This is a genomic window from Winogradskyella poriferorum (genome assembly GCF_050618035.1).
Lineage (GTDB): Bacteria > Bacteroidota > Bacteroidia > Flavobacteriales > Flavobacteriaceae > Winogradskyella > Winogradskyella poriferorum_A.
In genome coordinates this window covers 1-57,671 of sequence record NZ_JBODPY010000003.1, presented here as the reverse complement: position 1 = coordinate 57,671, position 57,671 = coordinate 1, and the positions used below count along the sequence as shown (strand labels likewise).

The 57,671-nt window shown below is 34.5% G+C and carries 55 protein-coding genes and 1 other RNA gene (1 of these 56 running past the window's edge); 33 read left to right on the top strand and 23 right to left on the bottom strand.

The window, feature by feature from the left end; translation table 11 throughout:
- The 4 genes from ACRHOC_RS07665 to rlmD form a co-directional block, all read right to left on the bottom strand.
- Positions 1-440, bottom strand: partial view of a DinB family protein gene (locus ACRHOC_RS07665; protein ID WP_431158014.1) — the 5' portion only. Its footprint begins 85 nt before the window's first position; the window shows 440 of its 525 coding nt (coding positions 1-440); the start codon lies at positions 438-440; its stop codon lies off the left edge, out of view.
- A 78-nt stretch (positions 441-518) separates the two neighbouring features.
- Positions 519-1,280 carry a DUF6048 family protein gene (locus tag ACRHOC_RS07660; RefSeq protein ID WP_431158013.1) on the bottom strand — a complete coding sequence of 254 codons (762 nt, stop codon included), beginning with the start codon at positions 1,278-1,280 and terminating at the stop codon, positions 519-521.
- The gene (locus ACRHOC_RS07655; RefSeq protein WP_431158012.1) at positions 1,246-1,788 is read right to left on the bottom strand and encodes a DUF6452 family protein; all 543 of its coding nucleotides are present in this window, start codon (positions 1,786-1,788) and stop codon (positions 1,246-1,248) included. Before ACRHOC_RS07655 ends, ACRHOC_RS07660 begins: the two co-directional genes overlap by 35 nt.
- Positions 1,789-1,790: 2 nt before the next feature.
- Positions 1,791-3,242, bottom strand: a complete 1,452-nt coding sequence (gene rlmD / locus ACRHOC_RS07650; RefSeq protein WP_431158011.1) for a 23S rRNA (uracil(1939)-C(5))-methyltransferase RlmD — start codon at positions 3,240-3,242, stop codon at positions 1,791-1,793.
- Positions 3,243-3,478: 236 nt separating this feature from the next.
- Here rlmD and rocD point away from each other — a divergent pair, with 236 nt between their 5' ends.
- The gene (gene rocD / locus ACRHOC_RS07645) at positions 3,479-4,759 is read left to right on the top strand and encodes an ornithine--oxo-acid transaminase (protein ID WP_431158010.1); all 1,281 of its coding nucleotides are present in this window, start codon (positions 3,479-3,481) and stop codon (positions 4,757-4,759) included.
- Positions 4,760-4,824: 65 nt separating this feature from the next.
- Here rocD and ACRHOC_RS07640 read toward each other — a convergent pair whose 3' ends face one another.
- On the bottom strand, positions 4,825-5,157 hold the full coding sequence (locus tag ACRHOC_RS07640) for a CCC motif membrane protein (protein ID WP_431158009.1): 333 nt from the start codon (positions 5,155-5,157) through the stop codon (positions 4,825-4,827).
- Between the two features lie 18 nt (positions 5,158-5,175).
- Positions 5,176-5,469: a DUF2752 domain-containing protein gene (locus tag ACRHOC_RS07635; RefSeq protein WP_431158008.1), complete on the bottom strand. Its 294-nt coding sequence runs from the start codon at positions 5,467-5,469 to the stop codon at positions 5,176-5,178.
- A gap of 89 nt (positions 5,470-5,558) precedes the next feature.
- Between ACRHOC_RS07635 and ACRHOC_RS07630 the strand changes: the two genes are divergently transcribed.
- Positions 5,559-5,774 carry a hypothetical protein gene (locus ACRHOC_RS07630; RefSeq protein ID WP_431158007.1) on the top strand — a complete coding sequence of 72 codons (216 nt, stop codon included), beginning with the start codon at positions 5,559-5,561 and terminating at the stop codon, positions 5,772-5,774.
- Positions 5,764-6,321, top strand: coding sequence for a Smr/MutS family protein (locus tag ACRHOC_RS07625; protein WP_431158006.1), 558 nt, complete (start codon positions 5,764-5,766; stop codon positions 6,319-6,321). Before ACRHOC_RS07630 ends, ACRHOC_RS07625 begins: the two co-directional genes overlap by 11 nt.
- Here the strand turns inward: ACRHOC_RS07625 and ACRHOC_RS07620 are convergent, their stop codons facing one another.
- Positions 6,322-7,224 (bottom strand): hypothetical protein, encoded by a 903-nt coding sequence (locus ACRHOC_RS07620; RefSeq protein WP_431158005.1) that lies wholly within the window; start codon positions 7,222-7,224, stop codon positions 6,322-6,324.
- An 86-nt stretch (positions 7,225-7,310) separates the two neighbouring features.
- Here ACRHOC_RS07620 and ACRHOC_RS07615 point away from each other — a divergent pair, with 86 nt between their 5' ends.
- Positions 7,311-8,456: a cysteine desulfurase family protein gene (locus tag ACRHOC_RS07615; RefSeq protein ID WP_431158004.1), complete on the top strand. Its 1,146-nt coding sequence runs from the start codon at positions 7,311-7,313 to the stop codon at positions 8,454-8,456.
- On the opposite strand, the gene ACRHOC_RS07610 is transcribed toward ACRHOC_RS07615, so the two are convergent.
- The 3 genes from ACRHOC_RS07610 to ACRHOC_RS07600 all read right to left on the bottom strand — a co-directional run bounded on the left by ACRHOC_RS07610 (position 8,446) and on the right by ACRHOC_RS07600 (position 14,527).
- Positions 8,446-10,233: a T9SS type A sorting domain-containing protein gene (locus ACRHOC_RS07610; protein WP_431158003.1), complete on the bottom strand. Its 1,788-nt coding sequence runs from the start codon at positions 10,231-10,233 to the stop codon at positions 8,446-8,448. The two genes, ACRHOC_RS07615 and ACRHOC_RS07610, sit on opposite strands and share 11 nt — an antisense overlap.
- Before the next feature lie 129 nt (positions 10,234-10,362).
- Positions 10,363-12,828, bottom strand: a complete 2,466-nt coding sequence (locus tag ACRHOC_RS07605; RefSeq protein ID WP_431158002.1) for a TonB-dependent receptor — start codon at positions 12,826-12,828, stop codon at positions 10,363-10,365.
- Between the two features lie 10 nt (positions 12,829-12,838).
- Positions 12,839-14,527: a M23 family metallopeptidase gene (locus tag ACRHOC_RS07600; protein ID WP_431158001.1), complete on the bottom strand. Its 1,689-nt coding sequence runs from the start codon at positions 14,525-14,527 to the stop codon at positions 12,839-12,841.
- A 179-nt stretch (positions 14,528-14,706) separates the two neighbouring features.
- Here ACRHOC_RS07600 and ACRHOC_RS07595 point away from each other — a divergent pair, with 179 nt between their 5' ends.
- The 4 genes from ACRHOC_RS07595 (at position 14,707) to rny (ending at position 17,116) form a co-directional block, all read left to right on the top strand.
- Positions 14,707-14,997, top strand: a complete 291-nt coding sequence (locus tag ACRHOC_RS07595) for a hypothetical protein (protein WP_431158000.1) — start codon at positions 14,707-14,709, stop codon at positions 14,995-14,997.
- Positions 14,998-15,015: 18 nt separating this feature from the next.
- On the top strand, positions 15,016-15,303 hold the full coding sequence (locus ACRHOC_RS07590; RefSeq protein ID WP_431157999.1) for a cell division protein ZapA: 288 nt from the start codon (positions 15,016-15,018) through the stop codon (positions 15,301-15,303).
- A gap of 59 nt (positions 15,304-15,362) precedes the next feature.
- A non-coding RNA gene (gene ssrS / locus ACRHOC_RS07585) (6S RNA) lies at positions 15,363-15,481 on the top strand.
- A 57-nt stretch (positions 15,482-15,538) separates the two neighbouring features.
- The gene (rny, locus tag ACRHOC_RS07580; protein WP_431157998.1) at positions 15,539-17,116 is read left to right on the top strand and encodes a ribonuclease Y; all 1,578 of its coding nucleotides are present in this window, start codon (positions 15,539-15,541) and stop codon (positions 17,114-17,116) included.
- 48 nt (positions 17,117-17,164) lie between these two features.
- Here the strand turns inward: rny and xerA are convergent, their stop codons facing one another.
- Positions 17,165-18,073 (bottom strand): site-specific tyrosine recombinase/integron integrase, encoded by a 909-nt coding sequence (xerA, locus tag ACRHOC_RS07575; protein WP_431157997.1) that lies wholly within the window; start codon positions 18,071-18,073, stop codon positions 17,165-17,167.
- Between the two features lie 60 nt (positions 18,074-18,133).
- Positions 18,134-18,478, bottom strand: a complete 345-nt coding sequence (locus ACRHOC_RS07570) for a TM2 domain-containing protein (RefSeq protein WP_431157996.1) — start codon at positions 18,476-18,478, stop codon at positions 18,134-18,136.
- 88 nt (positions 18,479-18,566) lie between these two features.
- On the opposite strand from ACRHOC_RS07570, the gene ACRHOC_RS07565 reads away from it, so the two are divergent.
- From ACRHOC_RS07565 to ACRHOC_RS07550, 4 genes are all read left to right on the top strand, one after another.
- Positions 18,567-19,445 carry a hypothetical protein gene (locus ACRHOC_RS07565; protein ID WP_431157995.1) on the top strand — a complete coding sequence of 293 codons (879 nt, stop codon included), beginning with the start codon at positions 18,567-18,569 and terminating at the stop codon, positions 19,443-19,445.
- Positions 19,446-19,492: 47 nt separating this feature from the next.
- Entirely contained in the window at positions 19,493-19,912 is a 420-nt protein-coding gene (aroQ, locus tag ACRHOC_RS07560) for a type II 3-dehydroquinate dehydratase (RefSeq protein ID WP_431157994.1), read from the top strand.
- Between the two features lie 2 nt (positions 19,913-19,914).
- Positions 19,915-20,391 (top strand): hypothetical protein, encoded by a 477-nt coding sequence (locus tag ACRHOC_RS07555; protein ID WP_431157993.1) that lies wholly within the window; start codon positions 19,915-19,917, stop codon positions 20,389-20,391.
- Between the two features lie 141 nt (positions 20,392-20,532).
- Complete coding sequence (locus ACRHOC_RS07550; RefSeq protein WP_431157992.1) at positions 20,533-21,054, top strand: outer membrane beta-barrel protein; 522 nt, start codon at positions 20,533-20,535, stop codon at positions 21,052-21,054.
- Between the two features lie 54 nt (positions 21,055-21,108).
- Here ACRHOC_RS07550 and lpdA read toward each other — a convergent pair whose 3' ends face one another.
- The 3 genes from lpdA to msrB are packed head-to-tail and all read right to left on the bottom strand — an operon-like array spanning position 21,109 to position 23,578.
- Complete coding sequence (lpdA, locus tag ACRHOC_RS07545) at positions 21,109-22,485, bottom strand: dihydrolipoyl dehydrogenase (RefSeq protein WP_431157991.1); 1,377 nt, start codon at positions 22,483-22,485, stop codon at positions 21,109-21,111.
- 56 nt (positions 22,486-22,541) lie between these two features.
- Positions 22,542-23,090, bottom strand: coding sequence for a DUF1572 family protein (locus tag ACRHOC_RS07540; protein WP_431157990.1), 549 nt, complete (start codon positions 23,088-23,090; stop codon positions 22,542-22,544).
- Between the two features lie 2 nt (positions 23,091-23,092).
- Positions 23,093-23,578 (bottom strand): peptide-methionine (R)-S-oxide reductase MsrB, encoded by a 486-nt coding sequence (gene msrB, locus ACRHOC_RS07535; RefSeq protein WP_431157989.1) that lies wholly within the window; start codon positions 23,576-23,578, stop codon positions 23,093-23,095.
- 157 nt (positions 23,579-23,735) lie between these two features.
- Between msrB and glgA the strand changes: the two genes are divergently transcribed.
- The 9 genes from glgA (at position 23,736) to ACRHOC_RS07490 (ending at position 37,684) form a co-directional block, all read left to right on the top strand.
- Positions 23,736-24,947: a glycogen synthase gene (gene glgA, locus ACRHOC_RS07530; protein WP_431157988.1), complete on the top strand. Its 1,212-nt coding sequence runs from the start codon at positions 23,736-23,738 to the stop codon at positions 24,945-24,947.
- Positions 24,944-26,212: a glucose-1-phosphate adenylyltransferase gene (locus ACRHOC_RS07525; RefSeq protein WP_431157987.1), complete on the top strand. Its 1,269-nt coding sequence runs from the start codon at positions 24,944-24,946 to the stop codon at positions 26,210-26,212. Before glgA ends, ACRHOC_RS07525 begins: the two co-directional genes overlap by 4 nt.
- A 126-nt stretch (positions 26,213-26,338) precedes the next feature.
- Positions 26,339-28,279 (top strand): alpha-1,4-glucan--maltose-1-phosphate maltosyltransferase, encoded by a 1,941-nt coding sequence (locus ACRHOC_RS07520; protein WP_431157986.1) that lies wholly within the window; start codon positions 26,339-26,341, stop codon positions 28,277-28,279.
- Positions 28,280-29,914 (top strand): trehalose synthase, encoded by a 1,635-nt coding sequence (locus ACRHOC_RS07515; protein ID WP_431157985.1) that lies wholly within the window; start codon positions 28,280-28,282, stop codon positions 29,912-29,914.
- A gap of 6 nt (positions 29,915-29,920) precedes the next feature.
- Positions 29,921-31,831 carry a 1,4-alpha-glucan branching protein GlgB gene (gene glgB / locus ACRHOC_RS07510; protein WP_431157984.1) on the top strand — a complete coding sequence of 637 codons (1,911 nt, stop codon included), beginning with the start codon at positions 29,921-29,923 and terminating at the stop codon, positions 31,829-31,831.
- A gap of 152 nt (positions 31,832-31,983) precedes the next feature.
- Entirely contained in the window at positions 31,984-34,389 is a 2,406-nt protein-coding gene (locus ACRHOC_RS07505; RefSeq protein WP_431157983.1) for a glycoside hydrolase family 31 protein, read from the top strand.
- A gap of 83 nt (positions 34,390-34,472) precedes the next feature.
- Positions 34,473-35,303: a M48 family metallopeptidase gene (locus ACRHOC_RS07500; RefSeq protein WP_431157982.1), complete on the top strand. Its 831-nt coding sequence runs from the start codon at positions 34,473-34,475 to the stop codon at positions 35,301-35,303.
- 68 nt (positions 35,304-35,371) lie between these two features.
- Positions 35,372-36,715 (top strand): MFS transporter, encoded by a 1,344-nt coding sequence (locus ACRHOC_RS07495; protein WP_431157981.1) that lies wholly within the window; start codon positions 35,372-35,374, stop codon positions 36,713-36,715.
- 39 nt (positions 36,716-36,754) lie between these two features.
- Entirely contained in the window at positions 36,755-37,684 is a 930-nt protein-coding gene (locus ACRHOC_RS07490) for a hypothetical protein (RefSeq protein ID WP_431157980.1), read from the top strand.
- 58 nt (positions 37,685-37,742) lie between these two features.
- Here ACRHOC_RS07490 and ACRHOC_RS07485 read toward each other — a convergent pair whose 3' ends face one another.
- The 4 genes from ACRHOC_RS07485 to ACRHOC_RS07470 are packed head-to-tail and all read right to left on the bottom strand — an operon-like array spanning position 37,743 to position 40,681.
- Positions 37,743-38,468, bottom strand: a complete 726-nt coding sequence (locus ACRHOC_RS07485; protein ID WP_431157979.1) for a head GIN domain-containing protein — start codon at positions 38,466-38,468, stop codon at positions 37,743-37,745.
- A 21-nt stretch (positions 38,469-38,489) separates the two neighbouring features.
- The gene (locus ACRHOC_RS07480; protein ID WP_431157978.1) at positions 38,490-39,578 is read right to left on the bottom strand and encodes a hypothetical protein; all 1,089 of its coding nucleotides are present in this window, start codon (positions 39,576-39,578) and stop codon (positions 38,490-38,492) included.
- Positions 39,556-40,119, bottom strand: a complete 564-nt coding sequence (locus ACRHOC_RS07475) for a hypothetical protein (RefSeq protein WP_431157977.1) — start codon at positions 40,117-40,119, stop codon at positions 39,556-39,558. The genes ACRHOC_RS07480 and ACRHOC_RS07475 overlap by 23 nt, the downstream gene beginning before the upstream one ends.
- A gap of 10 nt (positions 40,120-40,129) precedes the next feature.
- A complete protein-coding gene (locus ACRHOC_RS07470) occupies positions 40,130-40,681 on the bottom strand; it encodes an RNA polymerase sigma factor (protein WP_431158431.1) in 552 nt (183 codons plus the stop codon).
- Between the two features lie 229 nt (positions 40,682-40,910).
- On the opposite strand from ACRHOC_RS07470, the gene lon reads away from it, so the two are divergent.
- The 4 genes from lon to cmk all read left to right on the top strand — a co-directional run bounded on the left by lon (position 40,911) and on the right by cmk (position 45,873).
- Entirely contained in the window at positions 40,911-43,364 is a 2,454-nt protein-coding gene (lon, locus tag ACRHOC_RS07465) for an endopeptidase La (protein WP_431157976.1), read from the top strand.
- Positions 43,348-44,076: a LysM peptidoglycan-binding domain-containing protein gene (locus tag ACRHOC_RS07460; protein WP_431157975.1), complete on the top strand. Its 729-nt coding sequence runs from the start codon at positions 43,348-43,350 to the stop codon at positions 44,074-44,076. The genes lon and ACRHOC_RS07460 overlap by 17 nt, the downstream gene beginning before the upstream one ends.
- A gap of 72 nt (positions 44,077-44,148) precedes the next feature.
- Positions 44,149-45,168, top strand: coding sequence for a type IX secretion system protein PorQ (gene porQ / locus ACRHOC_RS07455; RefSeq protein ID WP_431157974.1), 1,020 nt, complete (start codon positions 44,149-44,151; stop codon positions 45,166-45,168).
- Complete coding sequence (cmk, locus tag ACRHOC_RS07450) at positions 45,169-45,873, top strand: (d)CMP kinase (protein ID WP_431157973.1); 705 nt, start codon at positions 45,169-45,171, stop codon at positions 45,871-45,873.
- Between the two features lie 25 nt (positions 45,874-45,898).
- Here cmk and ACRHOC_RS07445 read toward each other — a convergent pair whose 3' ends face one another.
- On the bottom strand, positions 45,899-46,276 hold the full coding sequence (locus ACRHOC_RS07445) for a LysM peptidoglycan-binding domain-containing protein (protein ID WP_431157972.1): 378 nt from the start codon (positions 46,274-46,276) through the stop codon (positions 45,899-45,901).
- Positions 46,277-46,469: 193 nt separating this feature from the next.
- Here ACRHOC_RS07445 and ACRHOC_RS07440 point away from each other — a divergent pair, with 193 nt between their 5' ends.
- From ACRHOC_RS07440 to ACRHOC_RS07405, 8 genes are all read left to right on the top strand, one after another.
- Positions 46,470-47,075 carry a hypothetical protein gene (locus ACRHOC_RS07440; protein ID WP_431157971.1) on the top strand — a complete coding sequence of 202 codons (606 nt, stop codon included), beginning with the start codon at positions 46,470-46,472 and terminating at the stop codon, positions 47,073-47,075.
- Between the two features lie 222 nt (positions 47,076-47,297).
- Positions 47,298-49,133, top strand: a complete 1,836-nt coding sequence (gene rpsA, locus ACRHOC_RS07435) for a 30S ribosomal protein S1 (protein ID WP_431157970.1) — start codon at positions 47,298-47,300, stop codon at positions 49,131-49,133.
- A gap of 128 nt (positions 49,134-49,261) precedes the next feature.
- Positions 49,262-49,801 (top strand): bifunctional pyr operon transcriptional regulator/uracil phosphoribosyltransferase PyrR, encoded by a 540-nt coding sequence (gene pyrR, locus ACRHOC_RS07430; protein WP_431157969.1) that lies wholly within the window; start codon positions 49,262-49,264, stop codon positions 49,799-49,801.
- Positions 49,802-49,825: 24 nt separating this feature from the next.
- On the top strand, positions 49,826-50,755 hold the full coding sequence (locus ACRHOC_RS07425; RefSeq protein ID WP_431157968.1) for an aspartate carbamoyltransferase catalytic subunit: 930 nt from the start codon (positions 49,826-49,828) through the stop codon (positions 50,753-50,755).
- Positions 50,756-50,758: 3 nt separating this feature from the next.
- Positions 50,759-51,091, top strand: coding sequence for a ribonuclease Z (locus ACRHOC_RS07420; RefSeq protein ID WP_431157967.1), 333 nt, complete (start codon positions 50,759-50,761; stop codon positions 51,089-51,091).
- A gap of 3 nt (positions 51,092-51,094) precedes the next feature.
- Positions 51,095-52,000: a ribonuclease Z gene (locus ACRHOC_RS07415; RefSeq protein ID WP_431157966.1), complete on the top strand. Its 906-nt coding sequence runs from the start codon at positions 51,095-51,097 to the stop codon at positions 51,998-52,000.
- A gap of 43 nt (positions 52,001-52,043) precedes the next feature.
- On the top strand, positions 52,044-52,691 hold the full coding sequence (pdxH, locus tag ACRHOC_RS07410; RefSeq protein WP_431157965.1) for a pyridoxamine 5'-phosphate oxidase: 648 nt from the start codon (positions 52,044-52,046) through the stop codon (positions 52,689-52,691).
- Between the two features lie 194 nt (positions 52,692-52,885).
- Positions 52,886-53,383, top strand: coding sequence for a CAP domain-containing protein (locus tag ACRHOC_RS07405; RefSeq protein WP_431157964.1), 498 nt, complete (start codon positions 52,886-52,888; stop codon positions 53,381-53,383).
- Positions 53,384-53,690: 307 nt separating this feature from the next.
- On the opposite strand, the gene ACRHOC_RS07400 is transcribed toward ACRHOC_RS07405, so the two are convergent.
- The 3 genes from ACRHOC_RS07400 to ACRHOC_RS07390 all read right to left on the bottom strand — a co-directional run.
- Positions 53,691-55,595 carry an OmpA family protein gene (locus tag ACRHOC_RS07400; protein WP_431157963.1) on the bottom strand — a complete coding sequence of 635 codons (1,905 nt, stop codon included), beginning with the start codon at positions 55,593-55,595 and terminating at the stop codon, positions 53,691-53,693.
- Positions 55,596-55,608: 13 nt separating this feature from the next.
- Positions 55,609-56,544, bottom strand: a complete 936-nt coding sequence (locus ACRHOC_RS07395) for a PorP/SprF family type IX secretion system membrane protein (protein WP_431157962.1) — start codon at positions 56,542-56,544, stop codon at positions 55,609-55,611.
- 9 nt (positions 56,545-56,553) lie between these two features.
- Positions 56,554-57,671 (bottom strand): gliding motility-associated C-terminal domain-containing protein (locus tag ACRHOC_RS07390; protein WP_431157961.1); only part of this gene is annotated, 1,118 nt, incomplete at its 5' end.

The following is a 57,671-nucleotide window of genomic DNA, read 5'->3' as shown; positions in this document are numbered from 1 at the left end:
ATTAAAGGATGCGGTAATATCAATTTGTCTAGTTGTTTGTCACTTAACTTATTGGTTTTATACTGTAGCTTTTTATTTTCGGTTTGTAACCTGTTTAGGATGTACTGCTTATCGTTTACGCTAGGAATCTTCATGTTTTGAGAGCCTTTATAGGTAATACCTTTGACTTTCTCTAGCCTTTCATGGTATCTTTTAACAATGGCCTCATATGGTCGAACAGATCTATTCGCCTTACCAAATTTATAGCGAATTAAAAATTTTGGTAAGCTAAGTGCATCATTTAGTGGTTTTATACTTTGGAGTAAATGCAAGGCTTGCTGTCCTGTTGTCCACTTCCCGTCAGGGCCTTCTGTCCATTTTTCATCAGGATGATGCTCCAGCCAATCAAGTAGTTCAGTGTACTTACTTTCTAAGTGTTGAATAATATCTTCTTTATCCATTTTTGTAAAAATGATAAATAAAAGATAGGAATAATTGTTTAATGGAGGAGGAGTGTAATAAAAAAACTATGATGGAGTTTATTCTTCTTCTCTTTCTTGAACTACAATTTTATCCTTTTTGAAAATAGGGATCAAGTAGGATAAATTAAAATTAAATCCGGTTCCAAACCTTCCACTGTCATAAGTTCGGTTAAATCCAGGAATAAAGAGGTTTTCAAAATTACCAGGCTCTGTTTCGGTAATAAGCCCTTTAAGTTGCACATTAAAGCCTGCATAAAAATTATTGAACATTTCGGCCTTCATTCCGATTTGAATTTCTAACCACGTAGCAGTGAGACCTTTAAATTCTTCATTCTGTTCTACGAAAACTTGTTCATTCCAATATTGATTATTGACATCGTAGATACTATAATTATTTAAGGTTTGGCTAAAAGTACTTGCTCCAGCTCTAAAGCCAGCATAGATCATATTCTCCATGTCCAACCAATTACGATAGAAGTTAAGGTCTATTCCTGCCTTAAAGTAACTCCCTTTGGTGGTGTTATTTAATACTTCATTATCTATTGTTCTTTCTTCGTTTCCAAGTTCTCCGGCTAAATAGATACGTTTGGTTAGACGATAATCACCAACAACTTCAAATCCTGTATAATTATCATCTACAAAAGATCTGACGAGTCGCCCAATATCGGCACCAACTCTTAAACCGTATTTCTGCTTATAGATTAAGGTGTCCTTAACGGTTTCATTCTCTGTATTATTTTGTGCCATTGCCATAGATGAAAACAATAGCATCACAATCATACACTTAGTGAAATATGCGTACATGTACTGTGTTTTCATTTTCTATGGTTGTTTCAACGGTCTCTACATTATTAATCCACAAGTCGCTATCTGATTCTACAATGGTACTATGCCCAATGAATCGACTCTTGTAACCACATGCTCTAGACACATAAACAAATTCTGTTGTGTAATTAATCTCAATAATATCGACATTAGACTCGGTAGTATCGTCCTCATCTAATCTATCATCTGTATCTTTTTCTAGTATATAGCGCGTTGTATTTTGTTCATTCTCATTCCCAATAATCAACGGTAACTCAATACGATTTACGTTTGTATTAAAAACTAAAGTCTCTAAGGTTTCTGTTGTAGGTGCTTCGGTCAATAAACCCTCTCCGTATACAGTAAGACGCGTTACACTTTTGAGATCATCAGTATTAATGACATCGTAGAACTCAATTATTAACCTCGGCGTTGTGGATGTAGTTGCAGCACAGATATCATCGCGCTCACAACTATAAAAAACTGTGATAAAAAAGAGAATTAAGATTTGTAACTTTTTCATTTTTATTTTTCAAACAATACCACAGTCTCAATATGAGCTGTATGTGGAAATTGATCAACTAAACTGAGCTTTTTAATCTGGTAACCAGCTAGTTTTAGCTGTTCTGTATCCCTTGCCTGAGTAGCCGGATTGCAAGATACATAAACCAAACGTTCTGCATTAAGGTTTATTATTTTTTTAAGGGTCTTAGGAGCGATTCCTGCTCTGGCTGGATCTAGAATTATTGTTTTTATAGTATTGATATACTCAGGATACTCATTCAAAAATTTCCCTACATCAGCCGCATAAAAAGACACACCTTCAATGTTGTTTCTAAGAGCATTTTCTTTTGCATCTTCAATGGCGGAAGCAATGATATCTACACCAATAATTTTTGTGTTAGTTGCTCTGCTCGCTATAATTTGTCCTATGGTACCAGTACCACAGAATAAATCTAATACTACAGAATTATCAATGGTATCTTTCTTCTCTAAGGCATATTCTGCAACCTTGTTATAGAGGAGCTCAGCACATTTAGGATTTGTTTGAAAGAAACTTTTAATGCTTATTTCAAAATTAAGACCACATAGTTCTTCGATAATCTTCTCATTGCCGTAGATTAATTTTAAAGAACCCGTTGTGGCAATAGTACGATCACCAACTTCATCGTTTATTGTATGAAGAAAACCAGCAACACGATCATCAAATAGTTCTACTAAGAATTGTGCAAACGCATCTAGATCAAATGATTTTAAATGGTCTGACGTAGTTACAAGGTTAAAAAGTAACTTATTGGTTTTATAAGATTTTCTTACGACTAAGTATCTAAAGAAGCCTTGTTTTTTTGGTCCGTGCCAAGGTGGTAATCCTGTGTTTTCACAGTACTGCCTTATTTTCTTAAGGTTGTCTTCTACGTCTTTATCAAAGAGGCCTGAATCCTTATCTAAATTATCACCACACCACCATAATCCTCTGCGTTTAAATCCTAAGGTAAATTCGTCAACATCTTTTTTACCAACTCTATCGTATCCAATTGCAGAAAATCCATACTCCATTTTATTTCTGTAGTGAAATACGTTTGGAGAGCCAATAAACTCATCAAAATGAGATTCTATCCCATCAATTTTACCAATGCGCTTAAAAAGTTCTAATGTACTTTGTTTTTTATAAGCATGCTGTTTTTCGATAGGTAGCGTAATGTAAGGCGCACCAGGAATATCTTGGTATGGTAGTTCAACTTCATCATCAGAACGTTTAATAATCTCTAGAAGTTTTCCTTCAGCATAAGTTTTACTCGACTTCTTTATCTGAGCCTTCACTAACTGACCTGGCAATGTATTAGGCACAAATACTACAAACTCACCCAATTCATTTTTTATACGACCAATACCCTTGCCACCAAAGGCATAGTCTTCAATTAAGATTTCGATGGTTTGTCCGCGTTTTACGAATTTATTGCGTTCTCTTCGTGGCATTGCTAAAAATTAGACTGCAAATATAATTGCATTTTGTAATTAATTATGAACTCCTGTAGGATACTATTTTAATGTTATACTATTAATTTGTTATTTTTGTTCACGCAAGGGATGATTTCTCTCCCACGCTGCTTTTTTAGGGACACACCATTACTTCATATGTGGTACGCGAGGTCCTTAAAAGAATAAAGGTAGAGCAGGAATAGTTATTTTATTCACTTTTAAATTTTATTAAAATGGCTGTTTTAGACCACATTTCATCGCAAGAGGCGATGGCACTAGAAAACAAATATGGCGCGCAGAATTATCATCCATTACCTGTTGTATTAAGTAAGGGAGAAGGTGTATATGTCTGGGATGTCGAAGGCAAAAAGTACTATGATTTTCTTTCTGCGTATTCTTCATTAAACCAAGGACACTGTCATCCTAAAATAGTTAACGCTATGAATGAGCAGGCGCAACGCCTAACTTTAACTTCAAGAGCGTTCTATAATGATATGCTTGGACGCTATGAGAAATATGCAACCGAGTATTTTAAATTTGATAAAATGCTCCCAATGAATTCTGGAGCTGAGGCTGTAGAAACTGCACTCAAACTATGTAGAAAATGGGCATATGAAGTTAAGGGAATTGACCTAAATAAGGCAGAAATTGTAGTTTGTAAAAACAACTTTCATGGAAGAACTACAACCATAATTTCATTTTCAAATGATCCTGTTGCACGTCAACATTTCGGACCCTATACAGACGGATTTATTAAGGTAGAATATGATAACCTAAAAGCTTTAGAAGAAGTACTAAGCACAAATAAAAATATAGCAGGATTTCTAGTAGAACCTATACAAGGTGAAGCAGGTGTTTATGTGCCAAGTGAAAATTATTTAAAAGAGGCCAAGGCATTATGCGAGAAGTATAACGTGCTTTTTATTGCTGATGAGGTACAAACAGGGATTGCTCGTACTGGACGTTTATTAGCATCTTGTGGTAATTGTTCTTGTGTTAATAAAGACTGTTCGGGAACACCAGATGTAAAACCAGACATTTTAGTTTTAGGTAAGGCATTAAGTGGTGGGTTATATCCTGTGTCTGCTGTAATGGCCAATAATGAAATTATGAATGTTATACAACCTGGTAATCATGGAAGTACTTTTGGTGGTAATCCAATTGCCGCAGCTGTAGCAATAGCCGCTTTAGAAGTGGTGAAAGATGAGAAACTTGCTGAGAATGCTGAATATCTAGGTAAAGTATTCAGAGCTGAGATGAATAAGTATATTAAAGAAAGTACAATTGTAAGTTCGGTTAGAGGAAGAGGTCTGTTGAATGCAATTGTGATTAATGATGATGAAGATAGTGATACAGCGTGGAATATTTGTTTAAAGCTACGTGATAACGGATTACTAGCAAAACCAACGCATGGCAACATTATAAGATTTGCACCGCCATTAGTAATGACTGAAGATCAATTATTAGAATGTGTTTCTATTATTACTAAAACTTTAAAGGAGTTTGAAGTATAAACACAAATATGATTATAAAAAAAAGCGACCAATCTGGTCGCTTTTTTTATTGATATGTTTTCTAATTATTGATTCTGCATCTCTTCCATACGTTGCATTAACGCTTCTGGATCTTGAAGTGCTTCCCAACCTACTTGACCAATAAACCATGCCATATAAGCTGCAAATAACACACCTAGTATAAGACCAATGATACCCATAATTTTACCAGCTTGAACGTTACCGTATCCTAAATAATTTTCAGGGTCTTCTTTATATAGCTTAGTGGCTTTACTTGCAATGATAATTGCGACGATTCCAAAAATAATTCCTGGCAATCCGTAGCAACAACAACCTACGATAGATAAAATTCCCATCACTAAGGCGAGTGTTGCATTTGGTAACATTTGTTTTTCCATATGAGTTGATTTAAAAGGTTAAAATGTTTTGATTAAAAAACTTATTACAATAATACTAATATTTAAAATAAATAGTCCGAGAATAATTTTATGACCATTTTTAAAATGAAATTTTAGATGAAATAGTAAAAAAGTAAACATTGCAATTAGTGTATAAATCGCAGGATACATATAAAATGCAGCTACAAAGTCGCCCTTTAGAATAAGAGCAATAGAGCGTTGCATTCCACATCCCATGCACTCCACATTAAATGTCTTTTTCCACATGCATGGTAGCATATATTCTTCGATTTTATTTAAAGTTAAAAGCATAGTGCTAATTTAATAATTGCAGAAAACTTTTGATAATGCCCTGAGTATTTTCTTGTCTGTGTATTTTTGTATTGTATAAATTTCAAATTATGAATATTTCTAGAACAATTAATCTTTTAGCCATAATTATTGGTGGTGCCATTGCAATTTATGCTCAAGCAGAAGAAAAACAAGATACCTATTTGTTAATTGGTGGAATCGTTATTTTAATGTTTGGGATCTATAGAACTTCAAGAAATATTCCAAGCAAATATGATAAAGCCGAAGAGGAGTCATTCGTAAAGACTGAAAAGGATGAAGATTAAGGTTGGGGATTTAGTTGAAACCATCGATGATAATATAAAGGGTAAAGTCATTTCTGTAAAGTCGGATGGTATTCTTGTTGAGGATAATGACGGGTTTCAACTTCAATTTCAAAGTGATGAACTTATGTTGGTTAAGTCAGATACGGATTTAAGACGTTCTATAGCCAATTCAGACCTCGACTTAATTAAAAAAGAAAAGGACAGCATAAAACCAAAAAAGAAGAAGATTTTTAAACCTAAACAAAGGCATGCTCCAAAAATTGTAATCGATTTACATATTCATCAGTTGGTTGATTCTACAAAGGGGATGACCAATTTTGATATGCTCAACCTTCAGCTAAATACAGCACAGAGACAACTTGAACGTGCTATTGAATATAGAGTACCTAAAATTGTATTTATACATGGAGTAGGTGAAGGTGTGCTACGACAAGAATTAGAAACTCTATTTAGACGCTATAATAATGTGGAGTTTTACGATGCGGATTATAAACTTTATGGATTGGGAGCAACTGAGGTTCGGATATTTCAGAATATAAATCCTTAGCTATTCACTAATTATATCCTCTTCAATCACAAAACTTCCAAGTTCTATTATTGTAGCATCGATAATGTCTAGACCAATATCTTCGAGCACAAATGAACTCGTTGTAGTTCTTTTATAAATATTTCCTATAAAGCCAGAATCTTCAAATTCTTCTTCGGCAGTTGGATGATTGTAAAGATATCTCAAGACATTAACACCATCTTCATTAGGTACAAAATCGTTAAGAGGATTTGCATCTAAGCCCTCGTCTTCTAGTCTTGTAAGGGCACCATCACCATCATCATCAACATCTAAATAATTTGGTGTACCGTCTCCGTCGCTGTCATCATTTGTGGGATCACCATCATCATCGACATCTTCATTAATAGTTCTAACATTATCGTTATCATCGTCTTGATCTAAATAATCTGGGATGCCATCCATGTCAAAATCATCATTTGTAGGATCACCATCACCATCTCGATCTTCCAATATTGTTGGTATACCGTCCTCATCATCATCTACAACGGTAACAGTTACAATAACTTCACCACCATCGGTTTCATAGTCGTTTATTACCATTAGGTCTGGATCGGATAATTCATTACAAAGTACACTACTACTCAATTCGGCATTATACGTCCTGTAGTTGAAGCGTATGCCTGTAGTCGTATTTATACTTACACTATGCGGTTCATCAACTGGAGTTTCATCCGTAAACAGATAGTCATATGTTGGTTTTGGTAAGGTAAGAATCAGAGCTTCATTTGGATCTTCTCTTGTATTATAAAGTAAATACAGCGATTCAAAATTATCGCATCGCTCAAGTTCATCATCAAAGTCTAGCGATATATTAATGATGTCACCATCATCGCAAGCCACAAGCAACAGAAATGAAAAAGCAATTAAGAAACGACGTATCATAGATTCAATTTTCAACAAAAATAACGGATTTGTCAAATTATAACGATGAAGTATTTAAATAATTTTATTTGCAATATTTTTGCACTATGAAGTCCGTATATTTTGATAATGCAGCAACTACAGCGATAAGACCTGAAGTGATAGATCGTATGACAGAAGTATTGAAGAATAACTTCGGGAACGCTTCGTCTACGCATAGTTATGGTAGATCCTCCAAAGCTTTATTAGAACAGTGTAGAAAGAATATAGCAAGCTATTTTAATGCCAATGCATCAGAAATTATTTTCACCTCTGGTGGTACGGAAGCAGATAATTTGGCATTACGCAGTGCAGTTAGGGATTTAGGTGTGGATGAAATTATAACTTCTAGAATAGAGCACCATGCTGTGTTACATACATCAGAGCAATTAGAGGAAGAATATAATATAAAATTGAGTTTTGTTGATGTAACAGACTGTGGGTTGATAAATTATGAGCACTTACAGTCCTTGTTAGATAAAAGCAATCATGCTTTAGTGAGTTTGATGCATATAAACAACGAAATAGGTACTATTCTAGATTTACAAAAGGTTGCAGATTTATGTAAGGCAAATAATGCACTTTTTCATACCGATACTGTTCAGTCTGTTGGTCATTTTAAAATAGATCTTAGTAGGATACCAATTGATTTTATGGCAGCAAGTGCACACAAATTTCATGGACCAAAAGGTGTAGGGTTTTGTTTTGTGAGAAAGGAATCAGGCTTAAAACCATTAATTTTTGGAGGAGAACAAGAACGTGGCGTTCGTGCAGGTACTGAATCTATTCATAATATAGCAGGAATGGATGAGGCGCTTAAAATTTCTTATTCCAAGTTAGAGGAGGAACATAAGTACGTAACTGACCTCAAAACGTATTTTATTGCAGAGCTTAAGAATGCAATACCTGATATCTCATTTAATGGGTCGTGTAATAATTTTGAGCAAAGTACATACACACTTTTAAATGTTGCGCTTCCAATTGCGCCAGAAAAAGCAGCTATGCTTCAGTTTCAATTAGATTTAAAAGGAATTGCATGTTCTAAAGGGAGTGCATGCCAGAGTGGGAGTAATATGCAATCTCATGTTCTTACTGCAGTACTCAGTGAGGCCGATCTTAATAAACCATCCATTCGCTTTTCATTTAGTATCTACAATACCAAGGATGAAATAGATTATGTGATAGATGTTTTAAAGGAATTTACTAATTCGTAATGATGACCTTTTGACTTTTCAGCACTTCTCCCTCCTCTGATAAGCTTATTATATACACACCAGAAGTAAATTGAGAAACATCAATTTCGGTTTTAGCAACAGTCTTCAATTTGTTATAAGAGACAACGGCTCTTCCGTTCAAATCAAAAATTTCGATGCGGTCAACAGGATTAAGATTTGGATTAAAAACAAGGATTTTCTTCTGATTTACATCTTGTTTAATGGTAAATGTTTTTAATTCTACATCTTCTGTACTCAAAGTATTATTATTTGAAAATAGAATTTCGAAGCGATCTGAATAATTACCAGCTTCAATATTTAATTCATAATCATTTTCCCTAAGGTTTATGTATTGATTAGTTTCGAGATCATGAAGAAAAATTGACTGATTCTCATCAAAGTTTTGAATATCAAATATTCTAAAACGCAAAGGTTGCTGTGATGCTGTATTTATGGATAAGGGAATACGCAGTTCTTCTGAGAACGGATAAGCTTGAGCGATAAAGGTTTTACCATCTAGACTAAAATAGGCATCCGAACCACTTATTTCTGATGTAATCAACTCCATGCCGTAATCAAATCCTGCTGTTGCATTTTCATTGAAATTTAAAATGAGTTGTCTTGTGAATTGGTCGTTACCTTCTTCAAAGTCTACATTTATTCTAAAGCGTTTAAAATTAGGAGGTACAATAGAAAGACCATTGTCTTGAAAAGAAACACCATCATCATTAGAATCTTCATTTAAATTATTTCTGAAAAAATTACTTTGTCCATCGGATTCCTTTGCAAAAACTCTATGCGAATTTTTTACGTAAACAGACGCTGGACTTGCAGGTGTGCCAGCAATTCCTTCTACCATAAATCCTTGTCCTATCGGAATGTATCTTCCGGTAGATTTTGTTCCGAAGAAAGGGATTGGCAAAGGAAAAATATTGTTGTCTTCATCATACGTTTGAAAAACTGCAGGTGCATCTGTTATTAATGTTCCAGAAGCATCTATGGTAAAGCTATAATAACCACCACGATAATCTTGTAAGACATGTGAAGCTACAGTACCGTCTTGTTCCCAGAATAATAATGTTCCAGTAATGGAAGCTTGATTATCAGCGTCGTGAATAAATAAAGCACTATCTATAGCACTTGGATAAGGATTACCAATTAATGTGTTAACACCAGTAGATACGTCATTCGTTATTGTACCATTATTTGGTTTACCTCTAAAATCATATAACTGACTACCAGCAATACCAGTGCCATTTCCTTTCATAGTAAATCCTAATCCAGGTGCAATTTCTCCGTCTGAACCAACATAAACCCAGTCGTTGTATGAAACAGAATTTGTAAAGGTATATAACCATCTGGCCGAAATGGTTAAAGGGCTTGCTGTACCGTTAAAAGCAGGAGTGAATAAAGCAGGAGCTGCTGTGATTAAGCCTGTAGCATCATTAATTAAGTTAACTCTATTGATTTCATTACCATTAATCGCAGAATTATTGCCAACAGGAGAGCACCAATAGTTATAACTCCATTGATTAACGTTTCCGGTTTGATAAACACTTAGTAAACCAATACCACTATTACCAGTATTGCCGTCACCTTGAAGCAACTGTGCTTCGTTTCTTAGAAAAAATCGTGAATTGAGTTCTCCGAGATTAATATCGTCGTTAACAAATACGACTTCATCGGAGGCGAAAATATAAGCATCATTTCTAACGCTTAACTGTGCACTTATAAAATTAAAACAAATACAGAGTAGTAGGACTATATATTTATTCATCAAAATGTCTTTTTCATGCTAAATCCCAATCATCGGGACAAAGGATTTTTGTAAAAATAAGGATTTCTTGATTCACTCAAGAGAAATAGCGCTATTTTTCTGTAAATCAGACCTAAAATCTTTGGTATTTTAGAATCGAGCAGAAAGTCTAAGGTTAAATACTCGTGGTGTTAAAAAGTTAGGTATGGCAAATTGACGCTTGCTGTAAACATCTCTCACCCAAGTATTGGTAATGGTGTTTTGATTATTAAACATGTTGTAAATCTCAAACCCAATCGAGAACTCTTTAAATCCACCTTTCCAACTGCTTTTGTATTGACGCTCTGGATTTACAAGCTGATAAGAAATTCCTAAATCTGCACGTCTATAATCGCGTAACCTTATCTGAAAGTCATAAGGGTCTGCATAACTAGGGGAACCACCAGGAACGCCCGTGTTATATACTAAATTAAGATACATTTTTAAATCTGGCATATTAGGAACATAGTCTTGGAAAAGCGCGCCAAACTTTAACCGTTGGTCTGTCGGTCTGGCTATATAACCACGATTATCAATGTTTTCTTCAGTTTTTAAATAACCAAAACTAAACCAAGATTCTGTGCCAGGAACAAATTCACCATTGAGACGCATATCTAATCCATAGGCATAGGCTTTAGCATTATTCCTTGCTCTGTATCGTATCCTTACATTTTCAATGGTATAAGGATTTACATCAGAGAGCCCTTTGTAATAGGCTTCTGTGACAAGCTTAAACGGTCTATCCCACATTTCAAAACTGTATTCGTTTCCGGCGACAACATGGAAAGACTTCTGAGCTTTCACATTAGGTTGTACAACACCAGATGAGTCTCTTAATTCTCGATAGAAGGGTGGTTGATAATAGAGACCACCTGCTACCCGGAAAAGCATATCCTTGTCCCAATCTGGTTTAATAGCAAATTGTGCTCTAGGACTAAATACCGTTTGAGAAGTTGAGGTAATATCTTCACCACTGACATTCCAGTTATGTGCTCTAACACCTACGTTATAAAAGACTTCATTATTACCCCAATTTGTCCTTTTGCTATACTGCGCAAATGCTTGTATTCTTTTTATTTTAACTCTGTTGAGTGCTCTAATATTTTCAAAGGCTGTTAGGGGGCCAGAAAAAGGCTCATAAGGTTGTAGATTAGGCAAATCAAAATTTGGAGGTCTTATAGAAAAACCGGCAGAGTCAATGACTTCGTATTCAACCAAGCGATCTCTTATATCTTCATCAGTGTACTTAAGTGACCATTCTACTGTACTTTCTTCATCAACTTTGTAATCACCTCGATGTTCAACATTTACAATAAATGCATCAAGCTCATTACGTGCATGAGTTAATTGAGACCCTATTCCTTCGCTAAATTCTACTTCACCAAGATCATCATCGCCAATATTTGTATTTACTTCTCCTAATCTATACTGAGCGAATATATCGAAGAACTCTTGCTCAGTTGTATGATAGGCAGATCCAATAAGTTTTAAGGTTAGCTTGTCACTAGCAAAATAATTTGCCTTAAATGCACCGAAATAAGTATTATACTTATCATTTTCTTGTCCATCATAAAACACTAATAAGGCCACTGGCTCTTCGAGTGTGCCAAAATTGGTCTGACGATTTTCGGGCTCAAAATTGTACTTGTTAAGGGAAATATTACCTAAAAAATTAAGATGAAATTTATCCGAAAAGCGATACGTTAAATAGGTCTGGGCATCTGCAAATACAGGCTCCACATTACCTTCAGTTTCGAGATTATTTAAAATTAAACTGTTGTCTCTATATCTTACACCTGCAATACCAGAAAATTTACCATCATTTGAGACCGTTTCTGCTGCAATGCTTCCACCTAGTAGACTGAGGTCAGTTCTAATTCCAAAATCCACAGGATTGCGATAGGTGATATCCAATACTGAAGATAGCTTATCACCATATTTAGATTGGAATCCTCCAGCAGAGAAATCCACGTTTGCTACAAGATCTGTATTTACAAAACTTAGACCTTCTTGGTTACCGGAGCGAATTAGAAATGGTCGGTAAACTTCAATTTCATTCACATAGACTAAATTTTCATCGAAATTTCCACCACGTACCGAATATTGCGTGCTTAATTCATTCGAAATATTTACACCAGGTAATGTCTTTAATATGTTTTCAACACCAGGTTGTGCGCCTTTAATAGTGCGTATGACCTTTGGCGATATGGTAGTAACACCATCTACTTTTTGGCGCGTACTACTTTTTAATACAACCGTAGCGATCTGTTCGGCTTCAACTTTTAAAACTGGGTTAAACTCAATTTCTTGGCCGTTTTTTAGATTGAATATTTGCACAACACGCATATGTCCAATATGGGTATACTCAACCGTAACATCTTGTCCAGTCGGGATTTTTAATTCATAAAAACCATTTGCATTTGTAGCTGTACCTTCTCCCGTACTTGCCTTTACATTAACCTCACTTATGGGTTTATTATTTTCGTCTAATATTATTCCCCTTATAGTTGCAGATTGAGAATAAGCCAAAAGACTTATAAATGAGATAAAAAGTGTTATTATAAAAGTGCGTTTCAAATATGTTTAATTATTTCCTGAAAAACGTTGCTTCAAATGTAGAACTATTTCCAACATTATCCGTAACAATTAATTTTAATTCATTTTTAGTATCTGTTACAACATTATCATTAAAATCGTGAACAAGGGAGTTGGTTTTGTAGTCATACTCCATGAGTATCCATTTTCCATTAACAGTGGCTCGATATTTACTGATGCCAGATAGGTCGTCATCAATTTTCACCTTTAAATAACGGTACTTACTTAACCATCTTTTGTTCTGAAAATTTACAGGTTTTATTGTTGGCGCGACGGTATCCATGGCCAATGCATAAGTTCCAAAAGTCTTACTACCAGCACTTAATATATTACCTTTTCTAATGGTATAAACGTAGTTTGGTTTTTTATAGTAGCCGTAAAGTCTAGCAATAAATAATTTGTCTTGATGCGGTTTTTTGTAGTTACTAATGTCGTAATTGATATAAAAATTCTTTTGGAGCGGAATTTTATCTTCATGTAAATTTAAAGTATCAGAACTAACACTAAAATCTATGAGCATGTCATCATAGAGTGTGTTCTCATAAAAGTTAACCGTGTAGTTACCTGAACTTAATGTGGTGCTCTGATTACTATATACTTGCGTTTTATCTGTTGGTGTTTCTTCAGTGGCGATCTCTAGTTCTTGATATTTACCCTCAATAGGGATGTTAATCCAGGTTTCATTTTCTTTAAAATCCCTTACTCTTATTTTATAAACAGAAGCTGTACTATCCTCAACCCTAACATAACCATTGTCGCTTACGTCCTTATAAAGACTTAAAGGGTTATTGGGTTCAATAAAGAGCTTTTGTATTCTGGATTTTTTGGTTTTCCAATATTCATAATCGATAAGCCTTTTGATATGTTTAGTTTCATCAAAACTAAAGCGCTTAAAATCGATCTCTAAACTTTTATTGCCATTAAAAAAAGTTTGAATATTGCTAACGCCATTATTATTTGGTGCTAAATCTTGTTTATCGTAGGTAGTAATTCCAAATCCAATATTGCCAATGGCCTTAATTTTTTCAACATCATAATCACCATTTTTTTTCGGGATTAATCGAAGCGGTACGCGACTATTTTTTCCGTTTATTAAAGCTTGTTCATCTTTGGGATAGGCATGGATACCCAATACGTGAGGTGCTCTTGTATCTTTAACGTCAATCCCAAAAAGCATAGGATTAATTGGGCGTTCTTGATTATCTCTAATTTCAAAATGCAGATGAGGTCCACCAGAACCTCCAGTATTACCAGAAAAAGCAATTATTTCCTGATCTGAAATTGGTAATTCATCAGGGCCAGGAAAAACTTCCACTTCAAAACTTTCTTTTTGATATTGACACATCTTAATGTATTCTTCTAAACGATTAGAAAACTTTTGAAGATGGCCATATACGGTTGTGTAACCATTTGGATGAGTAATGTAAATTGCCTTTCCATATCCAAAATGTGATATTTTAATTCGACTCACATAGCCACCAGCAGACGCGTATACTTTAAGGCCTTGCTTTTGTTGTGTTTTTATATCCAGACCACCATGAAAATGAGAAGACCTAAGTTCGGCAAAAGTGCCCGACAATACCAAGGTTATATCGAGAGGGTTCTTAAAATAGTCTTGAGGGTATTCCGACTGAGAATACAATGTGGTTGTAAGTAAAAATAGAATAAGAAAGTATCTCATTGGCATTACAATTCGAGCTAAAATATTAATTTGAATAGGATTAGCAAAACCAATAAATGGTAATATTTTTCCTAACGACTTAAAGATTCAAATGTTATGCCAAGTAAAATAAATTGTAAAAGAATTGCGATTTTTCATTTGGTATATTAAATTTGTTACTACAGTATTGAATTACTTTAATGAGTAAAATTGAAGACATTGTTGATGCTCTAGAAAATAAAATCAGTAAGGTTTTACACAAGCAAGAGGTTTTAAAACAAACTAATGCGAAACTTGCGGAAAGACTGGAGGAGCAACAACAAAAACTTTTAGAACAGCAAGAGGAAATTGCTTCTTGGAACGAGAAATATGAAACGCTCAAAATAGCAAATTCAATGCTTGGTGGTGACGAAAATAAACGAGAAACTAAGCTCAAAATAAATGCACTTATAAGAGATATTGACCATTGTATAAGTCAATTATCGGAATAAGTGGGTAAATTAGATTAAATGTCAGATGAATTAAAAATTAAACTTTCAATTGCCAATAGAGTATATCCATTGACAATTAATCCAAAACAGGAGGAAGGTTTAAGAAAGGCGACAAAAAAGATTGAAGCCATGATCGGACAGTTTGAGCAAAATTACTCTGTAAGAGATAAGCAAGATGTATTAGCCATGTGTGCTTTACAGTTTGCCGCTCAAGTAGAGCAAAAAACAATAGACAAGGAATATGTAAATGAAGAGGTTCAGCAAAAGTTAGAAGCTTTAAACGAACTTTTAAATTCGCATATTTAACTCGTACGTTCTTTAAAATACAAAAGGTTACTGCCTACATTAGTTATATTTTTTGATAAACTCAACGTTAATTCTTTAAAAAGGGTGAGTTGAAGTTGTAAAATCGTGCTGTTAATACTTAGTATTTAGACAGATTTTTGATCAGCTTGTTAGCCCTAAACTTGTTTTTAAGGAGTTTATACAAAATCCAAAACTGATGTAGGCTTTTTTTATATACTAATAACTAAACAACAACATGGACACTAACACAATCATATATTTAGTTGGAGGTGTAGTACTAGGTCTTATCATAGGCCTTATTATTACCAAATCCCTTGGAAAGGGTAAAGCCTCTAAACTAATTAAAGATGCAGAAAACGAATCTAAATCTATATTAAAACAAGCCAAGTCAGATGCCGAAGCATTAAAGAAAGACAAGATTCTTCAAGCAAAGGAGAAGTTTATAGAATTAAAAGCAGAGCACGAAAAGGTAATCTTATCTAGAGATAAGAAAATGGCAGAGGCAGAGAAGCGCATTAGAGATAAAGAATCGCAAATATCTAATGAATTATCAAAGGCTAAAAAGTCGAATCAATCACTTGATAATAAAATAAAAGACTACGATTTCAGACTTGAGTTCTTAGAAAAGAAAAAAGATGAAGTTGAAAAAGCGCATAAGAGTCAAATAAAACAATTAGAAGTTATATCCCAGCTTTCTGCAGAAGAAGCTAAAGAGCAACTCGTTGAATCTTTAAAGGAGGAAGCGAAAACAGATGCTATGGCATTTATCCAAGATCGATTGGAAGAAGCCAAACTTACAGCACAACAAGAGGCGAAGAAAATAATCATCAATACAATTCAAAGAATAGGTACAGAGGAAGCCATTGACAATTGTGTTTCTGTATTTAATATCGAATCAGATGATGTAAAGGGACGTATCATTGGTAGAGAAGGACGAAATATACGTGCTATAGAGGCAGCAACTGGTGTTGAAATCATTGTAGATGATACTCCAGAGGCAATCATATTATCGTGCTTCGATTCTGTAAGACGCGAAATTGCACGCTTGTCATTACATAAATTAGTTACTGACGGTCGTATACACCCAGCAAGAATTGAGGAGGTTGTAAGAAAGACACAAAAGCAGATAGAACAAGAAATTATAGAGGTTGGTAAGCGTACTGTTATTGATCTCGGAATCCATGGCCTGCACCCAGAATTAATTAAAATGGTAGGTAGAATGAAATATCGCTCCTCCTATGGACAAAACTTATTACAGCACTCACGTGAGGTGGCTAAGCTATGTGGTGTAATGGCAGCAGAGCTTGGATTAAATCCTAAACTGGCTAAACGCGCAGGATTACTCCATGATATTGGTAAAGTACCTTCTTCTGAGGCAGATATTGAGACACCACACGCAATTTTAGGAATGCAATGGGCAGAAAAGTATGGTGAGAAGAAAGATGTATGTAATGCTATTGGAGCGCACCACGACGAGATAGAGATGACCACTTTACTGTCTCCAATTATTCAGGTTTGTGATGCAATTTCTGGTGCTAGACCAGGAGCAAGACGTCAGGTTCTAGACTCCTACATACAAAGACTTAAGGATTTAGAAGATGTTGCATTTGGATTTACTGGTGTGAAGAAAGCTTATGCGATTCAGGCTGGTAGAGAATTAAGAGTCATTGTGGAGAGTGAAAAGGTTTCTGATGACCAAGCAGCGAGTTTATCATTTGAAATTTCTCAGAAAATTCAAACAGATATGACATATCCTGGCCAAGTTAAGGTTACTGTTATACGAGAAACTAGAGCTGTGAATATAGCGAAGTAAGTATATTAAAATAGATAGAAGAAGCGCTCAATAAATTTGAGCGCTTTTTTATTTTCTAGGATGATATTTGTTAAGAACTTCACTTAAATGAGATCTGTCCACATGCATGTAGATTTCTGTTGTAGTTATACTTTCATGACCCAACATCATTTGTATAGCTCTTAAATCGGCACCATTTTCTAAAAGGTGTGTCGCGAAGGAATGCCTAAATGTGTGAGGAGAAACATTTTTATTAAGTCCAGATTTTTCCACCAAGCGCTTTATAATGGTAAATACCATAGCACGTGTTAATTTTTTGCCTTTATAATTTAAAAATAAAACGTCTTTGGATTCCGGTTGTACCTCAATATGGTTTCTTATCTCACGCCAAATTGAAATATACTTTTGGGTGCTCTCACTTATAGGAACAAAGCGCTGTTTATCGCCTTTTCCTGTAACCTTAATAAAGCCTTCGTCAAAGAAGAGATCCGATATTTTTAAGTTCACAAGCTCACTTACCCTTAGACCACAACTATATAAGGTCTCCATTATAGCTCTATTGCGCTCTCCTAAATTTATACCTTGATATTGATAACTGAGGTCAATGGTTTTAATCAGCAAGTCAATATCTTCAACAGAAAGCGTATCTGGTAGTTTACGCCTAATTTTTGGTGACTCAATAAGATCTAGAGGGTTGGTTTCTCTATAGTTTTCAAAAATTAAATAATCGAAAAAATTACGTAACCCAGAAATAAGCCTGGCTTGAGACCTTGGGTTTAGGCTTTTTGAAGTCGCATAAATAAATGCTTTAACAGTATCATTATTTATTTTAATAGGACTTGCTTCGATGGAATTGGACTCCACATAAGTTATTAGCTTCTTTATATCGTAGGTGTAGTTTTCAATAGAGTTTATTGAAAGACCACGCTCAATCTTAAGATAATGCTGATAATCTTTTAGGGCATCATTCCATTTCATGATATAAAAATAAAAAAGCCATCTCAAACGAGATGGCTAAACTTTTAAATTAAATTCTAATTAAAGACCTGGATAGGAATCCGTCAATATTTGCACAATGTCAATGATGTGTCCTACAATGAAGAATCCTAAAGTAAGAATGTAAAGTACATTCCAATACCATGGACTTCCAATGTACCATCTGTGTGCGGCAAAACCACCTAATACAAACCACAATGCTGCAGCAATCCACTTGTCTTTACCTGCATATGCTGCAGGAATTGCTTCTGAAACCTCGTCGTTAGAAACTTCAGTAGTAATTGTTGTCTCAGTAGCTACTGAGGCTCTTTTTACAGGGAACGATGCAAAAGCAGAACTCATGCATAACATAATTGCAAAGGCAGAAAGTAATAATTTAATTTTCATAAAAATTGGTTTAAGTTTGCTCTAAAATAGAATAAAAATTTAAATTCACCAATAGTTTAGTTTATTACATTTCTTACAAGTAAAAATTATGAAAATCCTCAAAATCTTCTTATTCCTAGTTTTAACAAGTCAATTTTTGTTAGGACAGAATGATAATAAGTATGCTGGCTTTATTAAGTTACAAGACACGTTGTTAATTAAATATAAGTTAGAATTTAGTGAAGATAACGGGACTATTTCTGGATTTAGCTTAACAGATTTTGGAGGAGCCCATGAGACGAAGTCTAAAATCGTTGGACAGTACGATAAGGAATCCAAACTATTAAGTTTTAAAGAGGTTGAAATCATATATACGAAATCACCTGTTTCATTAGATGCGTATGATTTTTGTAATGTAAACTTTGAGCCATCGAAATTTAAATTGGGCTCTGACAAACTTTCTGGTGATTTTAAAGGTAGATTTAGTGATGGTACGGAGTGTATAGATGGTGAAATTGCCATGAGTAGTGTAGAAAAGATTTCAAACCGTATTAATAAGTTCACCAGTCGTGTTCAGAAATCAAAACGTATAGCAGACAGTACGAAACAGAAAATGCAAAATCTAAAAATATTAGATACAATTAATCTTAATGTACTCAAAAAAGGCGAGGTGACTTCTGTAATTGTAAAGTCTAGTGACGTTAAGTTTTTAGTTTATGATGCTGGTCAGATTGATGATGATATTGTAACCATAAAACAAGATGGTAAACCAATTCTCTCAAAATATCGAATAACGGATGAGAAGAAAATCTTAAACGTTAATATGAATAAAGAAAAGATTAGCTTAACGATTCATTCGGATTCAGAAGGTACTATAGGCTCTAATACAGCAATTATTGAAATTGTTAATGGTGATAACACTATTAAAACTATGACAAACCTTAAAAAAGGGGAGACCACCAAAATAGATTTACTCCAAAAACAATGATTCTGATATATTACTTTATGATACCCTTATTTTAATATCTTTACTTTATGAAGAATCTTATCATTATCAATGGGCCAAATCTAAATTTGTTGGGCAAGCGCGAGCCAGAAATCTATGGTAGAAAGACCTTTGATGATTACTTAGATGAACTTAAGATAAAGTTTAAAGATCTTAATATCGATTACTACCAATCCAATATTGAAGGGGAAATTATCGATAAACTTCATGAGGTGGGTTTTGTTTCTGATGGTATAATTCTTAATGCTGGTGCATATACACACACCTCTGTAGGTATTGGTGATGCGATAAGTGCTATTAAATCGCCTGTAATCGAAGTGCACATATCCAACACATTTTCACGTGAAGAATTTAGACATCAATCATATATTTCACCTAATGCCAAAGGTGTGATTATAGGATTTGGTCTTAAAAGTTATGATTTAGCCATACAAAGTCTAATAGATTAATTATGAAACGCCGTTCATTACTATTCTTTCTTTTAGTATTTGGTTTTTATGTAGGTAATTCTCAGGTTGACTTTGGGGTAAAAGGAGGTGTAAACATTACATTTTTTAAAGTAAATGAAGGTAATTTTGGGACTACTCCAGAATCTGATACTGGATTTTACGGAGGCTTTTTTGCCGATTTCATAATAGATGATGGGTTTCATATCCAGCCAGAAATACTATACAAGGGTGTTGGCGATTTTGAATTTATTAATGCGCCTATTTATCTAAAGTATGACATCAGTAATGACTTTCACATTTTATTGGGACCCAGCTTAAATTACTTTTTTGATTTCTTTTCTAATAAATTTAAGGTAAGAGCTGATGTAAGCTTAGATTACGATTTAGGTTCGAGATTAAGTTTACACATGAAATATACCTTAGGATTCCAGGAGTTTTCTCCAAATATTATTTTTCTAGGCCTAGGCTATAAAATCTAGTAAGCACAAAAGATTTTAGAAAAATTAAGAATTTTCACACAGTATTAACTGTGCATTATGCTTTGATTGTGAATTAGTTAGGATTAATTAACAGAATACAAGTCTAGGTTTGTACCTATTAATTTCTAACATCAATCAATTATGAGAAAACTCTTTTTATTGTGTACTGTTATTACACTAACTTCATTAATGTCTTATGCCCAGGAGTATTCTGAGGACGACAAAAACAAGACAACATTTGGTATTAAGGCTGGTATCGACCAGACTTTTGTCTTTAATGCGGACAGTTCATTTGATCAAGTGAATTATTATGCTGGATTTTTTTCAGACACGAGATTGTCGCTAAAGACAAGCTTTCAGTTTGAATTAAGATATGTAACATATCGTCAAGATCATTTTATTGAAATCCCATTACTATTTAAATACCATTTTACAGACAAGTTTAGAATGTATATTGGACCAAGATTTGATTTTATCTTGGATGACAAAGCATTAGCTAAGAATTTTAGTTTGGCTGCAGAATTTGGTGTAGAATATGATATTAGTAAACACTTTTATATTAATGCATCTATGAGTGCTAGTTTAGAGAATCAGATTGTGATAGATCAGTTCAACACTGGATCTAGGCAAAATTTCAGGCTAGGACTTGGCTATAGATTTTAAATTAAAAAAGCGATTCATATTTGAATCGCTTTTCTATTATATTCTTATTACAGCTTAAAGATGAATAACTTCATCGTAAGCATCAGCTACTGCTTCCATTACAGCTTCACTCATCGTTGGGTGAGGATGGACAGCCTTTAAAACCTCATGACCTGTGGTTTCTAACTTTCTTCCTAAAACCGCTTCAGCAATCATATCTGTAACGCCAGCACCAATCATATGGCAACCTAGCCATTCACCATATTTAGCATCAAAAATTACTTTTACAAATCCTTCTTTATTACCACCTGCACTCGCTTTACCAGATGCTGAGAATGGGAACTTACCAACCTTAATATCAAAACCTTGATCTTTTGCTTGGGCTTCAGTAAGACCAACACTTGCAATTTCTGGAGAACAGTAGGTACATCCTGGTACGTTACCATAATCTAGGGCTTCAACATGATGACCAGCTATTTTTTCTACACATAATATCCCTTCGGCAGAAGCTACATGGGCTAAAGCTTGCCCAGGTGTAACATCACCTATTGCATAATAGCCAGGAATATTAGTTTGATAATAATCATTTACTAAGATTTTATCTCTATCAACAGCAACACCAACATCTTCCAATCCAATATTTTCAATATTTGATTTTATACCAACTGCAGAAAGTACAATATCAGCTTCTAAAACTTCTTCACCTTTTTTAGTTTTTACAGTAGCTTTTACACCTTTACCAGATGTATCTACAGAGGTTACTTCAGAAGATGTCATAATCTTAATGCCAGATTTCTTAAAGCTTCGTTCTAATTGTTTTGAAACTTCATCGTCTTCAACAGGTACAATTTTAGGCATATATTCTACTATCGTTACTTCTGTGCCCATAGAATTATAGAAATAAGCAAACTCCACACCAATAGCACCAGAACCTACAACTATCATTTTCTTAGGTTGCTTATCCAATGTCATAGCCTCTCTGTAACCAATTACTTTTTTACCATCTTGAGGTAAGCTAGGTAATTCACGAGATCTAGCTCCAGTTGCAATTATGATATGATCAGCAGAATATTCGGTTCCGTCAACATCAATTTTCTTACCTGGTTTTAATTTGCCAAATCCTTCAATGACGTCGATCTTATTTTTCTTCATTAAGAATTTAACGCCGTTACTCATACCATCGGCAACACCACGGCTACGTTTTACAACGGCATCAAAATCATGTGATGCGTCTTTAACATTTAATCCGTAGTCTTCAGCATGTTTTAAATATTCAAAAACTTGAGCAGATTTCAATAAGGCTTTGGTAGGGATACAACCCCAATTTAAACAAACACCACCAAGACTTTCTTTTTCTACGACAGCTGTTTTAAATCCTAACTGGGAGGCTCTTATTGCTGTAACATAGCCACCTGGTCCACTTCCTAATACTATAATATCGTATTTACTCATGAGTAATTTTTTAGTTGAATTTTGAGGGTACGAATTTACGAAACGTAAACGTAATATTAAAGGTCTTCAGTAAAATGTCTTTTGCCTTTGTCTTTAGAGAATTTCTCTTGGTTGTAGGCCACTGATTTTCCTTTTGGTACAGATAAAGATTGCCATTCTGATCCCCTAATAGTCTTTGCAATATAAACTATCTGACCAATGTGATACGCATAGTGCATCAGTTGCCGATTAATCGCTTCAATCACTGTATGACCTTGATTTCTTATGTAAACAATGTCTTCCAAATGATCATCTGTGAGCTCATCTAAAGCGTTAAATAGGCAATTCCAACCTTTTTCCCAGTATGCTTCAATAGAGGCTTTATTTTCAAAGACATCTATAAATTCGTTATCACGATGTCTCCAGCTTTTCTCACCGTCTTCAGTTAAAAAATTAGTCCATCGACTTAACATATTACCAGAAATATGTTTAGCAATTATGGCAATAGAATTAGCGTCCTCATTATTGGCTATAATTTCATCAAAGGATAGTTGATCTAAGGATTTATCACCAAGATTTTTATAATACAGAAATTGTTTTTTTACGCTTTGTAAATAACTGCTCATGTTTACCCTTTAGATGGCACAAATTTTAGCGCTACACCATTTATACAATGTCTTTTACCGGTAGTATCTCTCGGCCCATCATTAAAAACATGACCTAAATGTCCGCCACAAGTAGCACAGTGTTCTTCGGTGCGAGCATATCCTATTTTATAATCTGTAGAAAAGGCGACGTTTCCATTTATTGTTCTATCAAAGCTAGGCCACCCAGTCCCAGAGTCAAATTTATGTTCGCTTTTAAAAAGAGGGGTGTCACAAGCGGCACAATGGTATATACCTTCATCATAATTTTTATTTAATGGACTTGTAAATGGTCTCTCTGTTCCGGCTTGTCGTAAAACATAATATTGCGCATCAGTAAGTTGTGCCTTCCATTCAGCATCAGTCTTTGTGACAGGATATTTTACCTTCTCTTCGGTTTCCTTTTTTTGGGCGGACGTATTACAGTTTAAAAATAGAACTGTTAGTGTAAATAATAAGATCTTTTTCATGTTATAAAAGTACTAAATATGTCTTACCCAATTGTCGAAGAATACGTTAAAAACTTACTAAACCGTTTTCGGTTATTTTATTGTTAAGGATTCCATTTTTTTAAGTATCTTAAATACCTCTTTCGTTATTTTGTATCCAATTAAAACCAACAATTAAATGAAGGCATTATTCTTAACAAGAGAATTTCCACCATATGTGTACGGAGGCGCTGGTGTTCATGTAGAATATTTGGCAAAGGAATTGTCAGAACTCATGGAAATTGATGTTAGAGCTTTTGGAGATCAAAATGCAAAAGGATCAAACTTAAATGTCACCGGTTATCCTTTCGAAGATGGTCTTTTTGATAGTAGCGATGATAAACTAAAATCGGTATTTAAGACCTTAAGTACAGGACTTCATATGAATGCGGACAAGATTGATGCAGATGTAGTACATTGTCATACTTGGTATTCACATTTTGCAGGTATAATGGCAAAGTTGTGCTATGGTACACCCCTAGTCGTAACAACGCATTCTTTAGAGCCTTTAAGACCTTGGAAACGCGAGCAACTCGGTAGAGGATATGATGCCTCATCTTGGGTGGAGAAAACAGCTATTGAAATGGCCGATTGTCTCATTGCAGTTTCTGAAGAAACTAAAGAAGATGTATTAAAGCATTTTAATGTTGATGAATCAAAAGTCGAAGTTGTATACAATGGTATTGATCTAAAGGAATATGCAGTAGTAAAAGAAACAGATGTTTTAGATCAGTATGGTATTGATAAGAATAAACCTTTCGTGTTATTTGTAGGACGAATTACAAGACAGAAGGGCATTATACATTTAGTCAATGCTATAAAGTATATCGATGCAGAAACACAGATTGTACTTTGTGCTGGTGCACCAGATACAAAAGAAATTGCTAAGGAAATGGAAGATGCAGTAGAAGAGGCATCAAAATCGAGAGATAATATCTTTTGGATAGATAAAATGCTAGATAAAAAAGATGTGATTCAACTCTATTCTCATGCGTCGGTATTTTGTTGCCCTTCTATATATGAGCCATTCGGAATAATAAACATAGAAGCTATGGCTTGTGAAACTGCTGTTGTAGCAAGTGCAGTTGGTGGTATTAAAGAGGTTGTGGTAGAAGGTGAAACAGGATTGTTAATTGATGTAGTGCAACAAAATGAAGCACCATTTGAGCCTGTTGATCCAGATAAGTTTTCTCGTGACTTAGCAGAAGGTATAAATCGTGTTATTAAAGATGACGCATTAAGACATAAAATGGCAAAAGCTGGTCGACAACGAGTTGAGGCATTTTTTGACTGGAAGGCCATTGCAAAACAAACAAAATCAATTTATCAATCACTAATAAATAAAAGATGATTAACGACAAAGTCATATCCATTATTTTAGGAGGAGGTCAAGGGTCTCGATTATATCCATTAACAGAAAACAGATCAAAACCAGCAGTACCCATTGCTGGAAAGTATCGATTGGTGGACATCCCAATTTCAAACTGTATTAATTCAGACATAAAAAGAATGTATGTATTAACTCAGTTTAATTCTGCTTCATTAAATAGGCATATTAAAAACACGTATCATTTTAGTTTTTTTAGTTCTGCCTTTGTAGATGTTTTGGCAGCTGAGCAAACCATTAATAGTGATAAGTGGTTTCAAGGTACTGCAGATGCTGTTAGGCAGAGTATGCATCATGTATTACAGCACGATTTTGAGTATGTACTGATACTTTCTGGAGATCAGCTATATCAAATGGATTTTAATAAGATGATCTCTGCACATATAGAAAGTGGTGCAGAAATTTCAATAGCAACACAACCGGTTAATGCTAAGGATGCAACGGCATTTGGTATTTTAAAAACAGACGAAAATAATATCATAAAATCTTTTATCGAAAAGCCAGATGCTTCCTTGTTACCAGATTGGACCTCGCCGGTTAGTGATGATATGAAAAATGAAGGAAGACATTATCTAGCATCGATGGGAATCTATATTTTCAATAGAGATCTGTTAGTGGAATTAATGGAGGAACCTGATAAAGTAGATTTTGGTAAAGAGATTATTCCTGATGCTATTGAAAAGCATAAAACTTTAAGTTATCAGTTTGAAGGTTATTGGACTGATATTGGTAATATCGATTCTTTCTTTGAAGCCAATTTAGGTTTAACAGACGAAATTCCGAAGTTTAACTTGTACGATAACAACCAACGTGTTTATACCAATGCACGAATTTTGCCTACGTCAAAGATTTCAGGGACACTACTAGATAGAACTGTAATTTCAGAAGGAAGTATTATTCATGCCGCTAAGATCGAACGCTCTGTGATAGGAATTCGGTCGCGTATTGGAGCGGAATCTACAGTTATTAATTGTTATATGATGGGTAATGACCATTATGAATCCTTAGAAGAGGTTCAAGAAAAGAAGATTAAAATATTCATGGGAATTGGTGAGCGATGCTTCATTAAAAATGTTATCCTTGATAAAAACTGTAGAATAGGTGATGATGTAAGGATAAATGGTGGAAAGCATTTAGAAGATGCAGAGACAGATACCTACTTTATAAAAGATGGTATTGTCGTCGTTAAAAAAGATGCTGTAATTCCATCCAAAACCATTATTCAATAGATTATTTAATTGTTTTTTAAAGAGTTATCCAATTATAACGTTGTAGTTGTTCTACGAGAAGCAGATTATTTTTTATATTCAAATTCTATAGTAATTTCGCAACGTAATTAACATTCAACCATAAAAATGCTGAACCAAAGACGAGTTGTAATTGATGCCGTTAAACCTCAAATAAACGGTGGGGAGTTTTTCATAAAACGTATTGTAAACGAAATAATAAATGTAGATGCACATGTTTTAGTAGATGGCCATGACGTCATTGCGGCTTCAGTGTTATTTAAGCATGAAAAGGAGCGTAAATGGAGTGAGGCTCGAATGCATCTTGTTGTTAATGATGAATGGCGTACGGTTTTCAAGGTTACTAAACAAGGCTTTTATAGCTATAAAGTTCAAGGTTGGGTAGATCATGCGCTTAATTGGCAACATGGTATCGAAAGAAAGATTGACGATAATCAGCATGTTAAGTCTGAATTATTAGAAGGTATCACTTACATAAAGCCATTGCTTAAAAAAGCTTCAAAAGAAGAAGAGCAATATTTAAAATATTGTATAGACTGTTTTGGTGATGAAGGTAAGTATGAAGAAGCAATAGTTGAGGCCAAATCATCAAATCTGCATGAGATTTTTGTAAAATATCCAGAAAAGGATCTTGCTAATGAAACGCAGGAATATCAAGTCTATGTAGATCGAAAGAAAGCTTTATTTAGTACTTGGTATGAGTTCTTTCCAAGATCATCTTCTGAGACCGAAGGACAACATGGTACTTTCAAAGACTGTGTGCGCTTACTACCTCGCATTGCAGAAATGGGATTTGATACTTTGTATTTTCCACCAGTACATCCAATAGGTGAAGTTAACCGTAAAGGAAGAAATAATACAACAGATGCTAAAGAAGGTGACTCAGGATCGGCTTGGGGAATTGGATCTAAACATGGAGGTCATAAAGACATTCATCCACAGCTAGGAACTGTCGAAGATTTTAAAATGCTTGTTGAAAAAGCAAAGGGTCTAGGTATAGAAGTAGCTATGGATTATGCCTTACAAGCAGCACCAGATCATCCTTGGGTAACAGAGCATCCAGATTGGTTTAAATGGCGTCCAGATGGTACGGTTCAATATGCAGAAAATCCACCGAAAAAATACCAAGACATATTGCCAATCTATTGGGAAAGCAAAGACTATAAAAACCTTTGGAAAGAGTGTCTTGATATTCTACTTTACTGGATAGAAGATTGTGGTATAAATGTATTTAGAGTGGATAATCCACACACTAAGCCTTACTATTTTTGGAACTGGGCGATATCAGAGGTTAAAAAGAAACATCCTGATGTAATTTTCTTGGCTGAGGCCTTTACAAAGCCAAAGGTAATGCAACAGTTGGCTAAGCAAGGCTATACGCAGTCTTACACCTATTTCACATGGCGTAATACCAAGCATGAGCTTATTGAGTATATGACCGAATTGACGGAGTCTGATCAGCGCGAATATATGCGACCAAATTTTTGGCCAAATACGCCCGACATAAATCCTTATCATTTGCAGGGTGCTAATGAATCTAAGTATATTCAGCGTTATGTTCTGGCTGCAACACTAAGTTCAAATATTGGTATTTATGGTCCTGTATTCGAGCAGCAGATCGATGAGGCAATTCCTGGGAAGGAAGAGTATTATATGTCTGAGAAATTTGAGGTAAAGCATTATGATTGGTCCATTCAGAATAAATTGACTTCAATTATTACTAAGGTTAATGCTATTAGACATGAGCATGAAGCCTTACAACAAACTAATAATATTAAGTTCTGTCATATTGAAAATGATAACCTAATAGCTTTTTACAAATGGAATGATGCCAAGACAGATGAGTTATTAATTATTGTAAGCTTAGAGCATTATTACATGCAACAAGGTTCAGTTCAATTACCATTGGCAGAATTGGGTGTTCATGAAGGTCAACAAATAACAGTGAGTGATTTGGTTACGGGAAGTAGTTACAACTGGCACAGTGAGTGGAATTTTGTAGAGTTACACCCAACATTACCATTTCATATTTTCAAAATAAACAAATAAATGTCAAAGAAGAAATCCAATACCGTTTCTAACCTTTCAACACCTTACAATTTTGATGTGAGGTGGGAAGAATTAATGGAAAATGAGGATTTTGTAAAGACATTTTTATCTGATGTTCTTGAAAAGTATATCATCAAACAACGCTGGTATGGTGGTAAATCGAGTAAACTTAAATACATAGAATTATCAGAATACTTCAGAATTCAGCAGAATGAAGAAGTGTATTATGGCCTTATTTTAGAGGTTAATTTCTATGAAGCATTTTATCAGCATTACTTTTTACCAATTGCCTTTGTTTCCGATGAGAGCTTTGCACAAGATGACCGAATTTTACCAATAAGTATTCAAAATCAGGAAGGTTATATTATAGATGCCATCAATTTAGAAGCCTTTAGAAGAGTCGTATTTGAGCGTATTTTAACGGCTCTGCCAAAAGACCGAACGCGAGTTCAATATAAACGTAGTTCTTTATTTACAGATTGTAAATACGAATCATCTCGGTTTATGGGCTTGGAACAAAGCAATACATCCATAATCTATAACGATAAGTTTGTATTAAAGTTCTTTAGACGCATTTACGCAGATCGAAACCCAGACTATGAAATGAGTCGTTTCTTATCAGAAAAGAAAGATTTTAAGAATACACCTGCCTACCTAGGTAGCATGCAAATAAAAGATCAAGAAAACACCAATATAACGATTGCCTTAATGAACGAAATGGTTCCTAATGAAGGCGATGCGTGGGATTACATGCTCAAGGAATTACATAAAGTGTTTTCTAATTTAGAATATAAGAACATAAATATAGAGGCCTTACCAATTGCTAACCGTTTTGAGCGCATGACTATTAGAGACATTCCGCCTCAAATTATTGATTGGGTAGGACTTAATGTTTTTACCAAAGTTCAAACATTGGCCAAGCGAACTGCAGAGATGCATATTGCTTTAGGCTCTGAGTTTGAAGATACAGCGTTCACACCCACACGATTTAATGGAGATTATACGGTTTGGTTAAAAAACCGATTATTATATCAATTTCAGAATCGTCTCAATGCTGTAGAAAATAATTTACACAAGCTAGACGGACTGGCTTTGGAATTGGCTAATGAATTTCTGGAGAAAAAAAATGAAATCAGAAAACGGTTTGTAGATTTTGATTGGACCAAATTAAAGGGTGAAAGACTACGCGTGCATGGCGATTACCATTTAGGACAGATCCTAGTACAAAATGATGATTTCTATATTTTAGATTTTGAAGGTGAGCCAGAAAGTACCATTAGAGATCGAAAGGTAAAACAACCACCACTTAAAGATGTAGCTGGTTTATTTAGGTCATTTCATTACGCGATATATGCTACAATCTTTAATAATCTAAAGAATTATAAGCATTCTCAAGATGAGCTATTTGATGCAGGTGAGGTCTTGTATCGCTATCTCAAAAATGTGTTTTTAGGCACGTATGTTACAGAAATTCAAAACGCAAATATCAATATTGGCTATAACCAAGAGCGCATTTTCTTATTAAAGTATTCAATGTTAGAAAAGGCAGTATATGAGTTGGGTTATGAGCTAAACTCTCGTCCACGATGGGCTGTGATTCCTTTAAAAGGAATTTCAAATATTATCAACCACTAAAGATTTATGGCAGAAGTTAAAGTACATAGTTTATTTACAGATTTTGATATTAATTTATTTAAGTCAGGAAAGCATTACCGACTGTATGAAAAATTCGGATCATACATCACCACTGTTGATGGAGTAGAGGGTACATATTTTGCAGTATGGGCACCTAGTGCAAAATCAGTTTCGGTAATTGGTGATTTTAACTTTTGGCTAGAAGGCGACCATAAGCTAAATGTACGTTGGGATGGAAGTGGTATTTGGGAAGGTTTTATACCTGGAGTTGGTAAAGGCAACGTTTATAAATACAAAATCCATAGCCATCATAACGATATAAAAACTGAGAAGGCCGATCCTTACGCAAGACGATGTGAGCATCCACCAAGAACCGCATCGATTGTATGGGATGACAGTTACAAGTGGAAGGACAATAAATGGATGAAAAAGCGTGAGAAGCACAATGCATTAGATGCACCTTTTTCGGTCTACGAAGTACATTTAGGATCTTGGAAGAAAAAAGTAGAAGAAAATCGTTTTCTCACCTATGAGGAGTTAGCTGATGACTTGGTGTCTTATGTGAAGGATATGAATTTCACGCATGTGGAGTTAATGCCAATAATGGAATATCCATACGATCCATCTTGGGGCTATCAGCTTACAGGCTATTTTGCGCCGACCTCGCGTTTTGGATATCCTGAAGATTTTAAATTATTGGTGGATAAATTACACCAGAATGATATAGGTATTATACTCGATTGGGTGCCTTCGCATTTCCCAGAAGATGCTCATGGATTAGGATTTTTTGATGGGTCTGCTTTATACGAGCATCCAGATCGAAGAAAAGGCTATCATCCCGATTGGAAAAGTCTCATTTTTAATTATGGCCGAAATGAGGTAAAGTCATTTCTTATCAGTAATGCTATATTTTGGTTAGACCAATACCATGCCGATGGTTTACGTGTAGATGCTGTTGCTTCAATGCTCTTTTTAGACTACAGTAGAGAAGACGGTGAATGGGAACCAAATATGTTTGGAGGACGCGAAAATTTAGAAGCTATTGCTTTTATGCGTGAGATGAACGAGGCCGTTTATAATGCATTTCCAGATGTTCAAACTATAGCTGAAGAATCCACATCTTTTCCTATGGTTTCTAAACCAACTTATATTGGTGGTTTAGGTTTCGGTATGAAATGGATGATGGGTTGGATGCATGATACCTTGCAGTATTTTGCAAAAGAACCAATTTATCGTAAACATCATCAAAACGACCTGACATTCAGTATGACCTATGCGTTTACAGAAAACTTCATGCTACCATTAAGTCATGATGAGGTGGTTTATGGTAAGCATTCAATTTTGGGTCGTATGCCAGGTGATGAGTGGCAACGCTTTGCGAATTTAAGACTGTTGTACTCATATATGTTTACACATCCTGGTACAAACCTGCTTTTCCAAGGCGCTGAGTTTGGTCAAAGTGAGGAGTGGAACTTCCAACAAAGCCTAGATTGGCATTTACTGCAATACGAACCTCATAAAGGTGTACAGGCGTTAATTAAAGACTTAAATAAGCTCTATAAAAGTGAACCTGCTTTGTATGAAAAACAGTTCACAGGCGAAGGATTTGAATGGATTGATTATAATGACTCTGAGAATTCTGTTTTAGTTTATATAAGAAAGGGTAATGATGAAGAGAATGATTTAGTTATTGCTTGTAATATGACGCCAGTACCAAGAGAAAACTATAAAATGGGTGTACCACGTAAGGGTAAGCTTAAGGAAGTTTTTAATAGTGATCTTAAAAAGTATTTTGGTTCTGGAGCTTATAAAAATAAAATGCAGGCAACTAAAGATAATCCATGGCAATTCAGAGATAATTCTATAGAAATTGATATTCCACCATTAGGTATGGTGGCCTTTAAATACACCAAGTAATTCTTAAAAAGAAAGTCTTTTAATTGCATTTTAACTAAAATAAACTGCCGAAAACGATATAGTTAACAATTCTGCATAAATAGAGGCTTTAACACTTTCTTAAGTTCTTATTTTTCCGTTTTTTTACGTGCTTTTTTGAATAAAATGACGCTATGATTACAAATACTGAATTAGAGAATAAAGGAAATCAGTTTCCATCTAAAATCATCGGATTTGAAAAGGATGTTGATAAGCTTTATTTTTCAACTGATAATGATGTTATTCTTCAATTAACTGTTGTACGAGATTCATTACTTAGATTTAGATATACAACTGTTGGTAATTTTGATAATGATTTTTCATACGCTATAACTAAATATGCAAGTATTGGTTATAACAAACTTGAGATAGAAGAGAATGAAGATTGTTACATTGTTCTTACCTCAAAACTAAGATGTGAGATCTCTAAGGAGAGCCTTAGAATTTCAATATTTGATGCCAAAGATGGGGTTTTAATAAATCAAGATGAGATTGGTTTTCATTGGGAAGAAAGTTACCATTATGGCGGTAACATCGTAAAAATGAGTAAAGTTTCCAATGATGGTGAAAGCTATTATGGGTTAGGTGACAAGCCAAATCATTTGAATCTTAAAGGAAAACGTTATGATAATTGGGTAACTGATTCCTATGCTTATGGCAAGGATACCGATCCCATATATAAAGCTATTCCTTTTTACACGGGATTACATCACGGAAAAGCCTACGGTATTTTCTTTGATAATTCTTTTAGGACATCCTTTGATTTTGCGCAAGAAAGAAGAAACGTTACAAGTTTTTGGGCGCAAGGCGGTGAGATGAATTATTATTTCTTTTACGGTCCAAAAATGGGTGACGTAGTAGAAAGTTATACTGATTTAACAGGTAAACCACACCAATTACCACCTTTATGGGCTTTGGGATTCCACCAATGTAAATGGAGTTACTACCCAGAATCAAAAGTAAGAGAAATAACATCAACATTTAGAGATTTAAAAATTCCTTGTGATGCGATTTATCTAGATATTGATTATATGGATGGTTTTAGATGCTTCACTTGGAATAAAGATTATTTCCCTGACCCAAAAGGGATGGTCGATGATTTAAAGGTGCAAGGCTTTAAAACAGTAGCTATTATCGATCCTGGTATTAAAATAGATAAAAACTATTCAGTATTTAAAGAAGCACTAGAAAAAGACTATTTCTGTAAACGTGCAGATGGTCCATACATGAAGGGAAAGGTTTGGCCAGGAGAATGTTATTTTCCAGATTTTACTAATCCTGAAGTTAGAGATTGGTGGTCTGGATTGTTTAAGGAATTAATTGAGGAAATTGGTATAAAGGGTGTTTGGAACGACATGAATGAGCCTGCTGTTATGGAGGTGCCTAATAAAACGTTTCCAGATGATGTAAGGCACGATTATGACGGCAATCCATGTAGTCATAGAAAAGCCCATAATGTCTATGGTATGCAAATGGCCAGGGCGACTTATCAAGGTCTAAAGAAGTACTCCTTCCCAAAACGACCATTTGTGATTACCAGATCTGCTTATTCAGGGACTCAACGTTATACATCCACATGGACAGGAGATAATGTAGCAACTTGGGAGCACATGTGGATAGCTAATATTCAGGCACAACGATTAGCAATGTCTGGTTTTTCGTTTGCAGGTAGTGATATTGGTGGATTTGCAGAGCAACCTCAAGGAGAGCTGTTTACAAGATGGATACAATTAGGTGTTTTCCATCCATTTTTTAGAGTACACTCTTCTGGTGATCATGGTGATCAAGAACCATGGGCTTTTGATGAAGATGTTACTGATATCGTAAGAAAGTTTATAGAATTAAGATATCAGTTACTACCTTATTTATATACTGCATTTTGGAATTTGGCAGACCATGGCACCCCAATTTTAAAGTCTCTTGTACTTTACGATCAAGATGACGTTCAGACGCATTATAGAACGGATGAATTTATTTTTGGAGAACAGATACTGGCTTGTCCAGTTTTAGAGCCTAATGCAAAAGGTAGAAGGCTATATGTACCTAAAGGAAACTGGTATGATTTCTGGACCGATGAAATCGTAAAAGGAGGCAAGGAAATGTGGGTAGATGCAGATATAGATTACATGCCTATTTTTATTAAGGAAGGCGCCATTATACCGAAATATCCAATTCAGCAATATGTCGGTGAAAAGGAAATTACTGAAATCACTTTAGATGTTTATTATAAGAACGGTAAGGAGAGAAGTGAATTGTTTAGCGATGCTAATGATGGTTATGACTACAAGAAAGGACGTTATAGCTTACGTACATTTATGTTAACTGGAAGAAAAAAGGAGTTAATCATAAATCAGCACAAAGAAGGACGCTTCATAACAACTTATGACACTTTCAAAATAAATATTCATGGTTTACCTTTTGAAATTGGTGAAATTCAACTCGATAATGAGGCTATATCCTTGAATCATTTAAAATCTAATGGAACTAGTTCTTTTGTTGTTGATAAGAATTTTTCAGAATTACATATTATTAGCAAATAGAAGTGTGACCTTGAGATATAAGTTGGGTCTAATACATGAATTCATTTTTGTAAATTAGTAATCTTCTTATTAAACTATTAGCTATGCGTACCAAAAACATATTTTTTATCGTAACAGCCATACTCGTTGTTGTTTCATGTGCTGTTAACCCATTCACTGGAAAGAAAACAATGGCTTTTGTATCTAATGATCAATTATTTCCAGCAGCCTTTGCCCAATATAATCAAGTTCTAAGTGAAAATAATGTTATTACTGGTACTTCAGATTCTGAAATGATTACACGTGTTGGGCAACGCATTGCTGTTGCTGCAGAGCGTTGGTTAAATGCTAACGGTTATGAAGGTTATTTAGATGATTATAAGTGGGAATATAAGCTTATACAATCAGAACAGGTGAATGCTTGGTGTATGCCTGGTGGGAAAATTGCATTCTACACTGGAATTCTTCCTATTGCTCAAAATGAAACTGGTGTTGCAGCAATAATGGGTCACGAAGTTGCACATGCCTTAGCTAACCATGGTCAGCAACGTATGAGTTCGGGTATTTTACAACAGGCTGGAGGTGTAGCTGTTGCAGTAGCTACAGGAAATGAAAGCCCAGAAAAGCAACAAATGTGGATGCAGGCCTATGGTCTTGGCACAACAGTTGGGATGGCATTACCATTCAGTAGAGGCCATGAAACAGAGGCCGATAAAATAGGGTTGTATTTAATGGCAATGGCAGGTTATAATCCAGATGAAGCGGCAGAATTATGGAAACGTATGAAAGCGAATAGTGGAGGACAAGCGCCACCAGAGTTCTTAAGTACGCACCCAAGTAATGACACAAGAATTCAGAATTTACAAGCATTAGCACCAATGGCGAAAGCCGAAGCTAGAAAATTTGGAGTGACATCATTTAGACCTATAAATTAAATTGCATATCATATTATTTGATTACTTTAGAAGCTGTTCATTATGAACAGCTTTTTTAATTTTATGGTATGAGCGAACTTAAAAAAGGAAGTAAAAAGCTTCTACATGCATGGGCCTTTTATGATTGGGCAAATTCTGTTTATCCACTAGTTATATCATCTGCGGTATTTCCTATTTTTTACGGGGCATTGACTATTATTAAAGATGAGGAATCTGGTAAAATTTTAAATGATACCGTCAATTTTTTTGGGTATGATTTCAACAATGATTCTCTGATAAGTTATGTAACGGCCTTTAGTTTTCTCATTGTTTCGTTTTTATCTCCAATATTATCTGGGATTTCAGACTATGTAGGGAATAAGGAATCTTTTATGAAGTTCTTTTGTTATCTCGGTGCATTAGCGTGCATAGGGTTATACTGGTTCTCACTTGAAAATATAGTGTTTGGAATGATTTGTTATGTACTAGGACTTGTAGGATTTTGGGGTAGTTTAGTTTTTTACAATTCATATTTACCAGATATAGCCTATCCTGAACAACAAGATAAGGTCAGTGCTAAAGGATTTTCATTGGGTTATATTGGAAGTGTCATCTTATTACTTGTAAACTTGGTGATGATTCTTAAATACGATTGGTTTGGTTTTGAGAGTGAGGGACAACCGACACGGATCGCTTTTATCATGGTAGGTGTATGGTGGATACTTTTTGCACAATATACCTTTAAGTATTTACCAACCGGAACAAATGAAGGGCATAAGGTTACAAAAACAGTTCTTATGTCCGGTTTTAATGAGTTAAAGAAGATATGGAATGCCTTAAAATCAAATAAAATTTTAAAACGTTATCTCTCTGCATTTTTTATATACAGTATGGCCGTCCAAACGATTATGATAGCTGCCACCTATTTTGCAGTTGAGGAATTAGACTGGGGAACACAAGATTCTACAACAGGTCTTATAATTAGTATTTTATTGATACAACTAATTGCCGTTGTTGGAGCTAATTATACAGCGAAGTTGTCCAAAAAAATCGGTAATATAAAAGCTCTAATTTGGGTAATATGTATTTGGATTCTTATTTGTGGATTTGCATATTTTGTAACGACACCAGTACATTTTTATATTACTGCCGCATCTGTTGGTCTTGTAATGGGAGGTATTCAATCCTTATCTAGATCTACTTACAGCAAGTTAATACCGATGGGAACTGAGGATACAGCTTCTTATTTCAGCTTTTATGATGTTGCTGAGAAAATAGGTATTGTCATTGGTATGTTTATGTATGGTTTTGTGGCCAGTATTACAGGTAGCATGAGGTATTCGATTTTATTTCTAATTACCTTCTTTATTGTCGGTTTAATTATATTAACAACGTTAAAAAATATTAGAATTAGCGATACTGGGGTAGCGTAGTCTAATTTTTTTTACAAAATTCCTTACCTTTATCATGCTATGATAAAGAAGATATTATTCCTTATATCCTGTTTATTCCTGTTTACTGCTATTACGTGCGATAATGAACCTTATGAAGGAGATATAACAGATACTATTGATGATTGTACAATTGCTGCAGAAATTTCTGGGCAGGCCTTAATCGATTTAAATGAGGCTACGGATGATGATGTAAATTTATTATGTCAGGCCTACAGAGACGCGCTTCAAGATCAAATTTTAATATGTGGTGATGAAGATGGGACTCTACAGGCAATAATAGATGACCTTGGTAACTGTGTTCCTGTTTCTGACCCAACATTATGTGATTTGGCTATTGAAGCAACAGCAGCTGCCTTTGAGGAATTTAATGATGCTATTACAACTGAATATGAAGCGGCTTGTATAATTTATCGTGAAACATTACTTAATCAAATTGTTATTTGTGGTGATGATGGGACCCTTTTGGCACTAGTCGATGAATTAGGGAATTGTCAGCCTCAAGCATTTGATGTTGTAGGTGACTGGCAACTTCTCGGGTGGCAGTCAGACATACCACGAGATATTGACAATGATGGTGTGGCTACTAGTGATTACTTAACCGAGATTGATTGTTTTGAAAATGAAACAGCTTCATTTAATGCCGATGGAACAGGGACTTTATATTACCGACAATCTATGGAGGTAGAAGTTAGTTCACCAACGAATGATCCCTCAAATCTCGAATATTCGGTTCAGTGTTTTGAAGATGTCAGAACTTTAGACTTTACCTGGACCCAAGAGGGAGATTCAATTACTGTAACGCTTGTTAGCGATGGTACTGTTTTAGACTTTTTTAGAAATGGCGATATTATATTTATTGCTATGCGCGATTTCTTCGTTGCAACGAGTACCAGTCCAAATGTTGAAGATATTGTACAAGATATTATTTGGGGATATATACAATTTTAAACAAAAAACCACGACCTAATAGATCGCGGTTTTCTGCTATTGGTTAGGGCATTTTTATTTAGTTGCTTATATCTCCAGAACCAGACACCTTAGTATCTTTATTAGTAGGGTTTCCGCTATAAACGATATCTCCAGACCCAGAGACTCTAGCTTTTAATTTTCCGTTGCAAACAACGCTTATATCGCCAGAACCCGATACTGCTGCATCTACATTTGTACTTTCTAATCGACTACCATCAAAATCTCCAGAACCAGCAACACTAGTTTTTAAATTTGTTGTTGACCCTTTAAGCTCTATGTCACCAGAACCGGCCAAACTACTTTGCGTCGATTGTGATGAGATGTTTAAAATGATATCACCAGACCCAGCAAGGGCTACATCAAAATCATTTGACTTAATGGTGCCTTCATTAAAAATATCTCCAGATCCGGCTAAAGAAACGTGCGAAATATCCTTGTATGGTACCGTAATTAATATTGATTTAGTCGGTTTTAAATTAATACCATCTTTCACCTTTACAACAAGCTTATTATCCTTAACTTCAGTTTTAATGTATTCCATAAGGTTCGAATCGCCTTTTATAGTGATTTTACCTTCTGAGCCAGGTACAAGTTTAAAATCCATAGAACCTTGAGCTTTTAGACCATCATAGTCGCCTGTGGATCTTGTAATTGTGGTAATGTCTCCATTTCCTTTTACTTTTTTCCATTTTCCCCACTGAGCAGATGCCAAAGATGTACTCATTATTAATGCCAGTAATACAATCGATTTTAAAGGTTTCATAATTTATGTTTTTAATTGATTTTATAATTTTTTGAACGTAACACTTCCGTATTCAGCTTCTATATTTACAAGATTCCCAGAATTAGCAGAACCAGAATGTCCACTATAATATTTCTCAGATCCGTCTATTTCCTTATTAGTGAAATTAAATCCATCTTCGCCTCTTAATGAAGCGTAATCTAGATCAATATCAAAGTCAAAGCTGTAACCAGAATCATAACCCAATGTAATTCCAACGAATTCTGTATTAATCGTTATGTTATTCGCATTGGATGCAATACGATCTATTTTTATAGCACCATAATCCGCCTTTAGATTGGCATTTTTAAATACATTTCCTAGCCTTAAGGTTAGATAGTCTGCATTTCCTTCAATGTTATTTACATTTTCTACTTTTAATGAACCGTAATCACAGTTATATTTAATGTTTTCTGATACTTCTATAACGGATTTGGTATAGTCTGCATTAAGCTCTAGATTCTTTGTTTTTGCTACGGTAAAACTGCTATAGTCTGCAGAGATTTTCCCTCCATTTATATATTCGAAATAGCTGTTATTGGTGTAATCAAAGTTTAAAACATTATCTGATGCCATTAACTCTTGTGTTGTAACCTTTCCATAATCACAGTTTATTGTTGCACGACCTTCTAGCTTATCTAAATTAATGGAGCCGTAGTCGTTATCTAAAATAACATTATTGGTTACCGGTACTTTTACACGATAATTAACCTCCATTTTGAGTCGGTTGTTGTTGCCCCAATTCCACCATGATTTGGTTTTTTTACCAAATTGGGTTTCAGCAGCTACCCATTCGTTAGAATCGGAGAACTTCACATCTATTTGATCTAAACGATCTTCAACCTTGTCAGCATTATTGCCAGTAACCTTAATGGTAATGTCGAATTCAATACGATTCTGATCCCATGTAACTACATCGATATTACCATAACTATTATTGATTTTTAGTGTAGCGTTAGCATCTACATTAAATGATCTTTGTATTTTTTTCTCCTTAGTTGATTTAGCAATTTCAGGACTATTATTACCCATCACCAATGCTGGTACAAGCAATAATAATGAGATGAATTTAAATTGTATTAGTGTTTTCATCTGTGTTGGATTTTAGTGTTTTTACGTTTTCAATTTGTTCTAAGACCGTGTTAAGGATTTGTATGCGACTTTGAAAGTTGGTTATCATGGCATAGATAACACGTTGGTCTTCATTACTTTCTGTTAAGTCAATTTTTAATTGGTTATAATCATCTTCTAAAAGCTTAAGTTGTAGCATTGCATCCTCAATTATTTTTTCTGTTAATGGAGAACGCTCCTCATTGAGTTTTTTAAGCTCATTATCAATGGTTGTAATAAAGAAATCTTGTGTGCTAGACATTTCTGGAGAAACACTTGCTAAGTCCAAAAGCTCTGGATCATTAGGTATTGTAACAAATATGCTAAGGCAAATGATAACAGAAGCTGCTATTGCAAGCAATGGTTTCCAATTTATGCTTTGAGTCTTATTGGTGTTACCTTGAGAATTGGTCTTGCGGTTTAATTTTGAAATAAAACGTTCTTCATGACCTTGCTGTGGCTCTTCAGTATCGAATTGTCCCTTTAAGTCTTCAAATAAATTATCTAGTAGATCTTTTTCCATAATTTTCTGTTTATACGGCTTGCATTAACTTTTTTCTTAAGCTTTCTTTTGCTCTCGATATAAGTGTTCTGCAATTAGCATATGAAATGTTCATGATTTCACAAATTTCTTCATAATCATAACCTTCAATAAGATGCAACGTTAGACCAAGATTATAATTGGGTTTCAAGGTTTTCATTGCTGTTGTTACTTCTCTTACTTTTTGATTGTTTTGATCATATGATTCAATGCCTCCAGTATCTTCAACTTTATATAAAACATGATCTAAAGGCACTTCGTTTTGCTTGCATGTTTTGTTGTAGTCTGCAATACTATTATTAACTACTATACGTTTTAACCATGCACCAAATAATTTAGTGTCCTCAAGAGAATCAAGCCTTGTAAAAGCGGTTAAAAAAGACTCTTGCATTATGTCCTCAGCCTTATAAGAATCCTTTACAATTCTTAATGCTGTATTATACATTGCTTTGTTATATCTGTTGTAAACCTCGAGTTGTGCACGTTGGTTTCCAGAATTACAGAGCAATAGTAACTGTTCGATATCTTGATTGGTTGATGTCAAAAAAACAATTGCTTTGGTATATAGATGCGTAGTTGCATACAATGTTACAGTTTAATAAAAAAAAGTTTTGATTTATAATTTCTCAATGGCATAAGAATTGAATTTATATATAGAATAGGATGCTAGAATATTATGTAACTTATTGATATTCAGTATAAAATTAGTAATTAATAGAAGAAGTAAAACGCTATTCCGTACTTTTATGTGACAGAATGGCTCATTAAATAATATGAAGAAATCAAATTTTTTAAGTCTTGACAGTTTGTCATTTCAGGATTTTGACGAAAACTCAGAGTTAATTCCTTTAATGACTCCAGAGGATGAAGAGTTGATTAATAATGAATCACTACCAGAGTCTTTACCAATTTTACCATTACGTAATACGGTTTTGTTTCCTGGTGTAGTTATTCCTATTACTGCTGGAAGAGATACTTCAATAAACCTCATAAACGATGCCAACAAAGCGGGTAAAGTTATTGGTGTTGTAGCTCAAAAAGATGAAGCTGTAGAAAATCCGAGTGCTAAAGATATTTATGCGACAGGAACTGTTGCACGTATCCTTAAAGTACTTAAAATGCCAGATGGAAATACAACAGTAATTATTCAAGGAAAAAAGCGATTTAAAATAAATGAGATTATTGCTGAAAAACCTTATTTAACAGCAACAATATCAGATTTACCGCAAACAAAACCTGAAAAGGATAATGAAGAATTTATAGCGATTATAGATTCTATAAAAGATCTTTCACTAGAGATTATAAAGGAAAGTCCAAATATTCCAACAGAGGCCACATTCGCTATAAAAAATATTGAGAGTACCTCTTTTCTAGTAAACTTTGTCTCTTCAAATATGAATCTTAAAGTAGAGGAGAAGCAAAATTTACTGAAGATAAATGATCTTAAAGAACGTGCTCTGGAGACGTTGCGATATATGAATATTGAATATCAAAAACTTGAATTAAAGAACGATATTCAAAACAAGGTTCAAAGTGATATGAACCAGCAACAGCGTGAGTACTTTTTGCATCAGCAGTTAAAGACAATTCAAGAAGAATTAGGTGGTGCTGCATCTTCTGGGCAAGAGATTGAGGAGATGCGTACAAGAGCTCAAGAAAAGAACTGGGACGAAAAAATAAAGGTTCATTTCGAAAAGGAGTTGGCTAAGATGCAGCGTATGAATCCTCAAGTGGCAGAATATTCTATTCAACGCAATTACCTGGATTTGTTTTTGGATTTACCGTGGAATGAGTTTAGTGAAGATCAATTTGATTTAAAACGCGCTAAGCAAATATTAGATCGTGATCATTTTGGTTTAGATGATGTAAAGAAACGTATTATTGAGTACCTAGCGGTTCTTAAGCTAAGGAATGATATGAAATCGCCAATCTTATGTTTGTACGGCCCTCCTGGTGTTGGTAAAACATCCTTAGGTAAATCTATTGCAGAAGCCCTAGGACGAGAATATGTAAGAATATCACTTGGTGGTTTACGTGATGAAGCAGAGATAAGAGGTCATAGAAAAACCTATATAGGCGCTATGCCTGGACGAATTATACAAAGCCTAAAAAAGGCAGGAACCTCAAATCCTGTGTTTGTTTTAGATGAAATAGACAAGTTATCTTCAGGGCATCAAGGTGATCCATCATCCGCAATGTTAGAAGTTTTGGATCCAGAGCAGAACAGCGAATTCTATGACAACTTCCTAGAAATGGGTTATGATTTGTCAAAGGTTATGTTCATTGCTACCTCTAATAGTTTAAATACTATTCAACCTGCACTTCGAGACCGAATGGAAATTATTAATGTAACGGGTTATACCATAGAGGAGAAGGTTGAAATAGCTAAGAGGCACCTTTTACCTAAACAGTTAAAAGAACACGGTTTGGATAGCAAAGCATTAAAAATTGCAAAGCCACAGTTAGAGAAAATTGTTGAGGGTTACACAAGAGAATCTGGGGTTAGAGGGCTAGAAAAGCAGATTGCTAAAATGGTGAGATATGCCGCTAAGAATATAGCAATAGAAGAGAGCTATAATGTGAAGGTATCGAACCAAGATGTTATTGAGGTTTTAGGAAGTCCACGTTTAGAGCGTGATAAGTATGAAAATAATAATGTTGCCGGAGTAGTTACAGGATTGGCTTGGACTAGAGTAGGTGGTGATATCTTATTTATTGAATCCATATTATCTAAAGGCAAGGGTAGTCTTACCATAACAGGGAACTTAGGAAAGGTAATGAAAGAGTCGGCTACTATTGCGATGGAGTATATAAAGGCTAATTCTGATAAGCTCAGCATCAACCCAGAAGTATTTGATAAATACAATGTGCATATTCATGTTCCTGAGGGCGCAACTCCTAAAGATGGACCAAGTGCTGGTGTTTCAATGCTTACATCTTTAGTCTCTCTTTTTACTCAAAACAAGGTGAAAAAGAGCTTAGCTATGACCGGAGAAATAACTTTGCGCGGTAAAGTACTACCGGTTGGCGGAATTAAGGAAAAAATATTGGCTGCGAAGCGTGCAAGAATAAAAGAAATATTACTTTGTGAGGACAATAGGCGAGATATTGATGAAATCAACTCGGATTATCTGAAGGGGTTAACCTTTCATTATGTTAAGGATATGAGTGAGGTCATCGATATCGCCATTACAAATCAAAAAGTAAGAAATGCTAAAAAATTATAAGCATTACAGTATCATTTTTATATTTCTTATAAACGTCTTCAACCTTACAGGACAAGAAGGTCAGTATAAAGAGGTTTTATTAGACGGCAAGCCAGCAAGGCTTAATGTTGCTACTGGTGAAATTACTTTAATTGAAAAACCAAAGGCTAAGCCCAAAACCCTTCTAGTTACTATGGTAATAGACACCATTAAATCAAAGGATCCGGATTTTCATATTGTAAAAGCAGGTGAGACCCTATTAGATATTTCTGAGAACTATGAGATATCTATTAATAAGTTAAGGAAAGCAAATGGTCTGTCCACCACCTTAGTTGATGAGGGCGATAGAATTAGAATTAAGAATCTTCAGGATAGTGTTATTGTTCCTAGTGCAATTAAGCAGAAGAATGTCTTCAATTTTAATTCAGACTATCACACTGTAAAAGAAGGTGAGACCTTATATAGTATTTCTAAACGCTATGACATTGAGATCGAGGAGCTAAAATTCCAAAATGATCTTACAAGTAATATTATTAAGGTAGGACAGCAGATTCAAATTAGGAATTTTGACCTTTCTAATGCCATTAATTCAACAAGTATTTGGGTGGTAAAAAAAGGTGACACACTTTATAGTATCTCTAAGAAAACCGGAACTACAGTCAGTAAACTTAAACATCTCAATGGACTCAAAAATGACGTCATTAAAGTTGGCCAAAAGTTAGTGCTAAAGTAGAATTAAACCCCTTCAAAAAATAAAAAATACATACTCTCGTTTTAAGATAGATTTAGTTATTTTGCAAAATCTATGATGAAAGGGATTACTAGCTTTATTTTGTTGCTATTGGCATTGCCATTGTATGGGCAGTTAGGCGGTGAATCTACTTATCAGTTTCTAAATCTAGTATCTTCACCAAGACAGGCGGCTTTAGGTGGTAAAATTGTGACTAACTTTGATCATGATGTCACTGAAGCTTTGTATAATCCGGCTTCTATAAATGCAGCAATGCACAATCAATTAGCTGTTAATTACTCTAGCTATCTCGGAGGTATAAGTTATGGTACGGCAGCATATGCTTATACATGGGATCGGCATGTACAGACTTTTCATTTTGGTATCTCTTACATTAACTACGGTACCTTTGATGGTTATGATGTAAATGGTGTATCAACTGGGACCTTTAATGGTAATGAAGCCGCAATATCATTAGGCTACAATTATAATATCCCATTTACAGATTTTTATGTCGGTGCTAACCTCAAAATAATCACTTCTTTATTGGAGCAGTACAATTCTATTGGTGGCGCATTAGACTTTGGTGTGATGTACATTAATGAAGATTTAGATTTCCATGCGGCATTAACCGTTAGGAATTTAGGAACTCAATTCACTACTTATGCTGGTGAAAACGAACCCTTACCATTTGAAGTAAATTTCGGGATGTCCCAGACCCTAGAGAACATGCCATTACGATGGCATTTAACATTAGAGAATTTACAAGAATGGCCAATTGGTGTTGCCAATCCAGCAAGAGCTACAACAGATCTCGACGGAAATCAAACACAAGAAGAGGTGAGTTTCTTTAATAACGCTTTGCGCCATCTAATTCTTGGTGCGGAATTATTTCCAGAACGAGGGTTTAATTTAAGAATTGGTTATAACTTTAGACGTTCGGAAGAATTAAGAATTGTAGATCAAAGAAATTTTTCAGGTATTTCTGTTGGAGTAGGAATTAAATTGAATAAAATGAGATTTAGTTATACACACGCAAGATATACAAGTGCTTCAAATACAAGTTTTTTCGGTCTTCAAATAGATTTACAATAAATGCGTAAAATAGTAGTTGCAATTGACGGGTTTTCTTCTACAGGGAAAAGTACAATTGCCAAAGAATTGGCAAAAACTTTAAATTACATCTATGTAGATACTGGAGCTATGTACAGGGCCGTGACTTACTATGCTCTAAAAAATGGGTTGATTACTGATGAAGAATTAAATAAACCATCTTTAATTGAATCCTTAGATAAAATCCATATTTCGTTTAAATATAATAGTGAAAAAGAATTTTCTGAGGTATATCTTAACGGTGAAAATATTGAAGATCAAATAAGAACACTAGAAGTGTCGAGATATGTAAGTCCTGTAGCAACCATTTCCGAAGTCAGGAAAAAATTGGTACAGCAACAACAGCTTATGGGTAAGGAGAAAGGTATTGTAATGGATGGAAGAGATATAGGTACTGTTGTTTTTCCTGATGCTGAATTAAAAATCTTCATGACAGCTAGCGCCGAAACTCGAGCTAAGAGACGTTTTAAGGAGCTACTCGAGCGTGGTCATAATTTAAGTTATGAAGAAGTACTTGAAAATGTTACGACTAGGGATAAGATTGATTCCTCAAGGGAAGATTCTCCATTAATCAAAGCAAAAGGTGCCTTTGAGATTGATAACTCATTTCTTGCCATTGAAGAACAAGTTGAAACGCTCTTAAAACTTGTAGACAGAGCAATAAAAAAAGGCCCTATTATAAAATAGGACCTTAAGTATTGTATCGTTAAAATTATAGATTTGGTATTACCAGCTCTTGGTCTGGATAAATTAAATCTGGATTCTTTAAAATATCAGTATTAGCTGCAAATATCTCTTTGTATTTCATAGTATCACCATAGTAGTGCTTAGCAATTTTCCCTAGAGTTTCTCCAGAAACAACAGTGTGTCTTGCATAAACAGACTCATCTGCTACCTTAATATCTGCTATAATATCTGACGGGCTGTCTCCACCTATTTCTTTAATCTTATCCCAAAGAAGGTTTTTTTCATACTGTGTTGCCGCAGTACCCCAAACTTTTAATTTTCCATCAGCTTCTTCTACTTTTCCATCTTGAATATTTAGTTTTTGACCTAATTCAAGAACATCTTGGTATTTTGTCTTAACCATAATTGAATGATTTTTTAATTGTTAATAGTTATGTAAATATATCAAATTTGGCGCCAATCTATAAGTAATCATCTTACAATTAGGCCTTCAATATGTAAGACACAATAAATCTGTTAAAGTCACATATTTCTTTGAGATCTTAATTGCACATTTTAATATTTAATTTAATTTTAGTCTTGTAAACCTATGCACTATGAAAAAACCTATTTATTTATTGTTAGGACTTGCGCTGTTCTGTACTGCTTGTGATTTTGGTAATGATGATGAACCGCAAGACCCACCTGTTGAAGCCACAATTTTACCTGATATAACTGTAAACATCGATGAAGTATTAAACAGATCACCTGGTTCTGATATTACAGACCTCGTTGATTTTGATCAACCAAGTGGAGTTTCTACCTCAGATTATACTATAGAACTACAATTTGGACAACGTATCATTTTTGATCAGCCTACATCTGGTTTAGGATTGAATCAAGGTATACTATATTCTAGATTATCTTTTTTTGAAGAAAGCCCTACCAGTCCAGGCGTTTTTGATGTACCAGTCGATACATTAGATTTATATGGATCTCTATTTGAGAAAACAGTAGCTGATCCTGGTTCAGGGAATTCGGTTGAATTTCCAGGTGATAACAATCGAAGTTTATCAAGCTTTTTAAACTTAGAAGTTATTGGACAAGACAACACTGAAGAACTCGAATATAAATACACAATTGAGATCGCAATATTAGACGATGAAACTGTTATTGGCTACTACACTATAGATCCTAAGCTAATTATTAGAGCTAACGATTAATTTTCTTAAAACCAACAGAATCTAAGTATCTGCTTTCTCATTATTTAGGTATCTAAATAAATGGCCTAAGGTTTTGCATAAGTCTTAATTTATTGTACTTTTGCAGACCTTTTTGACGGTCTTATGAGAAAGAGAAAAGGAATTTAATTTAAATCAAACTTACTTCTGTAGATTTTCCGTCAGTCTTTCAAAGTATACAGAATACAAATTATTATCAGCGCAATGGCTGAAAAGAAAACAAAAAAAGCTGAGGTTGAAGCAACTGAAGCTACTACAGTTGAAGCTCCAGTAGTCTCTGAAGCTCAAGCAAATCCAGAAAAATTCTTAAAAGAGTTCGATTGGCACAATTACGAAGAAGGAATTGAGCAAGTAGCGGACACAAAATTAGAAGAATTTGAAAAATTAGTATCTGAGAACTTCGTAGACACTTTAGATGACGAGGTAGTAGAGGGTGAAGTAATTCACATTACTGATAGAGATGCTATAATTGACATCAATGCAAAATCAGAAGGTGTAATCTCATTAAATGAGTTTCGTTACAATCCAGATTTAAAAGTTGGTGATAAAGTTGAGGTATTAATTGATGTACGTGAAGACGCGACAGGTCAATTAGTATTATCGCACAGAAAAGCTCGTGTAATTAAAGCATGGGATAGAGTAAACAAAGCACATGATACTGGCGAGATCGTTAACGGTTTTGTAAAGTGTAGAACTAAAGGAGGAATGATCGTAGACGTATTTGGTATTGAAGCATTCTTACCAGGTTCTCAAATCGATGTAAAGCCTATTAGAGATTACGATCAGTACGTAAATAAAACTATGGAATTTAAGGTTGTTAAAATCAACCACGAGTTTAAAAACATAGTAGTTTCTCACAAAGCGCTTATTGAAGCTGACATTGAGGAGCAGAAAAAAGAAATCATTGGTCAATTAGAAAAAGGACAAGTATTAGAAGGTGTTGTTAAGAATGTTACATCATACGGTGTCTTTATTGATTTAGGTGGTGTAGATGGTTTAGTACATATTACAGATTTATCTTGGTCTCGTATTAACCATCCAAATGAGATTGTTGAGTTAGATCAAAAATTAAATGTTGTAATCCTTGATTTTGATGAAAACAAATCAAGAATTCAATTAGGTCTTAAGCAATTATCTAAGCATCCTTGGGAAGCTTTAGGTGAAAATGTTAAAGTTGGTGATAAGGTAAAAGGTAAGGTTGTAGTCATTGCTGATTATGGTGCATTTGTTGAAGTAGAAGAAGGCGTTGAAGGTCTAGTTCACGTAAGTGAAATGTCATGGTCTACACACCTTAGATCTGCACAAGATTTTGTTGCCGTAGGTGATGAAATAGAGGCTGTTATCTTAACTTTAGATAGAGAAGACAGAAAAATGTCTTTAGGTATTAAGCAATTAACACCAGATCCATGGACTGATATTACGGCTAAATATCCTGTAGGTTCTAAGCACACAGGTATCGTACGTAATTTCACTAATTTCGGAGTTTTTGTTGAGTTAGAAGAAGGTATCGATGGTCTTATCTATATTTCTGATTTATCATGGACTAAGAAAATTAAGCATCCATCAGAATTCTGTAATGTTGGAGATAAATTAGACGTTGTCGTATTAGAATTAGATGTTGAAGGTCGCAAGTTATCTTTAGGTCATAAGCAGACAACTGAAAACCCATGGGATAAATACGAAACTGACTTCGCTTTAGGCACATCACATACTGCTGCAATCACTGAGATTGTAGACAAAGGTGCTACTGTTAAGTTTAATGATGATATCGTTGCTTTTATTCCTTCTCGTCATTTAGAGAAAGAAGATGGTTCTAAACTTAAGAAAGGTGAAGAGGCTGAATTTAAGATCATTGAGTTCAATAAAGAATTCAAAAGAGTAGTAGCTTCTCATACAGCTGTGTTTAGAGAAGAAGAAGCTAAAATCGTGAAGAAGGCAGTTAAGAGAGCAGAAGCTCAAGCTGCTGAAGCAAAACCAACATTAGGTGATGCTAACGATGCTTTACAGGCTCTTAAAGATAAAATGGACGGAAAAAAATAAATTCTGAACGTTTACAGATAAACGAAAACCTCTCATAGAAATATGAGAGGTTTTTTTATGCGCTTACATTAATTTGAAACTCTAATTTTTTACATTAACTTTGCCTTCCAATAATGATTGGATATTAGATGAGTCAAAAAGTACTACTCAACTCAAAAGAAGTCAGCATAATTCTTCATAGACTGGCTTGCCAACTTATTGAAAACCATGATGATTTTTCGAATACAGTATTAATAGGAATACAACCTAGAGGTAAGTTTCTTGCTGATAGACTAGCAAGTATGCTTAGAAAGGATTATAAGATAAAGAATATTCAACTTGGCCATTTAGATATAACTTTTTTCCGTGATGATTTTAGAAGAGGAGACAAGCCACTTGAGGCCAATACAACAGAAATAGATTTCATCGTAGAGAATAAAAACGTGGTCTTTATTGATGATGTTTTATATACAGGAAGGAGTATCCGATCTGCACTTACCGCGATACAATCATTTGGCAGACCAAGTAATATTGAGTTGTTGACGCTTATAGATAGAAGGTTTAGTAGGCATCTGCCTATTCAACCTAATTATAGAGGAAGACAAGTGGATGCAATTGATAATCAGAGGGTTGAGGTAAATTGGAAAGAAAAAGAAGGAGATGATGCAGTGTATCTTATTAATAAGTAGAACTGATATAAGAATAAATAAAGTATGAGTGAATTAAGTGTAAACCACTTATTGGGAATAAAGTATCTCAAAAAACAGGATATTGATTTAATTTTTGAGACGGCCGATCAGTTTAAGGAGGTTATTAATCGTCCAATTAAAAAGGTTCCATCACTTAGAGACATTACCATTGCTAATTTATTTTTTGAAAATTCTACACGTACTAAGTTATCATTTGAACTTGCCGAGAAAAGACTATCAGCAGATGTTATAAATTTTTCTGCCTCCCAGTCATCAGTAAAAAAAGGAGAGACTCTTGTAGATACAGTAAATAACATCTTGTCTATGAAAGTAGATATGGTTGTTATGAGACATCCAAACCCTGGAGCTGGCGTATTTCTTTCAACACATGTAAATGCAAGTATTATAAATGCTGGTGACGGAGCACATGAGCACCCAACACAGGCACTCCTAGACTCTTATTCCATAAGAGAAAAACTAGGAGAAGTTAAAGGAAAAAATGTTGTAATTGTTGGAGATATTCTTCATAGCAGGGTGGCCCTATCAAATATATATGCTCTAAAACTTCAAGGTGCTAATGTAATGGTTTGTGGGCCAAAGACATTACTCCCTAAGTATATTAAGGATTTAGGCGTAAAAGTTGAGACTAATTTAAGAAAGGCTCTTGAGTGGTGTGATGTAGCAAATATGCTTCGTGTTCAGAATGAGCGTATGGATATAAGTTATTTTCCATCAACAAGAGAGTATACGCAACAATTTGGAGTCAATAAAGAGTTATTAGATAGCCTAAAAAAGGACATTGTAATTATGCATCCTGGGCCAATAAATAGAGGTGTTGAGATAACAAGCGATGTTGCAGATTCTAAACAAGCTATAATTTTAGATCAGGTTGAAAATGGTGTAGCTATTAGAATGGCTGTTATTTACTTATTAGCATCTAAAATAAAGCAATAGGTTATGATTGAGGATAGAGATGGAAATATTACAATAATCACCCAAGAAAAGGCTTCTGTGAAAACGCTTGTAAACAGCATAGAACAAGCTTATCATAAGTTTAAAGATTATCATCTCATTATTAATTTATCTAGTGTAGATAAGATTGGGCTAGAAGATATCATTGAGTTTTTAAAAATAAGTAACACACATAGAGGAGATAAAAAGTCTTTTGTTGTGGTTTCTGATAAAGTAGATCTTGATGAAATGCCCGATGAAATAGTTGTTGTACCTACTTTACACGAAGCTTACGATATAATTGAGATGGAGGATATTGAGCGTGATTTAGGATTTTAAATCATGAAACTTACAATATTAGGATGCCATAGTGCGACACCAAGGACAAACACCAATCCGACTTCACAAGTTCTAGAAACTCAAAATCATATGTTCCTTATTGATTGTGGAGAAGGAACCCAAGTTGAGCTTAGACGACACAACATTAAGTTTTCTAGAATTAAGCATATTTTTATTTCTCATCTTCATGGTGATCATTATTTTGGTTTAGTAGGTTTAATAAGCACTTTCCGTCTTTTAACACGTGAGACAGAACTTCATATTTATGCACCAAAGGGACTAAAAGAGGTGATAACGCTTCAAATGAAACTCTCGGATTCATGGACAAATTATCCCTTAATTTTTCACGAATTAGAATCTAAGACATCACAACTCATTTTTGAAGATGATAAAGTACAAGTTTACACCGTTCCATTAGATCATCGCATTTATACTAATGGATTTTTGTTTAAGGAGAAAGTTGGAGAGCGAAAATTGGATATTAATGCAGCTGTTGACGCAAAAATAGATAAAGCATACTTCAGGAAGTTAAAGCTAGGTGCAGACGTGTATAATGAAGAAGGTCGTCTCATTAAAAATACTGAGGTAACTAAAGATCCTGTTAAACCAAAAAGTTATGCCTATTGTAGTGATACAGCTTATTCTGAAGCATTAGTTCCATTAATTAAGGATGTAGACGTCCTCTATCACGAATCTACGTTTCTTAATAAAAACGAAGATCTTTGTAAATCAACTAAACATAGTACCGCAAGGCAGGCGGCAATAATTGCCCAGAAAGCCAACGTAAAGAAATTAATCTTAGGGCATTATTCTACACGATATAAAGATTATCAGCTTTTTAAATCTGAGGCGCAAGAGGTATTTAGTAATGTGGCTCTAGCACAAGATGGAATTTCATTCGAATTTTAAACTGTTTTTTAATCATTTATTTAAGTAATATCTTTGTATCACTATGGAAAAAGACTTAAGTAATTATAGAAAATCCTATGAAAAAGGTGCTTTATTATTAGATAATGTACCTGAGAATCCGTTAGAATTATTTAGAGATTGGTTTATTGAGGTCGATACGCACTTTAATGTAGAGGAAACTAACGCCATGACAATATCTACATTAGGAATTGATGGTTTTCCTAAAAGTAGGGTAGTGCTTCTTAAAAAGTACACTTATGAAGGATTTATTTTTTATACTAATTATGATAGTGAAAAGGGCAAAGCCATAGAAGCTAATCCCAATGTATGTCTTTCATTTTTTTGGCATTCGGCTGAGCGACAAATAATAATAAAAGGTCGAGCTGAGAAAATTGCTGACAATTTAAGCGATGGTTATTTTGAATCTCGACCAAGAGGAAGTCAATTAGGTGCTATAGTTTCAAACCAAAGTGAACCTATAAAAGATAGAAAGATTCTCGAAGACCGTCTTAAGGAATTAGAGGCTTCTTATGAGGGCAAAGACATTCAACGTCCAAAGAATTGGGGAGGTTATATCGTAAAGCCTATTGAGTTAGAATTTTGGCAAGGAAGGCCTAATAGACTTCATGATCGGATACGTTATCAATTACAAGGAGATTTTAATTGGAAAATAGAACGACTATCTCCTTAATTGTTTGAAAAACCGATATAATGCATAATAAATCTGTTGAAATGCGTTAAAATTTAAATCCATATTGCATTTCATCGATAATTTGCAATAAAAATCGACAAAATACATGTTGTTTGTCGATTTTAACATTTACTTAACAACACTAGGGTAAGTAGGCAATTAAATTAGTAATCCCAAACTAAAATAACCTACTTATGAAAGTATCTAAAGCATTGCCATTATTGGCTATAGTTGCATTTTTAGGCTTTACTTCTTGCTCTACAGAAAGTGCTGTAGATGATAAAATTAACTCCATTGAAGTTCCTGTTGCACCAGAGGCAAAACAAATTGAAATTGAAATCATGGAGCTTATTAATGAATACAGAATTCTAGAAGGGCTTAATCCGTTAAACGAGCACAATATAGTTAAAGCCGTTGCTTTTACGCATACAGACTATATGGTTGAAGAAGAAAATGTATCACATGATAATTTCTTTCAAAGAAAGCAAAGTTTACAGGCTAATGCTGCAGCTAATGTTGTTTCAGAAAATGTAGCTTATGGATTTAGTAATGCTGAGTCTGTAGTTAATGCCTGGTTAAATAGCCCAAGTCATAAAGATAATATTGAAGGAGATTTTACAGATTTCGAAGTTTCCGCTGAACAGAATAGTGAAGGTAAATGGTATTTTACTAATATCTTCATAAAGCGTTAAACCGCTTAAAAAGTTGATTAATAGCAAGAAAAAAGCCACATTACTGTGGCTTTTTTCATTGGATGCCATTCATACTAATTCCAACCTAAATTTATTATTGCATTAAGACTAATACTCTTTAATTTATTGTGAAAAGTAATCTATTTTAATTTAAAGTGATGAGTAATCTATTTCAAGACCATTTAAAGAGCTTGAATGATCCATTTCAGGATCATTTAAGAGCTTTGTCAATTTAACTGTAGTTTCCTATATAAGGCAAAAAAAAGTGAGCTTCATAGCTCACTTTTAATATAATTTGAGGGTTAAATTATTCTTTTACGATGTAGAAGTAAGATCTTCTATTTAATTGATGCTCTTCTTCAGTACATTCTACTTTATTAGCACACTTATTAAGTAGTTGCGTTTCACCGTAACCAATTGCGCTTTCGATTCTATTTTTGTCTATACCTCTAGAGACAATATAATCTCTTGTCGCTTTAGCTCTACGGTCAGATAATTTCATATTATATCTGTCACCACCTCTACTGTCGGTATGAGACTCAATTTTAATAACCATTTCTGGATGTTTTCTCAAGACATCAACTATATTTTCAAGTTCGTACTGAGCGTCTGTTCTAATATTCCATTTATCAAAATCAAAGAAAATAGGATTAATCACAATCTGGTTATCTATAATTAATGGAACCAGTTGTAAATCTACTGAATTAACTTTGTCGTTCGTATTATCTATAGCAACACTCTTTTTATCTTCTTTATAATCAAGCTTTGTTGCAACTACAGTATAGGTTTGATCACAATCTACTGTAAACTCGTAGTTATTGGAGTTTTCTGTATTTAACTCATTTATTACTTTACCAGTTTCATCAATCAATCTGATATTTACACCAGTTAAGGCAATACCAGTTTCAATATCTGTGATGTTACCTGAAATTACCTGTTTACATTCTGTGATATTAAAGCTGTAAATATCATCACCACCAACACCATTTGGTCTATTTGATGAGAAATATCCTTTTTCAGTTTCAGAATCAATAAAAAATGCAAAATCGTCGTATCCACTGTTATATGGTGCACCTAGATTTTCAGGTTCTTCACGTTCGCCCTTTAATTTATTTGATTTAAAAATATCTAAAAGACCTAGATTTAAGTAACCGTCTGAAGAAAAATAAAGTGTATTGTCCTTTGCAATAAAAGGGAACATCTCTCGTCCTTCTGTATTAACGGTTTCACCAAGATTCTCTGGTTCACCATAAGTACCATCATCATTAATGGTTACTGAGTAAATGTCGGTTTGTCCGATACCACCTTCGCGATCAGAAACAAAATATAGTATTTTATTGTCTGGGCTTAACGCTGGATGTCCAGTCGAATAAATCTTGTCATTAAATGGAAGTTCTACAATATCAGTCCACGTATCATTAACGAGACTTGCTTTATATATTTTTAAATGAACTGTTCCTTTTTTATCATACCCTAATCTATTTCTCTTATTAACATTGTCGCGCGTAAAATAGATAGTTTTTCCGTCATTGGTTATAGCGATAGAAGCCTCGTGAAAATCTGTATTTATATCCTCTGAAGCAATTTTTGAAACTTCACCATAGTTTACAGAACCTAAGGTATCATTTACACTTAATTGAAATAAATCTAAAAAGGGTTCTTTATTCCAACTATAAATTTCACCTTCATTGCCTCTTGCTGAAGCAAAATATAAGACATCGTTAAACAAATAAGATCCAAAATCGGAGTTCTCTGAGTTAAACGGTAAGTTTTCGATATTTACAACTACCTCATATTTGTTGGTAAGCATGTTGTAAAGATCTACTTCATCAGGATTATATCCCTTTAATCTACTATCTCCTAATTGGGCAGCACTAAGTTCTTTAAACCATTTATCTGCTTCTTCATAATTACCAATACTTCTTAGCGATTGGATGTATTTATATAAATATTCAGGAGCAATGTCTTTATGTTCTTGTAATGCTAAACCATACCAGTACGCTGCTTTCTCAGATTTTGAATTATTATAATAAGCATCACCAAGTCTGGTTAGTACATGTGCACTGTTATCACCTTTTTCATAAGCTTTCTCATAGAGTTCAATGGCTTTGAAGTAATTGAAATTTTCAAAAAATTTGTCAGCTAACTTCTTTTGTCCAAAAGATAACGAGCAACTTAATATAAGTATGAGAACGGATAGTTTTGTTTTCATAATACGTTTCTTTTTAGAAGTATCTAGGTGATTTAATTCGTTTACTCTTAAATACTTCGAACATAAGTAATACTTCATGTGTTCCACTAGTATAAGGTCTTAAATCCGAAATAGGATATTCATAGGCATATCCAATGCGTAATTGTTTGGAAACCTGAAAATCTGCAATACCACCAATGGCTGCAGCAGATTGATTAATTCTATAGCCACCACCTATCCAGAATGTTTCATTGAACAGAAAATTCGCTGAAATATCCAATGATAATGGAGCTCCATTAGTAGCTTTCAATAAAACAGAAGGTTTTAGTTTTGTCGTTTCACTGAGATCAAAAACATAACCACCAGTAAAATAATAACTAACACGTTCTAAAGCAACATAATCAATAGTACCACTACCACCATTATTGTAATCTGTATTTAATATACGTGGTGCGGAAAGACCTAAATACCATCTTTGTGAATGCCAATAAATACCAGCCCCAACATTTGGACTCCATCTGTTAGAAACGTCATTAAAAAACGGATCATTAACTACAGATGGGTCATTCAATAACTCTTCATCTAAGCTATAGTGGGTAAATCCACCCTTAATTCCGAAAGCTAGTTCAGAGTTTACACCTGTTCTAATGGTATATGAGAAATCACCGTAGATATAGGAAAAATTCTCATACCCAAGTTTATCATTAATAAAAGATAAACCAATTCCTACTTGTTCGTTACGCAATGGCGAATGAACCGATAGTGTCTGTGTCTCTGGTCCACCTTCTAGACCAACCCATTGACTTCTGTGCAAACCAACGGCACTAAAAGTCTCTCTACTACCAGCATAGGCTGGATTTATAGAGATGGTATTAAACATGTATTGAGTAAACTGTGGCAATTGCTGTCCAAAGGACGCACTTATACCAAGCACAATAACTACAATACTTAAAAATCTGTTTAGTTTCATTGGTTAAGTTTATTTATTTGTTGCAACGTAGATAGGACCAGCAAATGGTTCTAATCCACTATTTCTTAAATTAATAACGTAATAGTATGTTCCTGTTGGGACTTTTCCAGCAACACCTATTGATGAATTATGTGAGTCACCATTCCAATCATTCTGATAGTTATTAGACTCATAAATCTTAGCACCCCAGCGATTGAAAATCTGAAGCTCAACTACGAATCCACAATCCTCAACACCAGAAATTGTAAAGAACTCATTGTAGTTATCACCGTTTGCGGTTACTGTTTTTGAGATTTCAACATTATCCTTACCACATGCCAATACAACACACTCATCATCAATTGTTAAGTTTACTTCAACTTCTTTTGGACATGGTCCATCTGTAATAGAGTACATAAAGGTATACATACCAACATCTACAGTTGATGGATCAAATAAACTTCCATTCACGGTCGCATCTCCTGAAACAACACTCCAAGTTCCATCCATACTGAAATCTCCAGATAATAAATCAAATAGATCAAATTCAGCATCTAGAATACATCGACTACTATCAAAGGTATTGATTACATTGCTAATTTCTACAGTTACATTTTGAGTAAATATAGCTTCGTTACCACAATCATCAACAACAGTCCATGCTCTGATTATTTCGTAATCTTCAAAGTCATTTGCCTGTGTTGAAACTTCCTCAAAAGTTACTTCAATATCAGTTGAACAAGAATCTTCAAATACTAATTCCGGAATTTCAGGAATATCATCACAAGCAGCAGTTACATCCTCATCAAATGGAGTAACTAAAGCAGGTGGTGTTGTATCTTGTACTGTTATAATTTGTGTATGTAATGTATCATTACCACAAGCATCAGTAGCAGTCCAGGATCTTGTAATTATATAATCACCAACACATGCACCTTCATCTATAACTTCTTCAAATGTTACTGTTGCGTCACCACAATTATCTGTAGCCTGTAAATCATCAGCATCAGGAATCTCATCACACTCTACTTCAATATCATCAGGTAAGTCTGAAGTGAAAGTAGGAGCGGTGGTATCCTCTAAGGTGATTGTCTGAACTAAAGTTGTATTGTTATCACAAGCATCAGTAAGTGACCAAGTACGTGTAA

Coding starts and splice junctions, on each gene's coding strand:
- glgA (WP_431157988.1), top strand. CDS start 23,736: ATGAAGGCATTATTCTTAACAAGAGAATTTCCACCATATGTGTACGGA.
- ACRHOC_RS07550 (WP_431157992.1), top strand. CDS start 20,533: ATGAGAAAACTCTTTTTATTGTGTACTGTTATTACACTAACTTCATTA.
- ACRHOC_RS07595 (WP_431158000.1), top strand. CDS start 14,707: ATGAGTAAAATTGAAGACATTGTTGATGCTCTAGAAAATAAAATCAGT.
- rocD (WP_431158010.1), top strand. CDS start 3,479: ATGGCTGTTTTAGACCACATTTCATCGCAAGAGGCGATGGCACTAGAA.
- ACRHOC_RS07565 (WP_431157995.1), top strand. CDS start 18,567: ATGAAAATCCTCAAAATCTTCTTATTCCTAGTTTTAACAAGTCAATTT.
- ACRHOC_RS07610 (WP_431158003.1), bottom strand. CDS start 10,233: ATGAATAAATATATAGTCCTACTACTCTGTATTTGTTTTAATTTTATA.
- ACRHOC_RS07415 (WP_431157966.1), top strand. CDS start 51,095: ATGAAACTTACAATATTAGGATGCCATAGTGCGACACCAAGGACAAAC.
- ACRHOC_RS07620 (WP_431158005.1), bottom strand. CDS start 7,224: ATGATACGTCGTTTCTTAATTGCTTTTTCATTTCTGTTGCTTGTGGCT.
- ACRHOC_RS07525 (WP_431157987.1), top strand. CDS start 24,944: ATGATTAACGACAAAGTCATATCCATTATTTTAGGAGGAGGTCAAGGG.
- ACRHOC_RS07570 (WP_431157996.1), bottom strand. CDS start 18,478: ATGAAAATTAAATTATTACTTTCTGCCTTTGCAATTATGTTATGCATG.
- ACRHOC_RS07405 (WP_431157964.1), top strand. CDS start 52,886: ATGAAAGTATCTAAAGCATTGCCATTATTGGCTATAGTTGCATTTTTA.
- ACRHOC_RS07625 (WP_431158006.1), top strand. CDS start 5,764: ATGAAGATTAAGGTTGGGGATTTAGTTGAAACCATCGATGATAATATA.
- ACRHOC_RS07540 (WP_431157990.1), bottom strand. CDS start 23,090: ATGAGCAGTTATTTACAAAGCGTAAAAAAACAATTTCTGTATTATAAA.
- pyrR (WP_431157969.1), top strand. CDS start 49,262: ATGAGTCAAAAAGTACTACTCAACTCAAAAGAAGTCAGCATAATTCTT.
- ACRHOC_RS07490 (WP_431157980.1), top strand. CDS start 36,755: ATGATAAAGAAGATATTATTCCTTATATCCTGTTTATTCCTGTTTACT.
- ACRHOC_RS07515 (WP_431157985.1), top strand. CDS start 28,280: ATGTCAAAGAAGAAATCCAATACCGTTTCTAACCTTTCAACACCTTAC.
- cmk (WP_431157973.1), top strand. CDS start 45,169: ATGCGTAAAATAGTAGTTGCAATTGACGGGTTTTCTTCTACAGGGAAA.
- ACRHOC_RS07475 (WP_431157977.1), bottom strand. CDS start 40,119: ATGGAAAAAGATCTACTAGATAATTTATTTGAAGACTTAAAGGGACAA.
- ACRHOC_RS07660 (WP_431158013.1), bottom strand. CDS start 1,280: ATGAAAACACAGTACATGTACGCATATTTCACTAAGTGTATGATTGTG.
- ACRHOC_RS07480 (WP_431157978.1), bottom strand. CDS start 39,578: ATGAAAACACTAATACAATTTAAATTCATCTCATTATTATTGCTTGTA.
- ACRHOC_RS07400 (WP_431157963.1), bottom strand. CDS start 55,595: ATGAAAACAAAACTATCCGTTCTCATACTTATATTAAGTTGCTCGTTA.
- ACRHOC_RS07500 (WP_431157982.1), top strand. CDS start 34,473: ATGCGTACCAAAAACATATTTTTTATCGTAACAGCCATACTCGTTGTT.
- ACRHOC_RS07460 (WP_431157975.1), top strand. CDS start 43,348: ATGCTAAAAAATTATAAGCATTACAGTATCATTTTTATATTTCTTATA.
- ACRHOC_RS07630 (WP_431158007.1), top strand. CDS start 5,559: ATGAATATTTCTAGAACAATTAATCTTTTAGCCATAATTATTGGTGGT.
- pdxH (WP_431157965.1), top strand. CDS start 52,044: ATGGAAAAAGACTTAAGTAATTATAGAAAATCCTATGAAAAAGGTGCT.
- ACRHOC_RS07635 (WP_431158008.1), bottom strand. CDS start 5,469: ATGCTTTTAACTTTAAATAAAATCGAAGAATATATGCTACCATGCATG.
- ACRHOC_RS07505 (WP_431157983.1), top strand. CDS start 31,984: ATGATTACAAATACTGAATTAGAGAATAAAGGAAATCAGTTTCCATCT.
- ACRHOC_RS07655 (WP_431158012.1), bottom strand. CDS start 1,788: ATGAAAAAGTTACAAATCTTAATTCTCTTTTTTATCACAGTTTTTTAT.
- ACRHOC_RS07440 (WP_431157971.1), top strand. CDS start 46,470: ATGAAAAAACCTATTTATTTATTGTTAGGACTTGCGCTGTTCTGTACT.
- xerA (WP_431157997.1), bottom strand. CDS start 18,073: ATGAAATGGAATGATGCCCTAAAAGATTATCAGCATTATCTTAAGATT.
- lpdA (WP_431157991.1), bottom strand. CDS start 22,485: ATGAGTAAATACGATATTATAGTATTAGGAAGTGGACCAGGTGGCTAT.
- rny (WP_431157998.1), top strand. CDS start 15,539: ATGGACACTAACACAATCATATATTTAGTTGGAGGTGTAGTACTAGGT.
- msrB (WP_431157989.1), bottom strand. CDS start 23,578: ATGAAAAAGATCTTATTATTTACACTAACAGTTCTATTTTTAAACTGT.
- ACRHOC_RS07395 (WP_431157962.1), bottom strand. CDS start 56,544: ATGAAACTAAACAGATTTTTAAGTATTGTAGTTATTGTGCTTGGTATA.
- rlmD (WP_431158011.1), bottom strand. CDS start 3,242: ATGCCACGAAGAGAACGCAATAAATTCGTAAAACGCGGACAAACCATC.
- ACRHOC_RS07495 (WP_431157981.1), top strand. CDS start 35,372: ATGAGCGAACTTAAAAAAGGAAGTAAAAAGCTTCTACATGCATGGGCC.
- aroQ (WP_431157994.1), top strand. CDS start 19,493: ATGAAGAATCTTATCATTATCAATGGGCCAAATCTAAATTTGTTGGGC.
- ACRHOC_RS07420 (WP_431157967.1), top strand. CDS start 50,759: ATGATTGAGGATAGAGATGGAAATATTACAATAATCACCCAAGAAAAG.
- ACRHOC_RS07485 (WP_431157979.1), bottom strand. CDS start 38,468: ATGAAACCTTTAAAATCGATTGTATTACTGGCATTAATAATGAGTACA.
- ACRHOC_RS07555 (WP_431157993.1), top strand. CDS start 19,915: ATGAAACGCCGTTCATTACTATTCTTTCTTTTAGTATTTGGTTTTTAT.
- porQ (WP_431157974.1), top strand. CDS start 44,149: ATGATGAAAGGGATTACTAGCTTTATTTTGTTGCTATTGGCATTGCCA.
- ACRHOC_RS07425 (WP_431157968.1), top strand. CDS start 49,826: ATGAGTGAATTAAGTGTAAACCACTTATTGGGAATAAAGTATCTCAAA.
- ACRHOC_RS07445 (WP_431157972.1), bottom strand. CDS start 46,276: ATGGTTAAGACAAAATACCAAGATGTTCTTGAATTAGGTCAAAAACTA.
- ACRHOC_RS07590 (WP_431157999.1), top strand. CDS start 15,016: ATGTCAGATGAATTAAAAATTAAACTTTCAATTGCCAATAGAGTATAT.
- glgB (WP_431157984.1), top strand. CDS start 29,921: ATGGCAGAAGTTAAAGTACATAGTTTATTTACAGATTTTGATATTAAT.
- ACRHOC_RS07640 (WP_431158009.1), bottom strand. CDS start 5,157: ATGGAAAAACAAATGTTACCAAATGCAACACTCGCCTTAGTGATGGGA.
- rpsA (WP_431157970.1), top strand. CDS start 47,298: ATGGCTGAAAAGAAAACAAAAAAAGCTGAGGTTGAAGCAACTGAAGCT.
- lon (WP_431157976.1), top strand. CDS start 40,911: ATGAAGAAATCAAATTTTTTAAGTCTTGACAGTTTGTCATTTCAGGAT.
- ACRHOC_RS07615 (WP_431158004.1), top strand. CDS start 7,311: ATGAAGTCCGTATATTTTGATAATGCAGCAACTACAGCGATAAGACCT.
- ACRHOC_RS07520 (WP_431157986.1), top strand. CDS start 26,339: ATGCTGAACCAAAGACGAGTTGTAATTGATGCCGTTAAACCTCAAATA.
- ACRHOC_RS07600 (WP_431158001.1), bottom strand. CDS start 14,527: ATGAGATACTTTCTTATTCTATTTTTACTTACAACCACATTGTATTCT.